Source organism: Planococcus citreus (genome assembly GCF_003664125.1).
GTDB lineage: Bacteria > Bacillota > Bacilli > Bacillales_A > Planococcaceae > Planococcus > Planococcus citreus.
The window spans coordinates 1,608,184-1,653,421 of the sequence record NZ_RCCP01000001.1 but is presented as its reverse complement, the minus strand read 5'-3'; the positions used below and the strand labels follow the sequence as shown (position 1 = coordinate 1,653,421).

General features: G+C 48.9%; 43 protein-coding genes and 1 rRNA gene (1 of these 44 cut by a window edge). 33 read left to right on the top strand and 11 right to left on the bottom strand.

The window, feature by feature from the left end; all coding sequences use genetic code 11:
* The 8 genes from DFR62_RS08160 to dnaA all read right to left on the bottom strand — a co-directional run.
* Positions 1–87: ribosomal RNA gene (locus DFR62_RS08160) — 16S ribosomal RNA — on the bottom strand; the annotation flags it as partial.
* A 295-nt stretch (positions 88–382) separates the two neighbouring features.
* Positions 383–2,977, bottom strand: a complete 2,595-nt coding sequence (gene gyrA, locus DFR62_RS08155) for a DNA gyrase subunit A (protein ID WP_121299411.1) — start codon at positions 2,975–2,977, stop codon at positions 383–385.
* 30 nt (positions 2,978–3,007) lie between these two features.
* Complete coding sequence (gyrB, locus tag DFR62_RS08150; protein ID WP_058382262.1) at positions 3,008–4,936, bottom strand: DNA topoisomerase (ATP-hydrolyzing) subunit B; 1,929 nt, start codon at positions 4,934–4,936, stop codon at positions 3,008–3,010.
* 47 nt (positions 4,937–4,983) lie between these two features.
* On the bottom strand, positions 4,984–5,193 hold the full coding sequence (locus tag DFR62_RS08145) for a hypothetical protein (RefSeq protein ID WP_121299409.1): 210 nt from the start codon (positions 5,191–5,193) through the stop codon (positions 4,984–4,986).
* A 6-nt stretch (positions 5,194–5,199) separates the two neighbouring features.
* A complete protein-coding gene (recF, locus tag DFR62_RS08140) occupies positions 5,200–6,312 on the bottom strand; it encodes a DNA replication/repair protein RecF (protein ID WP_121299407.1) in 1,113 nt (370 codons plus the stop codon).
* Complete coding sequence (yaaA, locus tag DFR62_RS08135) at positions 6,302–6,541, bottom strand: S4 domain-containing protein YaaA (protein ID WP_058382265.1); 240 nt, start codon at positions 6,539–6,541, stop codon at positions 6,302–6,304. Before yaaA ends, recF begins: the two co-directional genes overlap by 11 nt.
* Before the next feature lie 107 nt (positions 6,542–6,648).
* Complete coding sequence (gene dnaN / locus DFR62_RS08130) at positions 6,649–7,785, bottom strand: DNA polymerase III subunit beta (RefSeq protein ID WP_058382266.1); 1,137 nt, start codon at positions 7,783–7,785, stop codon at positions 6,649–6,651.
* Positions 7,786–7,955: 170 nt separating this feature from the next.
* On the bottom strand, positions 7,956–9,299 hold the full coding sequence (gene dnaA, locus DFR62_RS08125) for a chromosomal replication initiator protein DnaA (protein ID WP_058382267.1): 1,344 nt from the start codon (positions 9,297–9,299) through the stop codon (positions 7,956–7,958).
* 490 nt (positions 9,300–9,789) lie between these two features.
* On the opposite strand from dnaA, the gene rpmH reads away from it, so the two are divergent.
* From rpmH to DFR62_RS08050, 15 genes are all read left to right on the top strand, one after another.
* Positions 9,790–9,927 carry a 50S ribosomal protein L34 gene (gene rpmH, locus DFR62_RS08120; RefSeq protein ID WP_033544046.1) on the top strand — a complete coding sequence of 46 codons (138 nt, stop codon included), beginning with the start codon at positions 9,790–9,792 and terminating at the stop codon, positions 9,925–9,927.
* An 89-nt stretch (positions 9,928–10,016) separates the two neighbouring features.
* Complete coding sequence (rnpA, locus tag DFR62_RS08115) at positions 10,017–10,358, top strand: ribonuclease P protein component (RefSeq protein WP_058382268.1); 342 nt, start codon at positions 10,017–10,019, stop codon at positions 10,356–10,358.
* A gap of 61 nt (positions 10,359–10,419) precedes the next feature.
* The gene (gene yidC, locus DFR62_RS08110; RefSeq protein ID WP_058382269.1) at positions 10,420–11,199 is read left to right on the top strand and encodes a membrane protein insertase YidC; all 780 of its coding nucleotides are present in this window, start codon (positions 10,420–10,422) and stop codon (positions 11,197–11,199) included.
* Positions 11,196–11,996 (top strand): RNA-binding cell elongation regulator Jag/EloR, encoded by an 801-nt coding sequence (gene jag, locus DFR62_RS08105; RefSeq protein WP_121299405.1) that lies wholly within the window; start codon positions 11,196–11,198, stop codon positions 11,994–11,996. Before yidC ends, jag begins: the two co-directional genes overlap by 4 nt.
* A gap of 317 nt (positions 11,997–12,313) precedes the next feature.
* Positions 12,314–13,699: a tRNA uridine-5-carboxymethylaminomethyl(34) synthesis GTPase MnmE gene (mnmE, locus tag DFR62_RS08100; RefSeq protein ID WP_121299602.1), complete on the top strand. Its 1,386-nt coding sequence runs from the start codon at positions 12,314–12,316 to the stop codon at positions 13,697–13,699.
* A gap of 23 nt (positions 13,700–13,722) precedes the next feature.
* Positions 13,723–15,606, top strand: a complete 1,884-nt coding sequence (gene mnmG / locus DFR62_RS08095) for a tRNA uridine-5-carboxymethylaminomethyl(34) synthesis enzyme MnmG (RefSeq protein ID WP_121299403.1) — start codon at positions 13,723–13,725, stop codon at positions 15,604–15,606.
* Between the two features lie 149 nt (positions 15,607–15,755).
* Positions 15,756–16,469 (top strand): 16S rRNA (guanine(527)-N(7))-methyltransferase RsmG, encoded by a 714-nt coding sequence (gene rsmG / locus DFR62_RS08090; RefSeq protein ID WP_121299401.1) that lies wholly within the window; start codon positions 15,756–15,758, stop codon positions 16,467–16,469.
* Between the two features lie 85 nt (positions 16,470–16,554).
* Complete coding sequence (gene noc, locus DFR62_RS08085; protein WP_121299399.1) at positions 16,555–17,418, top strand: nucleoid occlusion protein; 864 nt, start codon at positions 16,555–16,557, stop codon at positions 17,416–17,418.
* A gap of 154 nt (positions 17,419–17,572) precedes the next feature.
* Positions 17,573–18,334 carry a ParA family protein gene (locus DFR62_RS08080; RefSeq protein WP_068459477.1) on the top strand — a complete coding sequence of 254 codons (762 nt, stop codon included), beginning with the start codon at positions 17,573–17,575 and terminating at the stop codon, positions 18,332–18,334.
* Positions 18,327–19,160 carry a ParB/RepB/Spo0J family partition protein gene (locus tag DFR62_RS08075; protein ID WP_058382275.1) on the top strand — a complete coding sequence of 278 codons (834 nt, stop codon included), beginning with the start codon at positions 18,327–18,329 and terminating at the stop codon, positions 19,158–19,160. The genes DFR62_RS08080 and DFR62_RS08075 overlap by 8 nt, the downstream gene beginning before the upstream one ends.
* Before the next feature lie 246 nt (positions 19,161–19,406).
* Positions 19,407–20,120 carry a DUF554 domain-containing protein gene (locus DFR62_RS08070; protein WP_101192094.1) on the top strand — a complete coding sequence of 238 codons (714 nt, stop codon included), beginning with the start codon at positions 19,407–19,409 and terminating at the stop codon, positions 20,118–20,120.
* A 21-nt stretch (positions 20,121–20,141) separates the two neighbouring features.
* A complete protein-coding gene (locus tag DFR62_RS08065; RefSeq protein WP_241663065.1) occupies positions 20,142–21,044 on the top strand; it encodes a mechanosensitive ion channel family protein in 903 nt (300 codons plus the stop codon).
* A gap of 15 nt (positions 21,045–21,059) precedes the next feature.
* Positions 21,060–21,260 (top strand): DUF951 domain-containing protein, encoded by a 201-nt coding sequence (locus tag DFR62_RS08060; RefSeq protein WP_058382277.1) that lies wholly within the window; start codon positions 21,060–21,062, stop codon positions 21,258–21,260.
* Between the two features lie 80 nt (positions 21,261–21,340).
* A complete protein-coding gene (ychF, locus tag DFR62_RS08055) occupies positions 21,341–22,441 on the top strand; it encodes a redox-regulated ATPase YchF (RefSeq protein ID WP_121299598.1) in 1,101 nt (366 codons plus the stop codon).
* Between the two features lie 127 nt (positions 22,442–22,568).
* Positions 22,569–22,952: a gamma-glutamylcyclotransferase family protein gene (locus DFR62_RS08050; protein WP_121299397.1), complete on the top strand. Its 384-nt coding sequence runs from the start codon at positions 22,569–22,571 to the stop codon at positions 22,950–22,952.
* A 67-nt stretch (positions 22,953–23,019) separates the two neighbouring features.
* On the opposite strand, the gene DFR62_RS08045 is transcribed toward DFR62_RS08050, so the two are convergent.
* The gene (locus tag DFR62_RS08045; RefSeq protein WP_121299392.1) at positions 23,020–23,571 is read right to left on the bottom strand and encodes a DUF3267 domain-containing protein; all 552 of its coding nucleotides are present in this window, start codon (positions 23,569–23,571) and stop codon (positions 23,020–23,022) included.
* Between the two features lie 165 nt (positions 23,572–23,736).
* Here DFR62_RS08045 and rpsF point away from each other — a divergent pair, with 165 nt between their 5' ends.
* The 9 genes from rpsF (at position 23,737) to DFR62_RS08000 (ending at position 33,606) form a co-directional block, all read left to right on the top strand.
* The gene (gene rpsF / locus DFR62_RS08040; RefSeq protein WP_068459466.1) at positions 23,737–24,024 is read left to right on the top strand and encodes a 30S ribosomal protein S6; all 288 of its coding nucleotides are present in this window, start codon (positions 23,737–23,739) and stop codon (positions 24,022–24,024) included.
* Between the two features lie 53 nt (positions 24,025–24,077).
* Positions 24,078–24,572 (top strand): single-stranded DNA-binding protein, encoded by a 495-nt coding sequence (gene ssb, locus DFR62_RS08035; protein WP_058382281.1) that lies wholly within the window; start codon positions 24,078–24,080, stop codon positions 24,570–24,572.
* Between the two features lie 52 nt (positions 24,573–24,624).
* Positions 24,625–24,861 (top strand): 30S ribosomal protein S18, encoded by a 237-nt coding sequence (gene rpsR / locus DFR62_RS08030; RefSeq protein ID WP_058382282.1) that lies wholly within the window; start codon positions 24,625–24,627, stop codon positions 24,859–24,861.
* A 914-nt stretch (positions 24,862–25,775) separates the two neighbouring features.
* The gene (locus tag DFR62_RS08025; RefSeq protein WP_121299597.1) at positions 25,776–26,729 is read left to right on the top strand and encodes a YybS family protein; all 954 of its coding nucleotides are present in this window, start codon (positions 25,776–25,778) and stop codon (positions 26,727–26,729) included.
* Between the two features lie 14 nt (positions 26,730–26,743).
* Positions 26,744–28,720 (top strand): DHH family phosphoesterase, encoded by a 1,977-nt coding sequence (locus DFR62_RS08020; RefSeq protein ID WP_121299390.1) that lies wholly within the window; start codon positions 26,744–26,746, stop codon positions 28,718–28,720.
* Positions 28,717–29,166 carry a 50S ribosomal protein L9 gene (gene rplI / locus DFR62_RS08015; protein ID WP_121299388.1) on the top strand — a complete coding sequence of 150 codons (450 nt, stop codon included), beginning with the start codon at positions 28,717–28,719 and terminating at the stop codon, positions 29,164–29,166. Before DFR62_RS08020 ends, rplI begins: the two co-directional genes overlap by 4 nt.
* Positions 29,167–29,177: 11 nt before the next feature.
* The gene (dnaB, locus tag DFR62_RS08010; RefSeq protein ID WP_121299386.1) at positions 29,178–30,533 is read left to right on the top strand and encodes a replicative DNA helicase; all 1,356 of its coding nucleotides are present in this window, start codon (positions 29,178–29,180) and stop codon (positions 30,531–30,533) included.
* Positions 30,534–30,677: 144 nt separating this feature from the next.
* A complete protein-coding gene (locus DFR62_RS08005) occupies positions 30,678–31,964 on the top strand; it encodes an adenylosuccinate synthase (protein WP_121299384.1) in 1,287 nt (428 codons plus the stop codon).
* 355 nt (positions 31,965–32,319) lie between these two features.
* Positions 32,320–33,606 (top strand): M23 family metallopeptidase, encoded by a 1,287-nt coding sequence (locus DFR62_RS08000; RefSeq protein ID WP_121299382.1) that lies wholly within the window; start codon positions 32,320–32,322, stop codon positions 33,604–33,606.
* A 401-nt stretch (positions 33,607–34,007) separates the two neighbouring features.
* Here DFR62_RS08000 and DFR62_RS17270 read toward each other — a convergent pair whose 3' ends face one another.
* Complete coding sequence (locus DFR62_RS17270; protein WP_135449424.1) at positions 34,008–34,202, bottom strand: hypothetical protein; 195 nt, start codon at positions 34,200–34,202, stop codon at positions 34,008–34,010.
* Positions 34,203–34,485: 283 nt separating this feature from the next.
* On the opposite strand from DFR62_RS17270, the gene yycF reads away from it, so the two are divergent.
* The 9 genes from yycF (at position 34,486) to DFR62_RS07955 (ending at position 44,564) form a co-directional block, all read left to right on the top strand.
* On the top strand, positions 34,486–35,193 hold the full coding sequence (gene yycF, locus DFR62_RS07995; RefSeq protein WP_058382289.1) for a response regulator YycF: 708 nt from the start codon (positions 34,486–34,488) through the stop codon (positions 35,191–35,193).
* A 5-nt stretch (positions 35,194–35,198) separates the two neighbouring features.
* The gene (gene walK, locus DFR62_RS07990) at positions 35,199–37,025 is read left to right on the top strand and encodes a cell wall metabolism sensor histidine kinase WalK (protein ID WP_101192086.1); all 1,827 of its coding nucleotides are present in this window, start codon (positions 35,199–35,201) and stop codon (positions 37,023–37,025) included.
* The gene (locus tag DFR62_RS07985; RefSeq protein WP_241663096.1) at positions 37,016–38,341 is read left to right on the top strand and encodes a YycH family regulatory protein; all 1,326 of its coding nucleotides are present in this window, start codon (positions 37,016–37,018) and stop codon (positions 38,339–38,341) included. The genes walK and DFR62_RS07985 overlap by 10 nt, the downstream gene beginning before the upstream one ends.
* On the top strand, positions 38,328–39,131 hold the full coding sequence (locus tag DFR62_RS07980; protein WP_121299381.1) for a two-component system regulatory protein YycI: 804 nt from the start codon (positions 38,328–38,330) through the stop codon (positions 39,129–39,131). The genes DFR62_RS07985 and DFR62_RS07980 overlap by 14 nt, the downstream gene beginning before the upstream one ends.
* 13 nt (positions 39,132–39,144) lie before the next feature.
* Positions 39,145–39,933: an MBL fold metallo-hydrolase gene (locus tag DFR62_RS07975; RefSeq protein ID WP_121299379.1), complete on the top strand. Its 789-nt coding sequence runs from the start codon at positions 39,145–39,147 to the stop codon at positions 39,931–39,933.
* A 480-nt stretch (positions 39,934–40,413) separates the two neighbouring features.
* On the top strand, positions 40,414–41,616 hold the full coding sequence (locus tag DFR62_RS07970) for a S1C family serine protease (RefSeq protein WP_121299377.1): 1,203 nt from the start codon (positions 40,414–40,416) through the stop codon (positions 41,614–41,616).
* Positions 41,617–41,883: 267 nt separating this feature from the next.
* A complete protein-coding gene (locus DFR62_RS07965; protein WP_338324985.1) occupies positions 41,884–42,096 on the top strand; it encodes a CxxH/CxxC protein in 213 nt (70 codons plus the stop codon).
* Between the two features lie 89 nt (positions 42,097–42,185).
* Complete coding sequence (gene rlmH, locus DFR62_RS07960) at positions 42,186–42,665, top strand: 23S rRNA (pseudouridine(1915)-N(3))-methyltransferase RlmH (protein ID WP_121299375.1); 480 nt, start codon at positions 42,186–42,188, stop codon at positions 42,663–42,665.
* A 390-nt stretch (positions 42,666–43,055) separates the two neighbouring features.
* Entirely contained in the window at positions 43,056–44,564 is a 1,509-nt protein-coding gene (locus DFR62_RS07955; RefSeq protein WP_121299373.1) for a DUF1846 domain-containing protein, read from the top strand.
* A gap of 243 nt (positions 44,565–44,807) precedes the next feature.
* Here DFR62_RS07955 and DFR62_RS07950 read toward each other — a convergent pair whose 3' ends face one another.
* A protein-coding gene (locus tag DFR62_RS07950; RefSeq protein WP_121299371.1) for an SDR family NAD(P)-dependent oxidoreductase crosses the window boundary here: on the bottom strand, positions 44,808–45,238 show its 3' portion. The gene runs 319 nt beyond the window's last position; 431 of the gene's 750 nt are visible here — the last part of the coding sequence; its start codon lies off the right edge, out of view; it ends in the stop codon at positions 44,808–44,810.

Genomic DNA, 45,238 nt, shown 5'->3' with positions numbered 1-45,238 from the left:
GAGCAAGCTCCACTATCTCCGCTCGACTTGCATGTATTAGGCACGCCGCCAGCGTTCGTCCTGAGCCAGGATCAAACTCTCCATTATAGAGTAGTTGATTGCTCAATACTGCTGGCGCATCGCCGTCTCGAAAGACGCGCGATTCGCTTGATCTGCCGAAGCTGATCAGTACGTTTGCCGCGATCACTCGCGGCTGTATTGTTGACGTTTTGCTGTTCAGTTTTCAAGGTTCATGTTGTGCGCCTTGTTTTGGCGACTTGATAAATATACCACGCCTTATTATTCACGTCAACAGTTTTAAGAAAAAACTTTTCCTTTCTGAAATTTTCTTTCTCAATAGAAAGAAAAGAGCTTGCCGAACCATCGGCAAGCTCTTACAAAATTACTCTTCTTTCGGATCTTCTTCTATACTATCCGCCGTTTCATCTTCAACAACCTCATCCTCTGTGTAGACATCTGCTTCTACACTTTCTTCGATGAGTGCATCTACGTTATCTTCTGAAACTGGTTCTGTCTCTTCATCAACTTCTGCTGCTTCTGCATCATCCAAATCTTTTTTCACTTTGGTGACGGTAGCCACAACCTCTTCGTCGCCAAGACGGATCAATCGGACACCTTGCGTATTTCTTCCAGTCGTTGAAATATCTTCTACATCCATGCGGATCAGCACGCCGTGTTGTGTAATCAGCATGATGTCTTCTGATCCATTCACGGCGCGAACAGCTACTAGCGGCCCGTTCTTTTCTGTAATGTGGCAGGTCTTGATTCCCATACCGCCTCTAGATTGGACGCGGTATTCGGATTCTTTTGTTCGCTTGCCATAACCATTTTCCGTGATGACCAGGATCTTATCATCCGTCTCTAGTGTCTCCATTCCGACGACTTGATCGCCTTCACGCAGGCGAATGCCCCGGACACCGCTTGCTGCGCGTCCCATACTGCGGATATCCGTCTCCGGGAATCGGATCAATGCACCATCACGGGTTCCGATAACAATTTCTTTGTTGCCGTCAGTCATCTTGACTGAGATCAATTCATCGTCTTCACGCAAATTAATGGCAATTAACCCATTTTGTCGGATATTGGCATAGTTGCTCACCGGCGTCCGCTTGCTCAGGCCACCGCGTGTAGTGAAGAAGAAGAAATCGTCTTCTTTGAATTCTTCAACACGGATCACTGCTGTCACTTTTTCGTTCTTGCCGATCTCTAGCAAGTTGACGAGCGGCAAGCCTTTCGCAGTCCGGCCGTACTCAGGAACCTGATAGCCTTTCTTGCGATAGACTTTCCCTTCACTTGTGAAGAATAGGATCGTATCGTGTGTTGATGTATATAGAAGATGTTCAACGAAATCATCATCGTTGGTTCCCATTCCTTGTACACCACGTCCGCCACGTTTCTGGCTGCGATACGTATTGGCAGGCAAACGTTTGATGTAGCCGTTGTGCGTGAGCGTCAATACGGAAGCTTCACGTGGGATAAGGTCTTCATCTTCGATCATCTCAGAACCGCCAACAGTGATTTCCGTTCTGCGGGGATCATTGAAGCGCTCTTTGATTTCAAGGATTTCTTCACGGATGATCTCGAGGATCTTCGATTCGTCCGCAAGAATTGCACGCAACTCGTTGATGAGTGCGATGAGCCCTTGGTATTCCTCTTCAATCTTATCCCGTTCGAGACCGGTCAAACGTTGAAGGCGCATGTCCAAGATGGCTTGGGATTGACGCTCGGACAAATTGAAATCATTCATCAAACCGTTGCGTGCTTCTTCAGTCGTTTGCGACCCACGGATCAAAGCAATGATGGCATCGATATGATCTAGTGCGATGCGCAAGCCTTCAAGAATATGCGCGCGGTCTTCAGCTTTTTGCAGGTCAAATTCTGTGCGGCGGCGGATAATGACTTTCTGATGCTCCAGGTAATGATAAAGAACATCTTTCAAGCCAAGAACTTTCGGTTGGCCGTCGACGAGCGCGAGCATATTGATGCCGAAGCTTGTCTGCATCGCTGTCTGTTTGTACAAATTGTTCAATAGGACATTAGCACTCGCGTCTCTGCGCACTTCGATGACGACGCGCATTCCGTTACGGTCGGATTCGTCGCGCAAGTCGGTAATACCGTCGATTTTTTTGTCGCGCACCAATTCTGCGATTTTCTCGATCAGACGCGCTTTATTGACTTGATAAGGAAGTTCGTGGATGAGGATTACTTCCTTGCCGTTCGGCTTCGTTTCGATTTCAACGACCGCACGGATCAACACCGAACCTTTTCCGGTTTCGTAAGCACGGCGGATGCCGCTCCGTCCGAGGATGATGCCTCCGGTCGGGAAATCGGGCCCTGGAAGGAACTCAAGCAATTCTTCTGTCGTAATAGCCGGATTTTCAGCCAAAGCCAGAACCGCATCGATCGTCTCGCCCAGATTATGAGGTGGGATATTGGTAGCCATCCCGACCGCGATTCCGGAAGTCCCGTTGACAAGCAAGTTCGGGAATCTACTTGGGAGGACAATCGGTTCTTTTTCCTGACCGTCATAGTTTTCCTTGTAATCAACCGTGTTTTTATTTAAATCACGCAAAAGTTCCATGGAAATTTTTGACATTTTGGATTCTGTGTAGCGCATTGCTGCTGCTGCGTCGCCATCGACAGAACCGAAGTTCCCGTGGCCGTCGACGAGCATATAGCGATAGCTGAAATCCTGAGCCATCCGTACCATCGTTTCATAAACTGCGCTATCACCGTGCGGGTGATATTTACCGATTACGTCACCGACAATACGTGCTGACTTTTTGTAGCCTTTATCCGCTGTGATTCCGAGGTCATGCATGGCATATAAAATACGCCGATGCACCGGCTTCAAGCCGTCCCGGACATCCGGCAACGCACGTGAAACGATGACACTCATTGCATAGTCAAGGAATGATGTGCGCATCTCCGTGCTGATATTTATTTCTTCTACTCCGCTGCCTGGCCGTTCCGCCATATCCGCAGCCTCCTCTCAACTCTTGTTGCGTTATACATCCAAGTTCTTCACATAACTGGCGTTTTCTTCAATGAAATTGCGGCGCGGTTCGACGTCGTCTCCCATCAACATATGGAAGGTCTCATCCGCTGTCATCGCGTCTTCAAGCGTGACTTGCAGCAAGGTACGGAAATCAGGATCCATCGTCGTATCCCATAATTGAGTGGCATTCATCTCGCCGAGCCCTTTATAGCGCTGAACGTGCGGCTTAGGCGATCCCGGAAGTTTTGCCAATGCTTCTTTCAGCTGCGCATCCGAATAAACATAATCGACATGCTTGCCTTGTTTAATCTGGAATAGAGGCGGCTGTGCGATATAAATATAGCCCGCTTCGATCAATGGACGCATGTAGCGGAATAGGAAAGTCAGCAATAAGGTCCGAATATGGGCGCCATCGACATCGGCATCGGTCATGATGACGACTTTATGGTAACGCGCTTTATCGAGGTTGAACTCTTCGCCGATGCCGGTTCCGAGTGCGGTAATGATATTGCGGATCTCTGCGTTGACAAGAATCTTATCTAGGCGCGCTTTTTCTACGTTGAGGATTTTTCCGCGCAAGGGCAGAATCGCTTGGAAGTGGCGATCTCGGCCGGATTTTGCGGATCCGCCCGCTGAATCGCCCTCTACGATATAAATTTCGCTGATTTTCGGGTCGCGCGAAGAACAGTCTGCGAGTTTCCCTGGCAAACTTGAGACTTCAAGGACCGATTTGCGGCGCGTGAATTCACGCGCTTTTTTGGCAGCCATCCGGGCATGGGAAGCCATGATGCCCTTTTCGATGATTTTCTTGGCGGTTGATGGATTTTCCAGCAAGAAGCGTTCAAATCCGTTAGAGAATAAATTATTGACGATTGTTGATACTTCAGTATTGCCGAGCTTTGTCTTGGTCTGGCCTTCGAATTGAGGGTCCGGATGCTTAACGGAAATGATCGCCGTCAACCCTTCCCTTACGTCTTCACCAGTCAAGTTCGCTTCAGCGTCTTTTAACAAGCCATTCTTGCGGCCGTAATCGTTAATGACGCGCGTCAACGCCGTTTTAAAGCCGGATTCGTGCGTTCCGCCTTCATGGGTGCTGATATTGTTCGCGAATGAAAAGATATTTGCCGCAAATCCGCCGTTGTATTGCATCGCGACTTCGACATTGATGCCGTCCCGCTCCGACTCGACGAAAATCGCTTCTTCGTGAAGCGGGTCTTTCGATTTATTCAAATGCTCGACGTAGGATTTGATCCCACCTTCATAGTGGTATTTCTTTTCCTGCTCCAAGCCTTCCCGTTCATCAGCGACCACGATTTTCAAGCCGCGGTTCAAATAGGCGAGCTCGCGGAGGCGGTGATCCAGGATATCGAATTCATAAACCGTTGTTTCTTTAAAGATCTCCCCGTCCGCTTTAAAACGGATCGTTGTGCCCGTCTTGTCGGCTTCGCCGATGACGCCAAGTTCTTTTTTGACTGCGCCGCGCTCAAATTGAATGAAGTGGCGCTTGCCGTCCCGGTGCACATAAACTTCCGTTGTCTCGGACAAAGCATTGACGACTGATGCGCCAACGCCGTGGAGGCCGCCGGATACTTTATAACCGCCGCCGCCGAATTTACCGCCGGCATGAAGAACCGTCATGATGACTTCAACAGCCGGACGGCCCATTTTTTCTTGCATATCGACTGGAATACCGCGGCCGTTATCTTCCACGCGGATCCAATTGTCTTTTTCGATTGTGACGCGGATTTCATCGCAATAGCCGGCAAGGGCTTCGTCGATGCTGTTATCCACAATTTCCCACACTAAGTGGTGCAGTCCTCTCGATCCCGTAGAACCGATATACATGCCCGGCCGTTTCCGTACCGCTTCTAAGCCTTCCAATACTTGAATCTGATTGGCGCCATAAGATTGCTCAAGATTCGTATCTTCCATAGCCATTCCGTTCACCTGCTCTTTCTTGACAACTCATTATTTCCATTGACCGGTTATAACCTGTTTTGCTGAATTTTATTCAAAAGTGCCTGGGGCCGATAAGGGGACCCGTAGACGAAATCATCAGTGACGACGTAGGATTTCACTGCTTCAGGCGGAACTAAAAGCCGCGTAAAAGCAGAGTGGACATACTGTTCATGATGGACCACCGCAAGGATTTCCGTGACGGCAATCAATTGGGATGCTCCGATCTGGACATACATATATGTTCACTCCTTGACCGTTCCTTTCGATACTTCGAAAAGACGGGCGCTTTGAATGGTCTCGTGCTGGATGCCTTCGACACTAGTGGTCGTGACAAAGGTCTGCACGGAGCCGCGGATAGTGTTGAGCAGATGCGATTGTCGGTAATCGTCCAGTTCAGAAAGCACGTCATCGAGCAAGAGAACCGGCGCTTCGCCGACTTCCTGCTTGATCAGCTCGATTTCCGCCAACTTCAAAGACAGGGCGGTCGTGCGCTGCTGTCCCTGTGAACCGTAAGTCTGGACGTCATAGCCGTTGACGATGAACTGCAGATCGTCTCGGTGCGGGCCGACTAGCGTTACGCCACGGTCGAGTTCCCGCTTTTTCACTTCCTGCAGCTTTTGCTCTAAAAAGGACGCCATTTCAGCAGGCGTCCATTCGGGCTTCAACCCACTAATCGGCTGGTAGCGGATTTCCAGTTTTTCAAGCCCACGGGAAATACCGTGGTGAATCGGCTCTGCCCATTTTTGCAGCAATTCCATGAACTGGAATCTTTTTTGTATAATTTTTACAGCAGCTTCAATGAATTGTTCGGTGTACACCTCGAACATGACGTCATTGATCGCTTGTTTGCCGTAATGCTGCTTCAATATATGGTTGCGCTGTTTCAACAGCTTCTGGTAATTGACGAGATCGTGGAGATAGACCGGTGAAATCTGGCCAATTTCCATATCGATGAAGCGGCGTCTGACTTGCGGGCTGCCTTTGACTAAATGCAAGTCTTCAGGAGCGAACATGACGACGTTCAATTGGCCGATATAATCGCTCAGCCGCCTCTGCTCCAGGTGGTTCACTTTCGCTTTTTTGCCTTTTTTGGAAAAGCTGATTTCAAGCGGCAGTTTGCCATATTTCCGGAGCACATCAGCTTTAATTTTACCATATTCCGCGTCCCAGCGTATCAATTCTTTGTCATTGCTCGTCCGATGGGATTTCGCCATCGATAAAACATAGAGCGATTCCATGATATTGGTTTTGCCTTGCGCGTTCTCGCCGATAAAGACGTTGATCTCCGGCGAGAAGTCGAGCTTGAGCGTTTCATAGTTGCGGTAATTGACTAACTCGAGGTTGTCAATCCGCATCGAAGCTCATGCCTTCGGCGACAACGATGCGGAATTCCCCCGTTCCCGGTATGTTCACAGTATCTTCCGGACGCAATTTGCGCCCTCTGCGGTCTTCCGCTTCTCCGTTCACAAATACTTCATGTTCGCTTAAAAACCATTTAGCCATTCCGCCTGAACTGATTGTGTCTGTCATTTTAAGCAGCTGTCCCAATGTAATAAATTCTGTCTCAATACCGATTTCCTTCAAAATGCACTCATCCTTCGATTCGTAGTCTATCCCTTTATTTTACCCTATTTGCCCCCATAAGTAAAAAGGATAGCCTTTATGGGCTATCCTGAGGGTTTTGATGCTAATTAATATGTCCGGACAGGAAGAATCAACTGAAGAATTGAGTCATCCAAGGCCGATTTCAAAATGAATGGGCGCATCGCTCCAGTGAATTGGATGACGACGTCTTGTCCATCAATCGCTTTCAAGGCATCCATCATGAACTTCGCACTGAAGGAAATCTTCAGCTCTTCGCCGTCGACGCTTTGTGCCTGCAATTGCTCTTCGACTTTCCCGACTTCTGGGGAATTCGAGGAGACTTCCACTTCGCTGCCTTCGTTTGTGGAGAAGCGCACGACGTTATTGCGTTCTTCACGCGCAAGTAGTGATGCACGGTCGATTGCCTGAAGCAATGAACGGCCGTTTACCGTTACCGTCGTTTTGTATTCAGACGGGATGAGGCGTGATGTATCCGGGTAGTTCCCTTCCAATAGACGGGAGAAGAACAAGATGTGTTTCGATTTGAACAACACTTGCTGGTTGGTCATGACGATTTCAACCGGATCGGACGTGTCATCGAGGATTTTGTTCAACTCATTCAAGCTTTTCCCTGGAATGACGACGCTGTACTCCCCTTCCGGCAAAGTTTCGAGTTTCGTTTTGCGGCGTGCCAAACGGTGACTGTCTGTTGCAACACAAACCAGCTCCCCGTCTTTTACCTCCCAATGAACGCCAGTAAGTACCGGGCGTGTTTCAGAACTGGACACGGCAAATACCGTTTCTCTATTGATGGTTTTCAACAGATCCGCTGGAATCGTGAAAATGCGGTCATCTTGGATATCCGGCAATTGTGGATAATCCATTGCGTCAAGCCCGATCAAGTGGAATTCGGATTTTCCTGAACGGATATGGGTCTGGAAATTGCCGTTGATTTCGATTTCGACTTCATTAGTCGGCAATTTGCGGACGATTTCCCCGAATACTTTTGCTTGAAGAACGATGCTTCCGCCTTCAGTGACATCGATCAATTGTTTTCCATCCTCTTCTGCTGGGATGAAAGTTTGGATCGTGATATCTGAGTCACTTCCTGTTAAGCGCATGCCTTCTGTAGAAACATCCATCTTGATCCCAGTCAAAATCGGAATCGTTGTTTTTGAACTGACTGCTTTCATTACATCGTTTAAACCTTCAACTAATCGCTCACGTTTTATCTCGAATTTCATTCTCGAACCTCGCTTATATATATATTTTAGTTATTAGTACTTAAAGACAGTAATAGTAGTAGGGGCTGTGAATATGTGGATAAGCCCGATATGAGCAATAAAAGCAGCTTATCCACATGTAGACAAACTGTGCATAAACTGCTTAAGAAAATCGGGGGTTATCCACAGTCTTATTTCCCGAGTGCAGATCGAATTTCTTTAATATCCTGCTGAAGCTGCTGGTTCTCTTTCAGCATCGTGTTGATTTTTTCGTGCGCATGGATGACCGTCGTGTGATCGCGGCCGCCGAATTCCTCGCCGATTTTCGGCAACGAAAAATCCGTCATTTCACGTGACAAATACATCGCGATTTGACGTGGATACGCAATATCCTTCGTGCGGCGCTTCGTTTTGAAATCATCCAATTTGACGTTGAACTGTTCGCCGACTGCGTTTTGGATGTCCAAAATGGTGATCACTTTCGGTTTGGAGTTCGGCATGATGTCTTTTAAGGCTTCTGCCGCAAGCTCTGCGCTCATGTCCCGGTTGATCAGGGAGGAATAAGCGACGACGCGGATCAAGGCGCCTTCGAGCTCGCGGATGTTGGAATCGATTGAATTGGCGATATAGGTCATGACATCGTTCGGGATGTCCAGGCCGTCCGCTTTGGCTTTTTTGCGCAAAATGGCAATCCGCGTTTCCAAGTCCGGCGGCGTGATATCGGTGATCAATCCCCATTCAAAGCGCGATCTTAAGCGGTCTTCGAGTGTCGGGATCTCTTTTGGCGGCCGGTCGCTCGAGATGATGATCTGCTTGGATTCTTCGTGCAGCGTATTGAATGTATGGAAGAATTCTTCCTGTGTCTGCTCTTTTCCGGCTAAAAATTGAATATCGTCAATGAGCAAAATATCGACATTGCGGTATTTATTGCGGAAATCGACGGTCTGGTTGTCACGGATCGAGTTGATGAACTCGTTGGTGAATTTTTCCGACGACAAATAAACCACTTTGGCGTCTGGGTTGTGTTCAATAACATAATGTCCGATTGCGTGCATAAGGTGGGTCTTGCCAAGTCCTACGCCTCCATAGATGAAAAGCGGGTTATAAGCTTTTGCCGGTGCTTCGGCGACAGCCAGCGATGCAGCGTGCGCAAAGCGGTTGCCGGAACCGATGACGAATGTGTCAAAGGTATATTTCGGGTTCAGCATGCCCGGCAAAAACTCTTGCTGCTCCGCCTGCCCCGGTTTGACACGGGGAGCGGGAAGCTGGAAATCATCCATATCCTGATCTTTTGGCACCACAAATTTAATAAGCGCTTCGTCCCCTGTCAGATCTGTCAAAATGCCGGTGATCAAGTGCACATAATGGTTTTCAAGCCAGTCGCGCGCAAATGAATTTGGGGCTGAAATGGTTACAGTATCTTCTTTATAGGACAAGAGCTTGGTAGATTTGAGCCAAGTTTCAAAACTGGGCTTGGAGATTCTTTTCTCGACTTGGGCTAAGACACTCGACCAAATTTCGTCTAAGTGTTCCAATAGCGTATCTCCTTTATATGTAAAGATTTTTTACAGTATACCATACACAAAACCACAGCCTGTGGATAAGATCTATAAACAGGCTTGGGGAAAACTATCCACACCTTACCCACAACATGTGGATAACTATTTCGGGATAGAAATTGTTAACAAGTGAAAACAAAACAATGTTATCAAAAAACGATAGACATTACAAGCATTTCTTTCACTTATCCACATGGCGGCGTTTGTGCACATTTTTGATATCCACAGGCAGTTCCTATGTGAAAAACCTGTCGATAAGGCATGTGGATAAATCAAATTCGCAAAAAATGAGGTCACAGGAAATTAACCGTAGATCCTCCTCGATTGTGTATAACTTTTCTTTTTGGATTGCCTGGCGGATCTCTTGCATTTAAAAGAAATGATTGACACGGACAAGCTAGCGCCCTTATAATAGTCGAGACTGTCTTTAGAAAATAGTTAACTTTTATATAGGAGGTGTAAGGTCATGACATTGCGCACATACCAACCAAATAAACGCAAACACAGCAAAGTGCACGGCTTCAGAGCACGCATGAGCACAAAGAACGGACGTCGCGTTATCGCTGCCCGTCGCCGTAAAGGAAGAAAAGTACTATCAGCTTAAAGTCCACTGACCGCATCAGTGGTCTTTTTTTTCTTTTTCGCCGAATTTGAGCGAAAATGCGTCAAAATAAGCAAGTAGCAGGTGAAAGAATGAATAAGCAGCAGCGGATCAAGAAGAATACGGAGTTTCAGCGCGTTTTCAAAAAAGGAAAATCATTTGCGAATCGGCAATTCATCGTCTATTTGCTGAAAGGCGAGCAGGACGAATTTCGCCTGGGCCTGTCTGTCAGCAAGAAAGTCGGCAATGCGGTCGCTAGAAACCGCGTCAAGCGCTATATCCGCCAAGCCTTCTTGGAATTGAAGGATGATCTCCTGCCAAACGCGGATTACATTATCATCGCCCGACCACAGGCGGCCAATTTAGATTTTCACGAAAGCAAGAAAAGCCTGGAGCATGTGCTGAAGATTGCACGCGCTTTGCCGAAGAAGTAGATGCCGGGTCGATCCGGATGTTACTATAGGAAGTAATTGAATAGAGTTTGGAGGAAGCAAAGTGAAGAAGAGAACAGGATTGCTCTTCGCCTTGGTGGCTGTTGCCCTCTTATTGTCGGGCTGTATGGAGTTTGACCAGCCGATCAGCGACCAAAGCGAAGGGTTTTGGAACGAGTTTGTCGTTTGGCCGTTAGTATCGATCATCGTATTCTTTAAGGATTTCTTAGGTACTTATGGATTCGGGATTATCGCAGTAACGATTCTCATCCGTTTGGCTTTATTGCCATTGATGATCAAGCAGACGAAAAGTTCGAAACGCATGCAGGAAATCCAGCCTGAGCTGGCTAAGTTAAAAGAGAAGTATAAATCGAAAGACGCCGTCACCCAGCAGAAATACCAGCAGGAAATGATGGCAATGTTCCAGGAAAAAGGCGTCAACCCGATGGCCGGCTGTTTGCCGATCGTCATCCAGATGCCGATTCTGATCGGTTTCTATCACGCGATCAGCCGCATGAATGCAACGCCTGAAATCGATCTTGGCACATTTTTGATCTTCCCACTGGCAGAACCAAGCATTATCCTGGCCGTTACAGCCGGTGTCATGCAATTGATCGTTCTGCGCACGGGCCCTGCGATGGACAACCCGCAAATGAAGGCGATGATGTATTTCATGCCGGTCATGATTGCCGGGTTCGGGATCATCTTGCCATCCGCATTGACGCTTTACTGGGTAATCGGGAACATCATCTCGCTGATCCAAAACATGTTCATTTACCGTCCATGGGAAAAGAAAGAAGTGCAACAGCCTGTTAAAACGAAAACAGGAGGGGCTAAAAAGTGAAGCATCTTACACAAACGGGGAAAACGGTTGAACAAGCGATTGAAAATGCGTTGGAAAAACTGAAGAAATCACGGGATGAAGTGACGGTCCGCGTTATCGAAGAAGGAAAAAAGGGGTTTTTCGGATTCGGTGCTAAAGATGCGGAAGTTGAAGTCACAGTGATGGAATCGGGGCAGCCAGAAACTAAAAAGGCGCCGCAACAGACGGAAAAAACGCCGGAAGCGGATAACGCCAAACCTTCTGAACAAGAGATTGCGGCAGAGATGCCGTCAGCTCCAGTAGAAGAGGGAGAAGAACCGGATTTCGGTGGATCTGCTGCAGAACCTGCAATGAAACCATCGAATGACAAAGCGATCGAAGAAACGAAAACCTATCTAAGAGATGTTGCAAAAGGCATGAAGATCGACGATTTGATCGTTGCGCATGAAAAACAAGGCAAAACGGTGCGTTTTAAATTGGAAAGCGAAAAAGTGGCGATGCTCATCGGCAAAAGAGGGCAGACCTTGAATTCGCTTCAACAATTGGCGCAATTGGTGGCGAATCGCCACGCTGAACAATTCATGATTGTCGAGTTGGATGCCGAGAATTACCGGGAACGCCGCCAGGAAACATTGGAACAATTGGCGGACCGGATGGCGGACAAAGCGATCCGCACTGGAAACCGTGTCCAATTCGAACCGATGCCGTCCTATGAGCGGAAAGTGATCCATCAGGCGCTGTCGCGTCGGCTGGATATTGACACGTATTCGGAAGGCAAAGACCCGAACCGCTATTTGGTCATCGAACCGCATAAATAATGGAAGAAAATGCCCGCTGGCGTCGTGTGAATGACGCCAGCGGGCATTTTTTATGGAAAGAACAGAGAAGCAGCAATTCCACGATTGTATATTTATGCATATCATATTTGCGAGTGAACCTGAAAAAAATACCAAAATCGAGCGCTGTATCTTTTGATTTCATGCATTTTGTGTTATTGTTGTACGTTGTACAGCCACGCGTATTTTGACAGTTGTCCACATGTGGACAACTGTTTTAACCCATAAAAGCATGCTGTGGGCAAACTTAATTTGTTTGCCTTTAGTATTTTATTGCAAGAGGAGGAAACAGCATCATGATGGAATTCGATACGATCGCCGCGATTTCCACGCCAAGCGGTGAAGGGGCTATCGCCATCGTCCGTTTGAGCGGGCCGGAAGCGGTAGCCATCGCAGACCGTTTGTTCCGTGCGCCGTCTGCTAAAGCGCTCGCTGAACAGGCGAGCCATACCATCCATTACGGCCATATCGAAGACCCCGCGACGAAAGAAACGGCGGAGGAAGTAATGGTCGCATTGATGAGAGCACCAAAAACATTTACCCGTGAAGATGTCGTGGAAATTAATTGCCACGGCGGCATCGTATCGGTCAATCGTGTACTGTCACTCGCCTTAAGAGCGGGTGCACGGCTTGCAGAGCCAGGTGAATTCACCAAGCGCGCATTCCTTAACGGACGCATCGACTTGTCTCAGGCAGAGGCCGTGATGGACTTGATCCGCGCGAAAACGGACCGTGCCATGGACGTCGCCCTGACGCAGATGGAAGGGCGCTTGTCGCGTCTCATCAGTTCGCTGCGCCAGGCACTATTGGAATCGATCGCACAGATGGAAGTGAACATCGATTATCCCGAATATGACGATGTGGAAGAAATGACGCGTCCGATGATGCTTGAAAAAGCGCAATGGGTGCAATCGGAAATCGCTAAATTGCTCCAAACTTCCCAGCAAGGCAAGATTTTACGGGAAGGCTTATCGACCGTCATCATCGGCCGCCCGAATGTCGGGAAATCGTCGCTATTGAACAGCTTAGTCCAGGAAAATAAAGCCATTGTCACGGAAATCGCCGGAACGACGCGCGACATCATTGAAGAATATGTCAATGTCCGCGGCGTGCCGCTGCGTCTTGTCGATACAGCAGGCATCCGGGAAACAGAGGACATTGTCGAGCGCATCGGCGTCGAACGATCGCGCAAAGTGTTAAAAGAAGCCGATTTGATCCTTTATGTATTGAATTACGCAGAGCAATTGACCGAAGAAGATCTGCTGTTATTTGAAGCGGTCCGCGATATGAATTATATTGTCGTCATCAACAAAACCGATTTGCCGCAACAGATTGACTTGGATCAAGTGAAGGAACTGACTAGCGACAAACGCCTCGTGACGACTTCTTTAATTGAAGAAGAAGGCATCGACCAGCTCGAGGAAGCAATCGCCGAATTGTTCTTTGAAGGGGAAATCGAGGCAGGGGACATGACCTATGTCTCCAACGTGCGCCACATTTCACTCTTGCACCAAGCGCATCAAACGATTTCAGATGCGATTTCGGCCGCCGAAATGGACGTGCCGGTCGATATGATCCAAATCGATGTGACCCGTACATGGGAAATCCTCGGGGAGATCATCGGCGATACGGCAGATGACGGCTTATTGAACCAATTATTCTCGCAATTTTGCCTAGGAAAATAAATTTTTGAAGGGACTGAACGAACATGCCACAATACGAAGCAGGCACGTTCGATGTCATCGTTGTAGGCGCAGGCCATGCCGGAGCGGAAGCGGCACTCGCTTCTGCACGCATGGGCGCTAAAACGCTTGTGTTGACGATGAATCTCGATATGATCGCCTTTATGCCATGCAACCCGTCGATCGGGGGGCCGGCAAAAGGCATCGTGGTACGTGAAATAGATGCAATGGGCGGGGCTATGGGCCGCGTCATCGATAAAACGCATATTCAAATGAGAATGCTCAATACCGCCAAAGGGCCGGCTGTCCGCGCATTGCGTGCACAAGCCGATAAAGTGCTTTACCAACAGGAAATGAAGCGCTTGATGGAGGAACAGGAAAACCTGACACTCCACCAAGGCATCGCGGAAGAATTGATTGTTGAAGATGGGGAAGTCAAAGGCCTCATTACACAAGTAGGCGGCATTTACCGCGCGGAAACGGTGGTCATCACGACTGGTACCTTCCTGCGCGGCGAAATCATCATCGGCGATTTGCGTTACTCAAGCGGCCCGAACCACCAGCAGCCGTCCATTAAATTGGCGGAAAATCTAGAGCAGCTCGGCTTTGAGACGGTGCGTTTCAAAACGGGCACACCGCCGCGCATCAATAGCAACAGCATCGACTACTCGAAAACGGAAATCCAGCCGGGAGACGATGTGCCGCGTGCGTTCAGCTTTGAAACAACGGAGTTCATCATGGACCAAATGCCGTGCTGGCTGACGTATACGACGAGCGAAACGCATCAGATCATCGATGAGAATTTGCATTTGTCGCCGATGTATTCGGGCATGGCAAAAGGCACAGGGCCGCGTTATTGCCCATCGATCGAAGACAAAATCGTCCGTTTCAGTGACAAGCCGCGCCACCAGATCTTCCTCGAGCCGGAAGGGCGCTCAACGCGAGAGGTTTACGTACAAGGCCTTTCTACGAGTTTGCCGGAACACGTTCAGCGCAAATTGCTTGAATCGATTCCAGGGCTTGAGAAGGCTGATATGATGCGTTCAGGCTATGCCATCGAATACGATGCCATCGTGCCGACGCAATTATGGCCGACGCTTGAATCCAAACAAATTACCAACCTTTATACAGCAGGACAGATCAACGGCACGTCCGGCTACGAAGAAGCAGCGGGGCAGGGGCTGATGGCTGGCATTAACGCCGCGGCGAAAGTGCTTGGCAAAGAAGAAGTCATCCTTAGCCGTTCTGATGCCTATATCGGTGTCTTGATCGACGATTTGGTCACTAAAGGCACAAGCGAGCCTTACCGCTTGTTGACATCTCGTGCGGAATATCGTTTATTGCTGCGCCACGATAACGCAGACTTGCGTTTGACGGAACTCGGCTATCAGCTCGGCATGATTACAGAAGAGCGTTATGCACGTTTTCTTGAGAAAAAAGACCATATCGAAGAAGAGATCAAGCGCCTGCGCGGCATCATCATCAAGCCGAATGAACAAACGCAAGAAGCCATCCGCAATGCAGGAGGCAGCGAGCTGAAAGACGGCATTCGCGCAGCCGATCTGTTGAAGCGCCCGGAGATGAATTACGACATGATCGCGTCCTTGACTGAATCCGACATCGCGCTCAGCGACGAAGTGAAAGAGCAAGTCGAGATTCATGTGAAATACGAAGGCTATATCGAAAAATCTCTTCTTCAAGTCGACAAGCTGAAGAAGATGGAAAATAAAAAGATTCCGGAAAATATCGATTATGATGCCATTTCAGGGCTTGCGACGGAAGCGCGCGGCAAACTGAAAGAAGTGCAGCCGCTATCGATTGCGCAAGCGACACGCATTTCTGGCGTCAACCCTGCTGACATTTCGATTTTATTGGTGTATATTGAACAAGGAAGAATCGCAAAAGTCTAGTTGGGATTTGAGCTCACTGGGCGGCATGGCCGCCAGCACATAACAGAACTCGAAATGGGCTGGTATCCGCCAGCCCATTTGCTTTTACATAAAAACGCTAATCCCGCTCCCGCAAATGTGCGGTGAGACAGGTGAGAGGGGGACATACAGTGAACGAACAGCAATTTGCGCAAGCAGTGAAACAACAAGGCATCGACCTTTCCGATCGCCAGTTGGAACAATTCCGCATCTATTACAAAGAACTCGTCGAATGGAACGAGAAAATGAATTTGACGGCCATCACGGAGCAGGAAGATGTCTATTTAAAACATTTCTATGATTCCATCAGTGCCGCCTTTTACATGGATTTCACCAAGCCGCTGTCATTATGCGACGTCGGGGCAGGGGCTGGCTTCCCGAGCATCCCGCTAAAAATCTGCTTCCCGCATATCGAAGTGACGATCGTCGATTCATTGAACAAACGGATCCAATTCTTGAATCATTTGAGTGAAGCCCTCGGGTTGGACAAAGTTTCTTTCGTCCACTCGCGCGCAGAAGATTTTGGCCAGTCACAGCACCGCGAAAGCTACGATATCGTAACCGCCCGCGCTGTAGCAAGACTCTCTGTGCTAGCTGAACTTTGTGTGCCGCTCGTCAAGCAGGGAGGGGCGTTTGCCGCAATGAAAGCTGCATCCGCGCCCGATGAACTGAAAGATGCGGATAAGGCACTCAAAGTGCTTGGAGTGAAGCAAGAATCTGTGCATTCATTCCTTTTGCCGGTAGAGAAAAGCGAACGCCATATCCAAGTGTTCCGGAAATTCAAAGCAACACCGAAGAAATATCCGAGAAAAGCGGGCATGCCGAATAAATCGCCAATCAGCTAATGTTTCACGTGGAACATAAGGAACTACAGACGCGTCTTTGGAATGAAACAACAAGAGCAAGTTTTTAATAAGGTGGTGGCTGAGCATGAAAAGTCCTTTTGCCCGTCTTTTCGGAGGCGGAGATAAAGAAAATGATGCAACAACAGCAGAAGCTTCAAGCCATGCTTCTGAAGAAGTGGTGAAAATACCGCTGGCTAAGATCCATGCCAACCAATTCCAGCCGCGAACCGTTTTTGACGAGGAGAAAATCGAAGAGTTGGCCCGGACGATCCACGTCCACGGCGTCATCCAGCCGATCGTCGTCAGAGATTCGCAGCAGGATGGTTTTTATGAAATCATTGCAGGGGAACGGCGCTTCCGTGCGATGACGTCTCTCGGCTGGGAGGAAGTTCCGGCGATTGTTCGCCAATTGAGCGATAAAGAAACAGCGTCGATTGCGTTGATCGAAAACCTCCAGCGCGAGGAATTGACGGCGATTGAAGAAGCGCATGCTTATTCTAATTTGCTGCAAATCCAGGAAATCACCCAGGAAGCCTTGGCGCAGCGGCTCGGTAAAAGCCAGTCAGCTGTCGCCAATAAACTAAGGCTGTTAAAGTTGCCAGAAGCCGTCCAGCAAGCATTGCTTACACGGAGCATCACTGAACGCCATGCCCGTGCTTTATTGCCGGTAAAAGACCTTGAACTCCAGCAGCACTTACTTGAACAGCTATTGGAAGAAGGGTTCAACGTCAAAGAGTTGGAAGAACGTATCAAAAGCCTGACGGAAGAAGCGCCGAAAAAGCCTAAGAAACGCCGGAAAGCTGTCAGCCGGGATATGCGCATCGCGATGAATACCATCAAAGAGTCATTGTCGATGGTCAAAAAAAGCGGCATTAAACTGGATACAAAAGAGGAAGAACACGAGGATTATTACCAAATCACCGTGAAAATTCCGAAAAAACGCCCATAATCGCTCTTTCCGTTGAGGAAAGGGCTTTTTTTGGCAGATTTATCTCTATGAAACAGGAAATTTGATACAATATAGAAATGGAAGCTGTCGCGGATAGCCATAGAGGCATTTCCGCAGTAAAATAAAGACAGTATCGAAGAAAGTTGGTGCACGTGTGGGTAGAACGATTGCCATCGCCAATCAAAAGGGCGGTGTAGGAAAAACAACTTCATCAGTTAATTTAAGCGCCTGTCTTGCATACTTAGGCAAGAAAGTGCTGTTAATAGATATCGATCCACAAGGCAATGCGACGAGCGGCGTCGGCGTCAATAAAGGCGATGTCGATCAATGCATTTATGAAATTCTCATTGACGATGTGGATGTCAAAGACACGATCATGGAAACGAAAGTTGAAAACCTTCATGTGGTGCCGGCGACGATTTCACTTGCCGGCGCGGAAATTGAACTGGTTTCGACTATTTCACGCGAAGCACGGCTGAAAAATGCCTTGGCAGAAGTAAAGGACTTATACGATTACATCATCATCGACTGTCCGCCATCACTTGGGCTGCTGACCTTGAATTCGTTAACTGCTTCAGACGGAATTATTATTCCAGTACAATGTGAATATTATGCTCTAGAAGGTTTAAGTCAGTTGTTGAGCACCGTCCGCTTAGTCCAAAAACACTTGAACCATGATCTGATGATCGACGGCGTGCTATTGACGATGTACGATGCACGGACCAATCTGGGCATGCAAGTCATCGAAGAAGTGAAGAAATACTTCCAGGACAAAGTGTATGACACCGTGGTTCCACGCAATGTCCGCTTGAGCGAAGCCCCGAGTCACGGAGAGCCAATCATCATCTATGATCCGAAGTCCCGAGGCGCAGAAGTTTATCTAGAATTGGCGAAGGAAGTGATTCGTAATGGCTAAAGGATTGGGAAAAGGCATCAACGCATTGTTTCCAGGAGAAACGGTCAACGAAACGGATAAAGTAATGCAGATCAAATTGACCGATATTAAAGAAAACCCGCATCAGCCGCGCAAAGTATTCGACCAGCAAGCACTTGAAGAACTTGCCGAATCGATTCGCGAGCACGGCATCCTGCAGCCAGTCGTCGTGCGGAAAAAAGGCGCAAAATTCGAACTGGTCGTCGGAGAACGCCGATTCCGTGCGGCGAAACTGTGCAAATTGAAAGAAGTTCCCGCCATCGTCAAAGATTTCAATGAACAGCAGATGATGGAATTGGCGATTCTCGAAAACTTGCAGCGCGAGGATTTGACGCCGATCGAAGAAGCGGAAGCCTACCAGAAACTGATGGATACATTGAATTTGACACAAGAGCAATTAGCGTTCCGGCTTGGCAAAAGCCGCCCGCATATCACCAACCATATCCGGTTGTTGACCTTGCCGAAAGACGTTCGCGAGCTCATTTCGGATAAAAAACTGTCGATGGGGCATGGCCGTACCTTGCTCGGATTGCGCAGCAAAAAGGATATTTCCGAGACGGCGCAAAAGGCGGTCAAAGAAGGATTGAATGTCCGACAGCTGGAGAGCTTGGTGCAGCGTTTAAACGACAATGTTCCACGTGAAACACCAGAAAAGAAAAAGGATATCTTTATAGAAGAAAAACAATCTGAGCTGCGTGACCGTTTCGGCACGAATGTCCAGATCAAAAAACAGAAGAACAAAGGCAAGATCGAAATCGAGTTTTTCTCAGAAGATGACTTGGAACGGATCTTGGATTTGCTGAAATAATATTTCAACCGGCATAGAGCGTATTTGGCGCTCATGGCGGGTTTATCCAAATGAACTGTGACATCGGTATGAAAACGGCCTATTTTCCGGAGACGGGGAATAGGCGTTTCTTTGAAGCGGGAGAAAGCCGTCGCAACGAGAATGGATCTTACGTAATGGCAACGCCGGCTTTTAAAACCCGAAAAAAGAGGGAGAAGAGCGGGGCGCTCTGCACATTCCGAAGCACGGGGAGGAAGGAGCTCGAATATGGTTCTTTGGGGAACATTGGTCAACGCGCTGTTAATTGTCATAGGAACACTGATCGGGCGGGCATTGCGCAATATTCCCGACAGGATGAAAGAGACGGTCATGTATGTCATTGGGCTTGTGGTCGTCGTGTTGGGCTTGCAAATGGGCTTCGAGAGCCAGAATTTCGTCATCGTCATCATCAGCCTGGTGCTCGGTGCGGTGATCGGCGAATGGGCAAGGCTTGAAGATAAATTGAATGCATTTGGCCGTTGGATTGAACGGATGCTTGGCACAAAAGAAAGCCAGGGCAGCCTGGCGCAAGGATTTGTCACCGCGACGCTGATTTTTGTCATCGGCGCGATGGGCATTATCGGCGCATTGGAGAGCGGCCTGAGCAACGAACACGGCGTTCTCGTCTCGAAAGGCATTATTGACGGCTTTACGTCAATCATCCTCGCTTCGACACTCGGCATCGGGGTTATGCTGTCGGCGATTCCGGTATTCGTGTATCAGGGTTTGATCGCTTTGTTCGCAACGCAGATCAGCCTGCTCATTCCGGAAGCGGCATTGGACTTGTTCATCACCGAAATGACGGCGACTGGCGGGGTCATGATTGCAGCGATCGGGCTTAATTTGATGGGTATTGTGAAGATCCGTGTAGCAAACTTATTGCCGGGGATCATTGTAGTTGCGTTTCTTGTCACGGCCGTGTTTAAATTCAATCTGATGTAAGTAACTAAAGAAGGTGTAGACGTGTTTTTTGAAAGAAGCGTTGTTGAGAGATTTGTCAATCAGATGACGACGAAGCTGCTGGATGAGGAAATGTGGTTAGACATTTCCGGAACGGCGCTGCGTGTCGTATTAATCGCTGTCGGTGCCTATATATTGACGCGTGTCATGCGGATCATCATCCGTAAGTCGTTTTCGGTCCGTTTAAGAGGGCCGATCAAAACGAATGGCCGCCGTCATCAGACTTTGTCGAAGCTATTGGAAAATATCGTTACATATGTCATTGGATTTATGGCGCTTGTCGCCATACTCGCAGCGTTCTCGGTCAACATCAGCGGGATTATCGCCGGTGCCGGGGTAGTCGGCCTCGCTGTCGGCTTCGGCGCACAGAACTTGGTGCGCGATGTCATCACCGGCTTCTTCATCATTTTTGAAGATCAATTTTCAGTGGGCGATTATGTCCGCATCAACCAAGCCGAAGGGACAGTCCAGGAAATCGGTTTGCGGACGACGAAAGTGCAAGCATGGACCGGCGAGCTGTTCATCTTTCCGAACGGCACAGTCACAGAAGTCGTCAATTTCTCGCTCCACAATTCGATTGCGGTCGTGGACCTGAGCGTTTCGCATGATTCCGACCTGGCAAAAGTGGAACGGTTGATTTTGGAATTTTTGGAAACGGTACAGCCTACTTACGAAGAAGTCATCAGCCCAGCCGAATTGCTTGGCGTGCAGAATATGACGGCGACGGAAGTAGTCATGCGCTTGACGGCTGAAACCTTGCCGATGCAGCATTTCGCCGTCTCCCGCCGAATGCGCCGTGATTTGAAAGAATTCCTCGATCAGCGCGGCGTCGAATTGCCTTATCCTCGCATGGTGGTCATGCATCGTGAGCCGGGTGATGCGGCAGCAATGAATGCGAATAAATGATGGAGGGACGCAGCCATGGAAATGAAGGAATTTGGGCTACATGATATTGTCGAGATGAAAAAAGGGCATCCGTGCGGAGCGAATGCCTGGAAAATTATCCGCATGGGCGCCGACATCCGCATCAAATGCGAAGGCTGCCAGCACAGCGTCATGCTGCCGCGGGCAGAGTTCAATAAAAAAATGAAAAAAGTATTGGTGAAGGCCGAGGCGGAATGAACAATGGACATTTCCGCCTCCTCTTTCTATAATGGAATGGTTGCAAAATTTGTGAGCGAAAAAGAAAGGTCGTGAATCCTTTGGCATTAACTGCAGGGATTGTAGGATTACCAAACGTGGGGAAATCCACATTATTCAACGCTATTACGAAAGCGGGTGCCGAAGCGGCGAACTACCCGTTCTGTACGATAGATCCAAACGTCGGCATCGTCGAAGTGCCTGATGAGCGCCTCGATAAACTGACGGAATTGGTCGAACCGAAAAAGACCATCCCGACAGCGTTCGAATTCACCGACATTGCCGGCATCGTCAAAGGCGCCAGCAAAGGGGAAGGGCTCGGGAATAAATTCCTTGCCCATATCCGCGAAGTGGATGCCATCACACAAGTGGTGCGCTGTTTTGCTGATGACAACATCACGCACGTATCGGGCGGAGTTGATCCGGTTTCTGATATCGAAGTCATCAACTTGGAGTTGGTGCTTGCGGATATGGAAAGCATCGAAAAACGCATTAGCCGCAACGCCAAGCTGTTGAAGCAAAAAGACAAAGACGCTGTTGCAGAAGAGCCGGTATTGGCGAAACTTCGCGAAGCTTTCGAAAACGGCGAATTGGCCCGTTCGATCGACTTCACGGAAGACGAGCTGAAAATCGCAAAAAGCTTGAACTTGTTGACGCTCAAGCCAATGCTTTATGTAGCGAACGTATCGGAAGATGAAATTGCCGATGCAGCGAGCAACGAATATGTCCAGCAAGTCCGCGATTACGCAGCTGGCCATGATTCCGACGTGATTGTCGTGTGTGCGAAGATCGAAGAGGAAATGGCAGAGCTTGACGACGAAGAGAAAGAAATGTTCCTCGAAGAGCTCGGCATCGAAGAGTCAGGGCTTGATCAATTGGTCAAAGCCGCTTATAACTTGCTCGGACTTGCCACTTACTTCACTGCCGGCGTGCAGGAAGTGCGTGCATGGACGTTCAAAAAAGGCATGAAAGCTCCGCAATGTGCGGGCATCATCCACTCCGATTTCGAACGCGGCTTTATCCGCGCAGAAACCGTCGCTTATGAAGAATTGGTGGAAGCCGGTTCGATGGCAGCGGCGAAAGAAGCCGGAAAAGTGCGCCAAGAAGGCAAGGAATACATCGTCAAAGACGGCGATGTCATGCTCTTCAGATTTAATGTATAAGGCTTACGCCTAATAGTTTATTGTCAGTCATTGCCATGGAAACAAGTTAACAACGGATTGGCGGCTGGAAAAGAATACCGAACCGGGTGCTTTTTGAGCATCCGGTTTTTTATGAGGAGGGAAACGAATGTATTTATTCGCATATGGCACCTTGAAAAGAGGCGGCAAATACCATTTCTATCTGGAAGAAGCGGATTTGGTGGCAGAACACGTAACAATTTCAGGAAGCTTGTATGATACGGGACTCGGCTATCCGGCGCTCGCTTTATCAGGGGACGATACTATCCACGGGGAGCTTTACGACATTCCGGATGTGTTGTGGCCGGCAATCAATGACCTGGAAGATTATTCGGGGAACGCAAAAACGGACATGTATGACCGCCTGACGATCGAGGTCGAAACCCAACGCGGCACAAAGCAAGCAATTGTCTATACGGCGAAAGCGGAGCGGTTGTTGAAGGAATATATCCCGGAAGGCGTATGGGATGTGGAACGGTCGTTTGCGAGATAAGAATTAAAAAGAAGGCACAGCAGGGAATTTGCTGTGCCTTCTTTTTAATTTGCGTGGATCCTGCCATTCATTCATCAAGGGGTGGGAAGCTGGAATAGACGTGGAGGCGGGGGAGTTTCGGGTCGTCCAATATCCACGCATCATTCGGCTCTTTGCGCAATTCATAGTACATGAGGAAGTCGCCGAACGCGCCGGCCGTCAGCATGGCGCCGAGCAGGACCAGCACTTGGTCGCCGGTCCAAAAGCCGATGATGCTTGGCAACACAGCCGTCATCCAGAACGGCAGCAGCAACACAGCACGCATCGCCCGGTTTTTCACGGGGCGGTCGCTCGTCGCATAAGCGATACCCAATTTTAAATTGAGGCCGTATTGAAGCGACGAAACCGGCACTTTACCGAAGGCGACAAAGCCGATCAAATGGAATAATTCATGCAGCACGATCAATAACGCATAACCACCCAAGAAATAAAGGATGCCGAACAGCGAAAAGCCGAAAGACAACGGCTCGCGGAACAGCTGATAGGCAAGTGCGAAAACGCCGACCAGCACAATATTGAACCACAGCGCTTTTGGCGCGATTTCTTCTATATTCAAATCGATGGTTTTATGCGGTTCCACAGGCAACACATCCCGAATTTTGATGCTTTCAGTATAGCCTAAATTACAACTTGCCGGAAGCCTGTGCGTATGCTACAATATGTTGATGTGAGTAATATTTATGATTGCTTGCTCCTTGCCCGCTGGAATCAGCAGGGCCCAAGTCCATAAGGAGGTGACAATACGATGAGAGAATATGAAGTAATGTACATTGTACGCCCGAACATTGAAGAGGACGCTAAGAAAGCTCTAGTTGAGCGTTTCAGCGAAATCCTAACTTCTAACGGTGCGGAAATCATCGAGTCGAAAGAATGGGGTAAACGCCGTCTGGCTTATGAAATCAATGATTTCAAAGAAGGTTTCTACCAGATCGTTAAAGCTAATGCTGAGACAGAAGCTATCAACGAGTTTACACGTCTTGCGAACTTCAATGAAGACATTATCCGCCACATGGCTGTACGCCTAGACGTATAAGCAACAAGCGGAATACAGATAATACACGACTTGAAAAAGGAGGTTGAATTCTGATGATCAACCGGGTTGTATTGGTCGGAAGACTGACAAAAGATCCCGATCTTCGTTACACGCCAAGCGGAGCGGCGGTGGCTCGTTTTACACTTGCTGTAAACCGGACATTCTCCAACGCGCAAGGTGAACGCGAAGCGGATTTTATCAATTGTACCGTTTGGCGCAAGCAGGCTGAAAACACAGCGAATTTCCTCAAAAAAGGAAGTCTCGCCGGTGTCGAAGGCCGCATTCAGACTGGCAGCTACGAGGGTCAAGATGGCAAGCGCGTTTATACGACGGAAGTGGTGGCGGACAGCGTTCAATTCCTTGAACCGAAAAGCGCCAACTCCGGATCTGGGGATCGTTCAAACGATCGCTCGTATGGACAGCAGCCGTCTTATCAACAGAACCAACCGTCTAGTCCAAGTCAGCAAAACAACACTCGTGTAGATGACGATCCGTTTTCAAGCGGAAGCGGGAAGATCGAAGTTTCAGACGACGATCTGCCGTTCTAAACCAGGCGCCCATCAGCGAATAGAAATCTGAAGATGAGGGAGGTAATTCGATATGGCACCACGTCGCGGAGGCAAGAAGCGTAAAAAGGTTTGTTATTTCACTTCAAACAACATTACACGCATCGACTACAAAGACACTGATTTGCTTAAGAAATTCATTTCTGAGCGAGGCAAAATTTTGCCACGTCGTGTTACGGGCACAAGCGCTAAATGGCAACGTCGTTTGACGATTGCAGTTAAACGCGCTCGTATCATGGCACTTCTACCGTTCGTAGCGGAAGAAAAATAAGATTGTCCAAAGAGGCCGGGAAACCGGCCTCTTTTTTATATGCTTTGGGAAGTTGACTAGATTAAAAAACTAAGATTACGCCGCAAAAAGCTTGTACTTGATGCTAGAGAAGTGAAAAGAAGTGAAAAGAAGTGAAAAGAAGTGAAAAGAAGTGAGTGGAAAAGCTTCTGCTTTTCGACTTCGTTGCAGGGGGCTGCTTGCCGTGGGGCGGGTGTTGAGCCAACGTGCCGCAAAGCGCGCGCCACGTTTGTCTCGCCAGCCCGCGCGGTCCCACAGGCGTCAGCCCCCTTTCACTCCGTCTCCAGTTTTAGAGGGGAAGGAATTTTTTTCTGTTCACTCGACAGAAAATGTGGAAATGCTTCCTGTTTTTCAGCTGAAGTTATCTTTGATGTAGAGAGGCTAGTTAGTTCTAATCCACCAACGTGCCAGACGCTGCATCCCGGGAAGCGATTTCCCCGCTAGCCGGCAACTAAATAAAGAAGCAGATCTACTTAAATGCACTCGACTCAAAGAAATCACTCAGCCGCCCAGCGTAAAAGGGTGAGCCGAAGCAGTAAGACAAGTGTTCTTCTTGGCTTATGGCAAGAGGCCAACCCAAAGCAGGGTGGCGAATAACAAGATGAAGCTTAAATAGAATGCTGAAACAGTTCGACAAGCAAATTCTCGCTACCTTGTTATATATTTTTCGAAAAAGCGATTCCTACACTTTATTTTCATCGACTGTTTCCATCCGCCGGTAAATCAGCGATAATGATTTTCTATAGGCGGCTATTGCCAGAGGGCAGGAACTTTTTTCTTCTCGAAACGGGGCGATAGGTGTACAGTGGGACAACCTCCCTTTTTTGTTCGGGAGATTGAATCATGGTACAATTATACGGATGAAATAAACCCGAAAGAAGATGAAAAACGCAGATATGCCTAACCAAAAGACACGTCAGTTGACGAATGGAGCCATGATGACGGCACTGTTTGCCGTCTTATTGGCTATTTCTGTATATGTACCGGTGCTGAGTTTGATCAGTACCTTGTTTTTGGCATTGCCGATTGCTTGGTATAGCGCCAAGTATCCGGTAAAGGCGTCGGCGCTGGTCGCAGTGGTCGGGGTCGTGTTAAGCTTTCTGATCGGCGGATTGCTGTCTTTGCCTTTGGCGTTGATCCACATTCCGCTGGGGCTCATGATTGGCCTGTCGATCCATTATAAAAAAAGCAAATTGTTCATGTTCATGGGTTCAAGTATCGTGCTATTGGTGTCATTGATGGTGCAGTATGTGGCGGCCATCGCCTTTTTAGGAATCAATTTCCTGGAGGAATTCATGGCAACCATGCGCACTTCGTATGAACAGGCGGGCACATGGCTCGAACGGCTTGGCTCACAATCGACGGAAGAGTACGAGGAGCTCGTGGCGCAGTTCATGCTGACCTTCGAGACCTTGTTGCCGACGCTATTGATTTTGTCGGTATTTACGACGGTATGGGTGTTATTGTTGATTCTATTGCCGATTTTGAAACGGCTTGGCATCGAAGTGCCGAAATTCCCGCCGTTCCGCGAGATGCGCTTGCCGAAAAGCGTATTATGGTACTACTTGATCGTCATTTTGGTGTCCTTGTTGTCGGATTTTGAGCAAGGGACCATGGCGTATTTGATTTTCGCGAATGCCTCGATGCTTCTGCAGTTCCTGCTGTTTTTGCAGGGGGTATCATTCTATCATTTCTATATCCACCAAGAGGGCTGGCCTCGCTGGGTGGTGGTCGTTGTGACGGTTCTTGCATTTCCTTTGCAGTCGTTTACGAGCATCATCGGGATTTTGGATCTCGGCTTTGACATCCGGGGCTGGATCAAGCGGGCGCACGAGTCTAAAGGAAAGTAAGGAGCTGAAGAGAAATGTCGGCTTTTTTCAGGAAACGTAATCTAAGATACCCATTGCTGGCATTGCTGGCTCTTGGAATGGCCGCTGTCATCCTCATCTCCCTTTGGTCGGAATGGGGCGCGGGCATTTTCGCCATCCTTTACGGGGCGGCAATCACCTCGGCGTGGGTACTGGAGAAGCGCAACTATGAAGAGACCGAAAAGCATATCGAAACGCTGTCCTACCGGATGAAAAAAGTCGGCGAGGAAGCATTGCTCGAGATGCCGATCGGGATTTTGCTGGTCAATGAAAATCAGCAAATCGAATGGGCCAACCCCTATATCACCTCGGCACTCGATTACGAGACGCTGATCGGTGAATCGGTTTACAGCTTGACGGAAGAATTTAACCAATTGGTCAAATCTGCCGAATCGAATGAAATGGTCATGTCGCTTGGCGGCCGCAAATACCGCGTCTACTACCGGGCAGATGACCGCTTGTTCTATTTGTTCGATATTACCGAGCAAGTGGAGATTGAAACTTTGTATCATGCGGACCGGACCGTCATCGGCATCCTGTTCATCGATAATTACGATGAATTGTCACAAGGGATGGACGATCAGGTGCGCAGTAATTTAAATAGCCTGGTGACGTCCTTGATCAACCGATGGGGGACCGATAACGGCATTTTCGTGAAACGGATTTCATCGGACCGCTTTATGGCAGTGTTCAATGAATCCATCTTGAAGCAATTGGAAGAAACCAAGTTCACAGTGCTCGATGACATCCGGGAAGTAACAGCGAAAGACAATATGGCGCTGACATTGAGCATCGGGGTCGGAGCGGGTTCCGCTTCCTTGATCGAACTGGGCGCCATGGCGCAATCGGGGCTGGATTTGGTGCTCGGGCGCGGCGGCGACCAAGTGGCGATCAAGCATCCGAGCGGCAAGGTCAAGTTCTACGGGGGCAAAACAAACCCGGTCGAAAAACGCACGAGGGTGCGCGCACGCGTCATTTCGCATGCGCTGCGCGATTTGATCCAGGAAAGCGACCAAGTCTTTGTCATGGGCCATAAAATGCCCGATATGGACTCGATTGGCGCCGCGGTCGGCGTTGCCAAAATGGCGGAAATGAACCGCGTCAAAGGCCGCATCGTCATCGACTTCGACGAATACGACCGCAGTGTCATGCGCTTGATGGAAGAGATCGAAAGCGATCCGGACTTGTTCGAGCGTTTCATTACCCCGGAAGAGGCATTATCGGAAATGACCGAGCATTCACTGCTCGTCGTGGTCGATACGCACAAACCGTCGATGGTCATCGATGAACGCCTGCTTCAGCGCATGGAGCGTGTCGTCCTGATCGACCATCACAGAAGAGGCGAGGAATTCATCACCAATACGATGCTCGTCTATATGGAGCCGTACGCCTCGTCTACAGCTGAGCTGGTGACCGAATTGATCGAATACCAGCCGAAACACGAAAAATTGACGATGCTCGAAGCGACAGCGATGCTCGCCGGGATCATCGTCGACACGAAAAGCTTTACGCTGCGCACCGGTGCAAGGACCTTTGAAGCGGCATCTTATTTGCGCTCGAACGGTGCCGATACTGTGCTCGTGCAGCGATTATTGAAAGAAGACCTCGATACGTACATCGAGCGGGCGAAAATCGTCCAGAGCGTGGAATTCGTCGGCGACGGCATCGCCATCGCAAAAGGCGAGCCAGGGCGTATCTACAGCCCCGTGCTGATCGCCCAGACGGCGGATATCCTGCTGACGATGAAAGACGTCAATGCATCATTCGTTATCGCAGAGCGGACAGAAGGCGGCGTCGGCATCAGTGCCCGTTCGCTCGGTGAAGTCAATGTACAGGTCGTAATGGAAAATCTCGGCGGCGGCGGCCATTTAACGAATGCAGCCACGCAAATGCCGGATGCAAGCATTGAAGAAGCGGTCGGGCAATTGAAGACCGTATTATCCGAAAATGATAGAGGGGGATCTGAAGAATGAAAGTGATTTTCTTGAAAGACGTAAAAAATGTAGGCAAAAAAGGCGATATCAAAAACGTGGCGGACGGCTACGCGAACAACTTCCTGCTGAAGAACAACTTGGCAGTGGAAGCGGACCAGGCAGCGATGAGCAAACTTGCCGGACAGCAGAAGAAACAGGAAAAAGAAGCGGAGCAAGAGCTGGATGAAGCGAAAGAGCTGAAAGAAAAACTTGAAGCTTTAACGATTGAACTGACAGCGAAATCCGGTGATGACGGGCGCTTGTTCGGCTCGATCACGACCAAGCAAATAGCGAAAGAACTTGAAAAGACCCATGGCCATAAAATCGACAAGCGCAAAATGGAGCTCGACGACGCCATTCGCGCGCTCGGCTACACGAATGTGCCGGTGAAATTGCATCACGACGTAACCGCGACATTGCGTGTGCACGTTACTGAAGAAGCGTAAGGGGAATAGATATGAACGAATCGATCGACCGCGTCCCGCCGCATAACCAGGAAGCTGAGCAATCCGTTATCGGGGCCATTTTCCTGGAGCCACAGGCACTTGTTTCCGTAGCGGAAATCGTCATGCCGGAAGATTTCTACCGCGTCGCCCATCAGAAGATTTTCCAGACGATGATCGATTTGACGGATCGCGGCAAAGCGGTGGACTTGGTCACGGTGACAGAAGAGCTATCGGTCAAGAAAGAGCTGGAAGATGTCGGCGGCTTATCGTATTTGACCGAGATCGCCAACGCGGTGCCGACAGCCGCAAACGTTGGGCATTACGCCCACATCGTAGAAGAGAAAGCCTTATTGCGCCGCCTCATCCGAGTGGCCACCACGATCGTCGAAGACGGCTTTACGCGTGAAGACGAAGTGGAAGCTTTGCTTGCGGAAGCGGAGAAGAAAATGATGGAAGTGTCGAGCCGTAAAAATGCGGGCGACTTTATCCATATCAAAGATGTATTGGTGAAAACTTACGACAATATCGAGCTTTTGCATACGCGTAAAGGCGATGTCACCGGCATTCCGACCGGTTTCCGCGATTTGGACAAAGTGACAGCGGGTTTCCAGCGCAACGATTTAATCATCGTTGCCGCCCGTCCGTCCGTCGGTAAGACGGCCTTCGCGCTCAACGTCGCGCAAAACGTCGCGACGAAGACCGAAGAAAATGTCGCGATCTTCAGTTTGGAGATGGGTGCAGAGCAGCTCGTCATGCGGATGCTCTGCGCAGAAGGTAATATCGACGCCCAAGTCATGCGGACCGGCGCGCTCCAAAATGAAGACTGGCGCAAGCTGACGATGGCGATGGGCAGTTTATCGAATGCCGGCATTTTCATCGATGATACGCCGGGTATCCGCGTCAACGATATCCGCGCGAAATGCCGCCGCCTCAAGCAGGAATACGGCCTTGGCATGATCATGATCGATTATTTGCAGCTCATTCAAGGACCCGGCAAGGCCGGTGAAAACCGCCAGCAGGAAGTATCCGATATTTCCCGTTCATTGAAAGGGCTGGCGCGTGAACTCGAAGTCCCGGTCATCGCCTTGTCGCAGCTGTCCCGTGGGGTTGAGCAGCGGCAAGACAAACGGCCGATGATGTCCGATTTGCGTGAATCCGGATCGATCGAGCAAGATGCCGATATCGTATCGTTTTTATACCGCGAAGATTATTACGATAAAGAAACCGAAGACCAGAACATGATTGAAATTATTATCGCCAAGCAGCGGAACGGCCCGACCGGCACCGTTAAGCTGGCGTTTGTGAAGGAATACAATAAGTTCGTAACCATCGATTGGGCTGACCATGAAGGCGGCGGCGATTTCTAGCACCATTATTAAACACGAACATTAAATGCAGACATGCATTTTGATGTTCGTGTTTTCTTTGATTTCATATTGACGCCGCGGCGCTCTATTGGTACAATAAAGACTGTTTGAAACAGGGCGACAAGCCTAACGGAGGTGCGGACGATGACATCAGTCGTAGTAGTAGGAACGCAATGGGGAGACGAAGGAAAAGGGAAAATCACGGATTTTCTGTCGGAACACGCAGAAGTAATCGCGCGTTACCAAGGCGGCAACAACGCCGGCCACACAATCATTTTTGGCGGCGAAACGTATAAATTGCATTTGATTCCATCGGGGATTTTTTATAAAGATAAAACATCGGTCATCGGCAACGGCATGGTTGTCGACCCGAAAGCGCTTGTGCAAGAGCTGAAAGGCCTTCACGACCGCGGAGTGACGACGGAGAACTTGCGCATCTCAAACCGCGCACACGTCATTTTGCCTTACCACATCAAGCAAGACGAAGTGGAAGAAGCGCGCCGCGGCGCCAACAAGATCGGTACGACTGGAAAAGGCATCGGGCCTGCGTATATGGACAAAGCGGCACGTGTCGGGATCCGCATCGCAGATTTGCTGGACCACGTCGTGTTCGAAGAGAAATTGCGCATGAACTTGAAAGAGAAAAACCGCATGTTCGAGAAATTCTATGAAACAGACGGCTTCACGGTCGAGGAGATCATGGAAGAGTATTATCAATATGGACAGGAAATCGCACAATATGTGACCGACACATCGAAAGTGCTGAACGATGCATTTGATGCCGGCCGCCGCGTCTTGTTCGAAGGCGCACAAGGCGTCATGCTCGATATCGACCAAGGCACCTATCCGTTCGTCACGTCATCCAACCCGGTAGCGGGCGGGGTAACGATTGGCGCAGGAGTAGGCCCGACGAATATTTCCCACGTCATCGGCGTCTGCAAAGCCTACACATCACGCGTCGGCGATGGCCCGTTCCCGACAGAATTGTTCGATGAAGTGGGCGACCAGATCCGCACAGTCGGCAAAGAGTACGGCACGACAACAGGACGCCCGCGCCGCATCGGCTGGTTCGACAGCGTCGTCGTCCGCCACGCACGCCGTGTCAGCGGATTGACGGATTTGACTGTCAACTCAATCGACGTCTTGACGGGGCTTGATACGGTGAAAATCTGTACAGCTTACCGCTACCAAGGCGAATTGATCACGGAATACCCGGCGAACTTGCGCATGCTCGCAGACTGCGAACCGGTCTACGAAGAAATGCCAGGCTGGTCTGAAGACGTAACATCGTGCAAATCATTGGATGAATTGCCGGAAAACGCGCGCCATTACTTGGAGCGCATCTCGCAATTAACCGATGTCCAAATCTCGATTTTCTCTGTCGGGCCGGACCGCAACCAGACAAACATCGTCAAAAGCGTTTGGCGTTAAGCGAATACCCAAAAGCCACTGCCTCTAATTAAGAGGGCAGTGGCTTTTTTTGCGTTTGCTACAAATTCGCCATAAATGAAAAAGTCGTCTCGCGCGCTTATATGTTATTTATGACAATAAGGTCACAGAAACTGGATGCGAAATGGAAAATAAGGACGGAAATCGTAAGTTTTTTGCCTCTATTTGCAGAATTAAAGAAAATCATGACAATAACTGGATAATACTGTATGGTACATAACACTTCTGTAACAATGAGTTTATCGGGTGAGCCTTTGAAAACGGATGTGGTAGAGTGGGGAAGTTGAAAAAACGGAAGACCCCGCGATGGGAGTACGAAAGGAGCCAGACCCGCAACATGAACGTGAAACACCAGAACGAAGATAAGTTGAAACTGCGCAAATGGAAAATCGGAACCGCCCTCGTTTTAGCTGCCAGTGCATTCGGCGCCAACACGATTTTTGCCGAACCGAATGAGCCGCAAAACCTGGAGCCGGTTTATCATATATATCACAACACCAGTTACCTTGGAGCCGTCTCAGACGACGCGCCGATCGACGAATTAATTGATGAAAAACTGGAAACGGCCTCAAGCGAATACGACAACCTGCGCCTCGCGCCGAGTGACAAGCTGAACATTTTAACCGAACAAGCCGTGGCATCCAGCTCGACGGACGACGAGGCGGTCATCAGCCAGCTGGACGATCGATTAAAGGTTAAAGCGGAAGCATTCGCCCTGCAAGTCGACGGCGAAGCAGCGGTCTATGTAAAAGACCGGAAAGCTTATGAGGAGACCGTCCAGCTCATGAAACAAAGCGCTTTAACGGAAGAGGAGCTCAAACAATTCGAAGAGCAGCAAGACGAAAACGAACTGCCTGAGCTGAAAGCGGGCGAATCGCGCATCGTCGATATTTCTTTCTCGGAATCGATCACCGGCTTGTCGAAGCAGGTGGACCCGAAGCAAGTGATGGAGCCGGAACAAGCTGCGGAACACGTAGCAGATGAGCTAGGCGTGGACGTGCTCGTCAATAAAGCCGAAAAAGCATTGAAGAAAATGCCGTACGAAACCGTCGAAAAAGACAGCAAAGACGTCTATATCGGCGAAACGGAAGTCGGCCAAAAAGGCAAGCGCGGCGAAAAAGCGGTGAGCTATGCCGTACGCGAAGTCAACGGCGAACGCGTCGGCCGTTCCGAAACACGGGAGAAAATCCTGAAAGAGCCGGTCGACAAAATCGTCCTTGAAGGCGAGAAGAAATTGCCGGGCATCGGCACAGGCGAATTCACCTGGCCGGCAGACGGCGGCTACGTCTCAAGCAAGAAAGGACAGCGCTGGGGCCGTGCCCATAAAGGCATCGACATCGCGCGGCCCGATACGCTCGATATCGTCTCCGCAGACCATGGGACGGTGACAAAAGCAGGTAAAGCCGGCACATTCGGCAATCGGGTCGTCGTCGACCATAAGAACGGCTATGAGACGATCTATGCGCACCTCTCGTCGATTGACGTCAAAGTGGGCGACAAAGTATCCCCGCACACGAAACTCGGCGATATGGGGACGACAGGACGCTCTACGGGCATCCACCTGCATTTCGAGCTTTCCTACAATGGCCAGGACCGCGACCCTTTGGATTATGTGAAGAAATAAACTAGTAAGAAGCTGCCAGCGTGCTGGGAGCTTTTTTTTGTATTTCAAATGGATAATCTGTGGATGTGAACAAAAGTTTATGAAGTGAAAAAAAGTGATTGGAAAAGCTTTTGCTTTTCGACTGCGTTGCAGGGGGCTGCTTGCCGTGGGGCGGGTGTTGAGCCAACGTGCCACAAAGCGTGGCACGTTTGTCTCGCCAGCCCGCGCGGTCCCACAGGCGTCAGCCCCCTTCCACTTCGTCTCTAGTTTTAGAGTGAGCGGATTGTTTCTTCAGTTCATTTAAAGTGAAGTGTGGAAATGCATCATGTTTTGTAGCTCGTATTGTTTGGATCAAAGAGAGTGTAATTTTCAGTTCAAACACCTATTTGTCAGATGCCGCATCTCAGGAAGCGATTTCCCCACTAGCCGGTAACTCGTACAGAAGCAGATCCACCTAAATACACTCCACTCAATGAAATCACCAAGCCGCCATGCGCCAAGGGTGAGCCGACGCCGTAAGACAGGCGCTCTTCCTGGCTTACGGCAAGAGGCCAACCCAAAGCCGGGCGGCGAAGCGCAAGATGAAGCATAAATAGAATGCTGAGATACTTCAACACGTAAACTCTCACTATCTACTTCAAACTTATCCAGGGAAGCGATTCCCCTGCAAGCCGGCAACTAGCTAAAGAAGCAGATCTATTTAAACTCACCCAAATCAATGAAATCTCTCGCTATCATTGAAAGGCTTTCACGCCTCTAGAATCCGTGCGCCGTTGAGCCCCGCTGTGACCATCCAAAGGTGCGAAATGCTTGAAATAATGATAAAGTAAAGGATAGCAAAGAATGTCAAAACGGCTAGGTACATGTGGAACAAATGGGATGCAGAGGGGGAGAAGATAGATGAATAAAACAATATTAGTTGTAGATGATGAGAAGCCAATTGCGGATATTTTGCAATTTAATTTGAAAAAAGAAGGCTTTAATGTGGTAGTGGCTTATGATGGCGACGAGGCGATCAAAGTGGCGGAAGAAATTCAGCCGGACTTGATGCTGCTCGATATCATGCTGCCGAACCGCGACGGCATGGAAGTATGCCGCGAAGTGCGTAAGAAATTCGATTTTCCGATCATCATGCTGACGGCGAAAGATTCAGAGATCGACAAAGTGTTAGGGCTTGAACTTGGAGCCGATGATTATGTGACAAAACCGTTTTCGACGCGTGAATTGATCGCGCGTGTCAAAGCGAATCTGCGGCGCCAGAACGTCGTGCCGGCAGAAGAGGAAGGCGTAGGCTCGAACGATATCCAGGTAGGGTCGTTGACGATCCAGCCGGATGCGTATTTGGTGTTGAAGCGTGAAGAGACGATCGAATTGACACATCGTGAGTTTGAGCTTTTGCATTATTTGGCGAAACATATCGGACAAGTCATGACGCGCGAGCATTTGCTCCAGACGGTATGGGGCTATGATTATTTCGGCGACGTGCGGACAGTGGATGTCACCATTCGCCGCTTGCGTGAAAAAATTGAAGACAATCCGAGTCACCCAGCGTGGATCGTGACGCGTCGCGGCGTCGGCTACTACCTGCGGAACCCTGAACAGGAGTAAGCTGAATGCTGAAAACCAGTTTTTTTAAGTCGATCCATGTGAAATTTGTGTTGATTTATATTTTGCTGATTCTCTTGGCGATGCAGATCATCGGCCTTTATTTTTCCGAGCAGCTTGAAGGAACATTGCGGGGGAACTTCGAGGATTCCATTAGAGACCGGATGGAAATCATCGAATTCAGCGTGCGCGAAGAAATGATCCGCAATCGGACAGATGAAGACTTGACCATCGAGCAGAGCCTGCGGTCGGTCCTTACGAATTTTGATTCGGGTGATATTGATGAAATCCGCGTGGTCGATAATCGCTACCGTATTTTGGGAACTTCCACGGGTGAGAATCAATCGCTCGTCGGCCAGCGTTCGACAGATGACCAAATTCGCCGTTCCATTATTGGCGAGACCTTATTAGAACAGACGTATATAGACGACAACCGGGAAGAACGGGTATGGGTCAGGACTTTGCCGATTACAGCGGTAGGGGGCGAAATGCTCGGTACGCTCTATGTCAAAGCGGAAGTTGAGAACGTCTATGACCAAATGGATACCATCAACTCGATTTTGGCAGGGGGTACAGCCATTGCATTGGTGATAACGGCTGTGCTTGGGGTGTTGGTCGCCCAGACGATCTCAAGGCCGATCGCTGATATGCGCAAGCAAGCACAAGCGATGGCTAAAGGCAATTTCTCGCGTAAAGTCCGGGTCTATAGCGAAGATGAAATCGGCCAGTTGGCCCGTGCCTTCAATCATTTGACGAACCGGCTGCAGGAATCCCAGCAGTCGACGGAAAGCGAGCGGCGAAAACTTGCTTCGGTGCTTGCCAATATGACGGACGGTGTTCTTTCGACCGACCGCAGAGGGCGCATCATCTTGATCAACGAACCGGCTTTGCAATTATTAAATGTTTCACGTGAAACAGTGATCAACCGGCCGGTCACGACAGTGCTGGGATTGGATGAATCTTATACATTCGAAGATTTAATCGATATGCGCGATGCAATCACGCTGGATATCAGTTCGCAGGATCAAGCGACGCTGTTGCGCACGACTTTCTCGGTCATCCAAAAAGAGACCGGTTTTGTCAACGGCTTGATTGCCGTTCTGCACGATAATACAGAGCAGGAGAAGATCGATATGGAACGCCGCGAGTTTGTGGCGAACGTATCGCATGAATTGCGGACACCGCTCACGACGATGCGCAGTTATTTGGAGGCGCTCGCTGATGGGGCGTGGCAAGATCCGGATCTTGCACCGAATTTCCTTAATGTGACGCAGACCGAGACCGAGCGGATGATCCGCCTCGTCAACGATTTGCTGAAACTGTCGAAGATGGATTCGAGCGAAGCGGATTTGAGCCGCGAAATGGTCGAATTCGGCGTGTTCTTCAATCGCATCATTGACCGTTTCGAGATGTCGAAATCACAAAACGTGTCATTTGAGCGTAAAGTGCCAAAATCACAGTATTTTGTGGAAATCGATACCGATAAATTGACGCAAGTCATCGATAACATCATTTCTAATGCCTTGAAATACTCACCGGAAGGCGGTAAAGTGCGCTTTTCCGTCCGTGAGAAAGAAGGCGAATTGCTCGTCTCGATCAGCGACGAAGGAATGGGCATCCCGAAAGAAAACGTCGAGCGGATTTTCGACCGTTTCTACCGTGTCGACCGTGCGCGTTCGCGTGCAATGGGCGGAACTGGACTGGGCCTTGCGATTTCGAAGGAAATGATCAATGCCCATGGCGGCAGAATCTGGGCACAAAGCAAGTACGGCAAAGGGACTTCGATTTACTTCACCTTGCCATATGAAATTGATGATGGAGGTGAATGGGATTGAAGTATTTGGAGCATGTAAAATCCATTGCCCTGTTCATCCTGATTTTTCTCAGCTTAGCACTGACCTTCACGATTTGGACCTTCACCCCGTCGCTTGAAGAGATTGAAACGCCTACACAAGTGGACGTGGCAATCGGCAATAAGCGCAGTGCAGACGAAGTCGTCCGGCCGGTGAAAGTGCTGTATCATCACGAAGATAAAGTGACCGGCACTTTTTCCCAGACTGAAATCGAAGAGATGCTGGAAACAATCCAGCAATGGCAAATTTCCGATGTCCAGATATTTGAAGAAGAAGCAGGGACAGAAGTACTGAAGCAATATTTACAAAATCCAGGGCGCACCGTGCTGTATTATCCAGGTGCTGTGCCGTTCCCTGTGTTCGATGCCATTATGGACATTACCGATAATAATTTACCGGAATCGACCTTCAACCGCGTTGTTGTCGAATGGGGAACAGAGGAAGATCCCGATTCCGTCATTTATTTTATCAACACCGGTTCAGGCCGTGTATACGAGGCACAAGTATCGGAAACAGAGTTGATAAAATTCCGCGGCGATTATGTGCAACAGTCGGAAGAATATGATCGCTATATCACGGATCCGCGCATCGGCAATTTGCCGGTTTATGTGCCGGAAGATCCGATAGAGAAGACTGGCTTTGACTACCTATTGGAAGAAACCTCGGCGGCCATCTTTGCGGATGCCATTATGGACAGCCCGTCTGCAGAATTTGCAGGGGATCTGCAAAGTGAGGAGTTCACCGATGATTCGGGTGCGATCATGCGTGAATTGGATAGCCAGAAAAGCATCAATTACGTGCAGCCTAAAGCCGAAACCTCTGACCCGGCGATCCCGTCCGATCTCGTGTTCAACTCCATCAACTTTGTTAATGAGCATGGAGGATGGACCGATCAATACGTGTATTTTGGCATGAAATCGGTCAATCAGCAGATCAGCTATCAGCTGTTTTTCGAAGGTTCCCCGGTTTTCAGCAATATGACAGCTGTAAGTTTAGATGTTGAATGGGGGATAGACAACGGCATTGAGCAGGCATTCCGCTATAGCCGCCCGACTTATTTGCTTGATTCGGTCGCAGAAACCCGCACAATTGAAATGGCGTCTGGCGAAGCGGTATTGGATGCTTTGGCCCGACTTGAAATGGACCTATCGACAATTGAAGCGGTAACGATCGGCTACGAACTGACTGAATCAGAGCCTTTGATCACCTTTCAACCCGCTTGGTATTATAAAGCAAATGGCAAATGGACACGGCTATCTGACGAATCAGTAGGAGGCGTGAAGCTTGGATTGGAGTAAAACAAAAACCATTTTCATAGTTGTCTTTTCGATTCTAAATGTCTTCTTGTATTCGTTGTATATCGACCGCTATACGGAAGCAGAACGAATTGAATTGCTTCCGGAATCGACCATCGATGAGAAATTACGCGGTGATAATATCACTTATTCCGCTTTGCCGGAAGTCTCAGAAGACAAGCCATACGTACGCGGTGAATCGAAATCTTTTGCTGGCACCGAATTGGATATTGATGGCATCGTCAACGTCCTGGAAGACCGGATGCTGCAAGTAACTTACGATGAACCGATTGACTTGGAGGGCGACAAAGCAGACGCATTGGCAGCTTTCATTGAAGAGGAAGTACCGGAAAGCTCGGAATACAGCCTTTGGCAAATCGATGAAGATCAGAACCACGCGGTGTTTTTCCAGCAGATGGCGGGTGTCCCGTTGTTTTATAGCAAGGGCGGCCAATTGACCGTGTTCTGGGATGAGAATGACGCCGTTATCGGTTTTGAGCAGACCTTATTCGACAACATCATCGAAAATGAAGAACAAAAGAAATTGATTTCACCACTTCAGGCAATCCATACCCTTTACCAGAAGAGCTTATTGGAGACAAACAGCCGCATCACCGAAGCTGAACTTGGCTATTCGACACATGTTCAAGTATCGGAGAACCGGCAAATGTTCGTCCCAACTTGGCGCATCCGCGTGAAGGATTCCGAAGGCGAGGAAACGGATCATTTCGTCAATGCCATCAAGGACGGTGTCATTGAGCTGAACAAACAGAAAGAGGAAACAGCAGAGTAAGGAGATTTTAACTATGCGCTTTAGTGTATTGGCCAGCGGTTCGACTGGCAATGCCATCTATATAGAAAACGACGAGCATACGTTTTTAGTGGACGCAGGGCTTAGCGGCAAGAAATTGGAGTCGTTATTCGCCTCCATCGGCCGCGATATGGGCAAGCTCGACGGCATTCTTGTCACCCATGAGCATAGCGATCACATTAAAGGGCTCGGCATCGCCGCGCGCCGGCATAAAGTGCCGATTTACGCCAACGCTAAAACGTGGACGGCGATGGACGGGCTGGTCGGCGAGATTCCGGTCGACCAGCGTTTCCATTTCGATATGGAGACGACGAAATCGTTTGGCGGCCTCGACATCGAATCGTTCGGCGTGTCGCATGATGCGGCGGACCCGATGTTTTATGTATTCCATGAACATGGGCGCAAACTTGCGCTGATCACCGATACGGGCTATGTCAGCGACCGCATGAAAGGCATCATCGGCGCGTCCGATGCTTATGTGTTTGAGAGCAACCACGACATCGGCATGCTGCAGATGGGGCGCTACCCATGGTCGGTCAAACGACGCATCCTGAGCGACGTCGGGCACGTGTCGAATGAAGATGCGGCGGTGGCGATGTCGGAAGTGCTCGCGGAGAAGCCGACGCGCATCTACTTGTCGCATTTGAGCAAAGACAATAACATGAAAGACCTCGCGCGCATGAGCGTCGAGCAGACCTTGCAGACGAAAGGCATCTTCGTCGGCGATTATGTCGATTTGTTTGATACCTCGCCGACTGAAGCGACGCCTTTGGTTGTGGTGTGAATAGATGTAGGAGCAGAGACTGTCCCAGAAGCCTGAAAAATGGCTTGTCGGGCAGTCTTTTTGTTTTTTTAGAGCCGCTGATGTCCGTGAAAGTGGACGCTTTCGGGCCCACAGGATGTGGGTCATGCAGCTGGCGCGGTCTCGCATTTAGCCGCTGATGCTCATTGCGGCGGACGCTTTCCGCGGGCATGGCCTCAGCCGCTTCCCTCGCTTCGCTCAGTCCAGGGTCTTCGGCTCATGCTATTCCCGCAGGAGTCGCCGCCTCCATTCCCATCAGCTAGTGTGGGATGAATATAGAGGTCGCAGTAATAGTTGTGGAAAGCATCATCTTACTGCGCTGCGGCGGCCAGTCATCCAGTTTAAAAGTGTACAAAGTAAGTTGGATTATGACTTCCTGACAGGCTCACACAGGGAGGATTGCTTGCATTTTGGCGGGTACATCTTATGATAAAAAGAGAGACATAAGAGAGGATGGAGGCTATGGGTTATTACAATCAAACGCCGAATGGCAGGCAGCCGAAGCCGAGCCATGCGGGCAGTTTCTTTGCGGGGGTATTCGGCGTACTGGTCGGAGCGTTATTAATGTGGCTGTTGTTTTCGCAAGCACCGGGCTTATTGCCAGGCACCGAATCAACAAATTCCGGCACCCAGATCCAGCAGCAAAACCGTGAGCAGCAAGGCGCGTCGCTTGATATCACGACCGATGTGACGAAGGCCGTCGATGAGGCGTCGGATGCGGTAGTTGGCGTGTCGAATCTCCAGACAGGCGGGGATTTCTTCTCGCAAAGCCAGGAACAGGCAGTCGGCACGGGTTCTGGCGTCATTTATAAAAGTGAAGGCGATACCGCGTATGTCGTGACGAACCATCACGTCGTTGACGGCGCGAGTGGCATTGAAGTGACCTTGGCCGACGGGACAAAAGTCGACGCACAAGTGGTCGGCAGCGATATTTGGACCGATCTCGCTGTTCTTGAAATGAGCAACGAGAAAGTGCAGGGTGTTGTAGAGCTGGGTGATTCGGATGCGTTGAAGCGCGGTGAAGCGGTTATCGCGATCGGCAATCCGCTTGGCCTTGAATTCTCAGGTTCTGTGACGAGCGGCGTCGTGTCAGGCACTGACCGGGCAGTTCCAGTCGACCTGGACGGCGATGGCACAGAAGACTGGCAAGCGGAAGTCTTGCAGACAGATGCGGCGATCAACCCCGGTAACAGCGGCGGCGCGCTCGTCAATTTGGCAGGGCAACTGATCGGCATCAACTCGATGAAAATCGCCACTTCGCAAGTCGAGGGCATTGGCTTCTCGATTCCAATCAACTCGGCACTGCCAGTCATCAATCAACTCGAAGCGACGGGTGAAATGGTGCGTCCGGCGATGGGCATCACGCTGATTGATTTGGCGCAAGTGCCGAGCACATACCGCGATGATACATTGAATTTGACGGAAGAAGTCACGGCGGGCGTCGTTGTGAGCTCGGTTGTCCCGTCTTCCGCGGCGGATGAAGCGGGCATGCGCCAATATGATGTCATCGTCGAGATGGATGGGGAAGAGATCGGGGATATCATCGAGTTGCGCAAGCATCTTTACAACGAAAAGCAAATCGGGGATATGCTCCAAGTAAAGGCATACCGAAACGGCGAATTGCTCGAATTCGAGCTTGAGCTCACCGACAATTCCACATTATAAGACCCAGCAGTTCCGTAAGGTGTTTTATACACCGAATGGAACTGCTTTTTTCATTTCCGAAAATGAAAATGAAAAATGAAAATCAGCTGAATATTATACACTTCGTAGCACGAATTTTTAGCTGAAATGGGGTAATTGTTCGGGAAAATGGCATGTGGATAACTTTTTTGTTAAAAATCGATTATTAACAATCCACAGGTGACAAAAGCTTCGCTATCCGTAGTGTTTTATATCTGTTAAAATGGATTGTGGATAAAAGGGAACGAAATGTGTATAACTGTGTTGAATATTCGGAAATCGAAAGGGGGCGTAAAAATGGAGTTATATTGCTGCCAAACGCACGTGGGACAAGGACTTGACGAATTTGTTGCCAAAACAGAAAGCTATCCTATACTGACTGAATTATCAGATAGCAAAAAGTTATCCACAAAGTGCAACTACTGTGAAGAACAGGCATTGTATCTTGTGGCGGATAAATAAAATTCTACAATATGTAGAATCGCCTGTGGATATGTGCATAAACTCTGTGGGCAACTTGTTTGTAAATTTCGTGTAAAGGGGGATAAGTTGTGAACATTTCCATTGTGACCGTCGGAAAACTGAAAGAGAAATACTTGAAAGCGGGCATTGCAGAATATGCAAAACGCTTAGGGGCTTATGCAAAAATTGCGGAGGTAGAAGTCGCGGACGAAAAAGCGCCGGAGCAATTGAGCGAAGCAGATATGGAAATCGTCAAGAAGAAAGAAGGCGAGCGCATACTCGCCAAGATCCCGCAGGACGCCTACGTCATCGCCCTGGCGATCGACGGCAAGATGAAGACGTCCGAGCAGCTCGCCAAAGACATGGAATCGCTCATGACCTACGGCCGCAGCAAAGTCGTCTTTGTCATCGGCGGATCGCTCGGCCTCCATGACGAAGTCTTGAAGCGCGCGGATGAGAAATTGTCGTTTTCCAAGATGACGTTTCCGCATCAATTGATGAAATTGATCTTGCTGGAGCAGGTATACCGGGCTTTCCGGATTATGAAGGGTGAACCGTATCATAAGTAAGTGAGGTTTATACTAGTAAATAAACTCTAACTTATACATGATTTGTCTAAATGCTATAGACAATCCATTTTTTAAACCGAATTCTAATGTTTTCTTTACACCGATAGATCAAATTAATTCAGTTATTGAAACTATCTAAGGAAAACAGGTTTTCATCATTTGGATATGCTAAATATTGATTTGAATTCTGTTATTTTAGTTGAATATATCCTTGGTGAGGCCACTGCGCTTTTTTGGATACGCCACTCAATGAAGCAATTGGACCGATTTACTTTTTTTTTCAAAAATTTATAATGATAAAGGATAGATTTTTATTGGTACTTTCTCTTAATGCGTTTTTATATACTGGATAAGAGAAAACTTGAAGTATAGAAGGCGGGACTGAAATTAATGAAAAAAATTGGATTTGATTCGGAGAAATATTTGCAAGAACAATCAGCCTACATCCTGGAGCGGGTGCAGCAGTATGATAAACTTTACTTGGAATTTGGCGGAAAATTGATAGGCGACAAACATGCCAAGCGTGTGTTGCCTGGATTTGATGAAGATGCCAAAATCAAACTATTGCATACACTGAAAGAAAAGGCGGAAATCATCATCTGTGTCTACGCTGGAGACATCGAACGAAACAAAGTCCGTGAAGATTACGGCATCACTTATGACCAAGATGTCCTGCGCTTAATCGATGAATACCGGGCATACGGCATTTCTGTCAACAGTGTTTTGATCACCCGTTACCAGGGGCAGCCAACAGTCAAAGTATTTATGACAAAGCTTGAGAGAAGTGGAATTAGCGTCTGTATTCACCGCGAAATCGAAGGTTATCCGGCAAACGTGGAGGCGGTCCTTGGGGAAGAAGGATTTGCGACAAATCCTTATATTAAAACGACAAAGCCGATCGTGGTAGTAACGGCCCCTGGCCCGGGCAGCGGAAAGCTCGCCACTTGTCTTAACCAAATGTACCATGAGAATAAACTGGGGAATGAAGCCGGCTATGCCAAGTTTGAGACTTTTCCGGTTTGGAACTTGCCGTTAAAGCACCCAGTAAACATCGCTTATGAAGCGGCTACCGTCGATTTAAAAGACGTAAACATGATTGATAATTATCATTATGAAGCGTATGAGAAAGTAGCGGTCAATTACAATCGTGATATTGAGACATTTCCTGTCATCAAACGGATTATTGAAAGGATTACCGGCAAAGAGTCTGTTTACAGCTCACCGACTGATATGGGGGTTAATCGCCTGAAATCGGGCATCACGGATGATAGCGTGGTCCAGGAAGCTGCCAAGCAGGAAATCATTCGGCGCAGTTTCGTCGTAGAGAACGATTATAAAAAAGGGCTTGCCGATGAAGACAGTGTACGCCACATGCAAGTGATTCTAGAAGAGACCGGTTTAAAGAAAGAGGATCGGGCACCTGTATTGCCTGCGCGTAATTATGCGAAAGCAATCCAAGCGCAAATTGACAGCACGAATTTACAAGCTGTAATTGCGATAGAACTGCCGAATGGCGAGATGATCACCGGTCGAACGACCACTTTGATGGATGCTTCGGCAGCCGCGATTCTGAATGGGTTGAAGAAATTGACCAATATTTCCGATGAAATTGATTTGTTGTCGCCGATGATTTTACAAACGATTCAACGGTTGAAAACCGATGACTTGAATAGCCGCGTCCCGACATTAAGCGCCAATGAAGTGCTCATTGCACTGGCAATCAGTGCGGTCACCAATCCTACTTCAGAGCTGGCTTATAAGCAATTGCCACATTTAAAAGACACCCAAGCCCATTCTACGGTTATATTGAATAGAGAAAACGAACAGACCTTTAAGAAGCTTGGAATCGACATCACCAACGATCCGGTATATCCAACTGAGAACCTATATTACAATTAGATTTTAGAAAACACCTGCCTTTTCCCCTTCTATAAAAGCTTGAGGCGGATGTATTTTCATTTATAGCGTTTACTGAAAAGGTTCATTCTTCTTTTAATGAGAAGAATGAACCTTTTTGCTTTATTGAATTAATCAATTGCTACTTGTGAAAGACTGTAAAAAAAACTTTACTTCACCCGACAGGAAAATAAAGCTCTCTACAGTAAATGGTTAAATTAATCCTATCCTGTTACCTAAGTCTATTTATTTTAACGAGTAGCCGCCATCCACAACGATTTCTGCACCGTTTATATAGGAAGCCTTGTCTGAAGCTAAGAACAGCACGACTTCTGCGATTTCACTTGGTTTCCCGTAGTTTCCTCTCGGGTGTCCCTGGGATTGCTTTTCATAATTTTCTTTTCCGCCATATGCTTTGATGGCCAGGTCGGTTTCTGTCGGGCCGGGGGAGATGCAATTGACCCGGATCCCTTGGTTGGCAAAGCGCAAGGCCGTGCTTTGGGTCATCGCGACAACCGCCGCTTTGGTTCCGCTATAAGCCGGCAGCATCGGATTGACCTTATCGTTTCCAAGGATCGCCGCATTATTAATAACGACGCCATGTTTTTGCTTACCCATCACGGCTAAAGCATATTTCATGTAGAGGAAAATCGCCGTTTGATTGACGGATATCAACT

Coding starts and splice junctions, on each gene's coding strand:
- gyrA (WP_121299411.1), bottom strand. CDS start 2,977: ATGGCGGAACGGCCAGGCAGCGGAGTAGAAGAAATAAATATCAGCACG.
- gyrB (WP_058382262.1), bottom strand. CDS start 4,936: ATGGCTATGGAAGATACGAATCTTGAGCAATCTTATGGCGCCAATCAG.
- DFR62_RS08145 (WP_121299409.1), bottom strand. CDS start 5,193: ATGTATGTCCAGATCGGAGCATCCCAATTGATTGCCGTCACGGAAATC.
- recF (WP_121299407.1), bottom strand. CDS start 6,312: ATGCGGATTGACAACCTCGAGTTAGTCAATTACCGCAACTATGAAACG.
- dnaN (WP_058382266.1), bottom strand. CDS start 7,785: ATGAAATTCGAGATAAAACGTGAGCGATTAGTTGAAGGTTTAAACGAT.
- rpmH (WP_033544046.1), top strand. CDS start 9,790: ATGACATTGCGCACATACCAACCAAATAAACGCAAACACAGCAAAGTG.
- rnpA (WP_058382268.1), top strand. CDS start 10,017: ATGAATAAGCAGCAGCGGATCAAGAAGAATACGGAGTTTCAGCGCGTT.
- mnmE (WP_121299602.1), top strand. CDS start 12,314: ATGGAATTCGATACGATCGCCGCGATTTCCACGCCAAGCGGTGAAGGG.
- mnmG (WP_121299403.1), top strand. CDS start 13,723: ATGCCACAATACGAAGCAGGCACGTTCGATGTCATCGTTGTAGGCGCA.
- noc (WP_121299399.1), top strand. CDS start 16,555: ATGAAAAGTCCTTTTGCCCGTCTTTTCGGAGGCGGAGATAAAGAAAAT.
- DFR62_RS08075 (WP_058382275.1), top strand. CDS start 18,327: ATGGCTAAAGGATTGGGAAAAGGCATCAACGCATTGTTTCCAGGAGAA.
- DFR62_RS08070 (WP_101192094.1), top strand. CDS start 19,407: ATGGTTCTTTGGGGAACATTGGTCAACGCGCTGTTAATTGTCATAGGA.
- DFR62_RS08060 (WP_058382277.1), top strand. CDS start 21,060: ATGGAAATGAAGGAATTTGGGCTACATGATATTGTCGAGATGAAAAAA.
- DFR62_RS08050 (WP_121299397.1), top strand. CDS start 22,569: ATGTATTTATTCGCATATGGCACCTTGAAAAGAGGCGGCAAATACCAT.
- rpsF (WP_068459466.1), top strand. CDS start 23,737: ATGAGAGAATATGAAGTAATGTACATTGTACGCCCGAACATTGAAGAG.
- ssb (WP_058382281.1), top strand. CDS start 24,078: ATGATCAACCGGGTTGTATTGGTCGGAAGACTGACAAAAGATCCCGAT.
- rpsR (WP_058382282.1), top strand. CDS start 24,625: ATGGCACCACGTCGCGGAGGCAAGAAGCGTAAAAAGGTTTGTTATTTC.
- DFR62_RS08025 (WP_121299597.1), top strand. CDS start 25,776: ATGCCTAACCAAAAGACACGTCAGTTGACGAATGGAGCCATGATGACG.
- DFR62_RS08020 (WP_121299390.1), top strand. CDS start 26,744: ATGTCGGCTTTTTTCAGGAAACGTAATCTAAGATACCCATTGCTGGCA.
- rplI (WP_121299388.1), top strand. CDS start 28,717: ATGAAAGTGATTTTCTTGAAAGACGTAAAAAATGTAGGCAAAAAAGGC.
- dnaB (WP_121299386.1), top strand. CDS start 29,178: ATGAACGAATCGATCGACCGCGTCCCGCCGCATAACCAGGAAGCTGAG.
- DFR62_RS08005 (WP_121299384.1), top strand. CDS start 30,678: ATGACATCAGTCGTAGTAGTAGGAACGCAATGGGGAGACGAAGGAAAA.
- DFR62_RS08000 (WP_121299382.1), top strand. CDS start 32,320: ATGAACGTGAAACACCAGAACGAAGATAAGTTGAAACTGCGCAAATGG.
- yycF (WP_058382289.1), top strand. CDS start 34,486: ATGAATAAAACAATATTAGTTGTAGATGATGAGAAGCCAATTGCGGAT.
- walK (WP_101192086.1), top strand. CDS start 35,199: ATGCTGAAAACCAGTTTTTTTAAGTCGATCCATGTGAAATTTGTGTTG.
- DFR62_RS07985 (WP_241663096.1), top strand. CDS start 37,016: ATGGGATTGAAGTATTTGGAGCATGTAAAATCCATTGCCCTGTTCATC.
- DFR62_RS07975 (WP_121299379.1), top strand. CDS start 39,145: ATGCGCTTTAGTGTATTGGCCAGCGGTTCGACTGGCAATGCCATCTAT.
- DFR62_RS07970 (WP_121299377.1), top strand. CDS start 40,414: ATGGGTTATTACAATCAAACGCCGAATGGCAGGCAGCCGAAGCCGAGC.
- DFR62_RS07965 (WP_338324985.1), top strand. CDS start 41,884: ATGTGTATAACTGTGTTGAATATTCGGAAATCGAAAGGGGGCGTAAAA.
- DFR62_RS07955 (WP_121299373.1), top strand. CDS start 43,056: ATGAAAAAAATTGGATTTGATTCGGAGAAATATTTGCAAGAACAATCA.